The sequence below is a fragment of the Streptomyces sp. H27-H1 genome (assembly GCF_026627445.1).
Taxonomy (GTDB): Bacteria; Actinomycetota; Actinomycetes; order Streptomycetales; family Streptomycetaceae; genus Streptomyces.
Window position 1 is genome coordinate 1 of the sequence record NZ_JAPNLJ010000042.1, and the last position, 53,614, is coordinate 53,614.

A 53,614-nucleotide genomic window follows, 5' to 3' on the forward strand; every position below is an offset into this window, starting at 1 on the left:
GATGTGGTACCCGCTCCGCGGGTACCACATCGCTGCGCGATGTGCAAGGGGCGCGGTCGCTGCGCTCCCTTCGCCCACGCGGAGCGTGGGCGCCTCCCTCCGCTGCGCTCCTGGAGGCAGTGGGGCCGGCCGCTGCGCGCCCGGCTGGCCGTGCGGTGCACGGCCGGGGCTGACGGGGTGCCAGGTGCGGCTAGTGGGGCCTCCAGTAAGGGAGTTGGGGGAGCGCGGGGCGCTCCCGGCGGGTCCGCTGCGCTTCCCCGCCTGACGGTCCTTCCGGCTGCGCCTCCAGAACCTTGGGGCCCGCTGCGCGGGCGGGCTGGTTGTGAGGGGGTGGGTGTCACTCGTTGGTGTGGGTTCCAGTATAGCGTGTGCCTCGGGTAGATGCAGCATGTACCGTTGGCGGAAACACGGGACACCCCCCAACCATCCGGGAACTCCCCGGAATTCCGAGAGGAACGACCGCCGATGACCGGTCACCACGAATCTGCCGGACCTGATCCCGCGTTGAGCGGGGATTCTCTGCGCCGGGTGACGCAGTACCAGACGGCAGGCGTCAACGCCCGGCTCCGGCTGTTCGCGCTCCTGGAGGCGCAGGGCGTGCCCGCGAGCGAGGCGGACGACCTGGCGGCCGCGCTGGAGGCCGGGGCGGTCGCCGGGGCGCAGTGCCAGGTGGTGGAGCTGGACGGCATGGCGCCGGCCTCTCGGGGCTCGCTGTTCGCGGACGGGTGGGATGACGGTGTGACGGCCGTGAGCGAGGCCCTGGTGGGCATCGCGGACCGGGACTGGTCGCGGCGCGGCGGCCGGTCTGCCGGGTCCGCTGAGCTGGCCGTACATATCGCGGACGTGAGGCGGCGTGAGCGGGCGGACCTGGTGCGGCTGGAGAGGTTCGTCCGGGAGAGCGTGCTGCCGCGCACCCATCCGCACACCACGCAGCGGCGCCGGGCGCTGGAGGCGCTGGGTGAGGCCGGCGGTCTGTGCACCGCGCGGACGGTGAACGGCGATGGGGACCACATCGTCTGCACGCTCGATGCCGGGCACTACGACCCGGACGACAAGCCGCCCTTCAAGGACGGAAAGCCCGGCGGCTGGCATAAGGCGGGTGCGTCGATCTGGAACGACTCGGGCGCGGCCTGCATTCCGCACGCGGCCGTCTGAACAACCACAGGAATTCAGTGCTCGGGGAGGCTAGGAATGTCAGCGATTCAGCTCAAGGAACACCAGGTAGACCAGCGGTCAGCGTTTAGGAAGTGGGTGGGATTCCCTGCAAGGTCATCCGTGCCCCCGCAGGGTGCCCGTGGCACGCTCGTGTCAGCGACCGGATCGGGCAAGACGATCACGGCCGCTGCGTGCGCGCTGGAGTCGTTCGCGGACGGCCGGATCCTCGTGACCGTGCCGACCCTGGACCTGCTCGCCCAGACCGCCCAGGCGTGGCGCCTGGTGGGCCACCGGGCCCCGATGGTCGCCGTGTGCTCGCTGGAGAACGACGCGGTCCTGAACGAACTCGGGGTGCGCACCACCACCAACCCGATCCAGCTCGCCCTGTGGGCCGGGCACGGGCCGGTCATCGTGTTCGCCACGTACGCCTCACTCGTGGACCGCGAGGACATCGACGCCCCCGTGGGCCAGCGGAAGGTTCGCGGGCCGCTGGAGGCCGCTCTGGCGGGCGGAGAGCGGCTGTACGGCCAGCGCATGGCGGGCTTCGACCTCGCGCTCGTGGATGAGGCGCACGGAACCGCCGGTGATCTTGGCCGTCCGTGGGCCGCGATCCACGACAACGCCCGCATCCCCGCAGACTTCCGGCTCTACCTCACGGCCACCCCCCGCATCCTCGCCGCGGCCCGGCCGCAGAAGGGCGCGAACGGCCAGGAGGCGGAGATCGCGACCATGGCCGACGACCCGGACGGCACCTACGGCGCGTGGCTCGCGGAGCTCGGTCTGAGCGAGGCGATCGAGCGGGAGATCCTTGCAGGCTTCGAGATCGACGTGCTGGAGATCCGCGACCCCTCGCCGGTCATCGGGGAGTCGGAAGAGGCGCGGCGGGGGCGGCGCCTGGCCCTGTTGCAGACCGCGCTCCTGGAGCACGCCGCCGCGTACAACCTCCGTACGGTCATGACGTTCCACCAGAAGGTGGAGGAGGCCCGCGCGTTCGCGGACAAGCTGCCGGAGACGGCTGCCGAGCTGTACGTCAATGACGCCTCCGATGAGGACCTGGCCAAGGCGGACAAGCTCCCGGCGTCGTCGATCGACGCGGAGTTCTACGAGCTGGAGGCCGGCCGCCACGTACCCCCGGACCGCGTGTGGTCGGCGTGGCTGTGCGGCGACCACCTCGTCTCCGAGCGGCGCGAGGCGCTGCGCCAGTTCGCCAACGGCATCGACGCGGCCGGACGCCGGGTCCACCGCGCCTTCCTCGCCAGCGTTCGCGTGCTCGGTGAGGGCGTCGACATCACCGGCGAGCGGGGAGTCGAGGCGATCTGCTTCGCGGACACCCGCGGCTCCCAGGTGGAGATCGTGCAGAACATCGGCCGGGCGCTCCGCCTCAACAAGGACGGCAGCACGAAGATCGCGCGGATCATCGTGCCGGTGTTCCTGGAGCCGAACGAGGACCCGACCGACATGGTCGCCTCCGCCAGCTTCCGCCCTCTTGTAGCCGTATTGCAGGGCCTGCGCAGTCATGACGAACGACTCGTTGAGCAGCTCGCCTCTCGCGCGCTCACCAGCGGGAAGCGCAAGGTCCACGTGAAGCGGGACGACGACGGCCGGATCGTCGGGGCCGGCGGCGACGGCGAGGGTGACGGCGGGGACCAGGAGGACGACGACACCCAGGCCGCCGCCGAAGCCGCGTTGCTGCACTTCTCCAGCCCGCGCGACGCCGCCACCATCGCGGCGTTCCTCCGGACGCGGGTCTACCGGCCCGAGTCGTTGGTGTGGCTGGAGGGATACCAGGCCCTCATCCGGTGGCGGAAGGAGAACGAGATCACCGGCGTGCACGCCGTTGCCTACGACGTCGAGGTCGAGGTGGGAGTCACGAAGGCGTTTCCGCTTGGCCGCTGGGTGCACCAGCAGCGGAAGGCACTGCGGGCGGGTGAGCTGGAGGAGCGGCGCAAGACCCTGCTGGACGCGCCGGAGGCCGGGATGGTCTGGGAGCCGGGCGAGGAAGCGTGGGAGAACAAGCTCGCCGCGCTCCGGTCCTACCGGCGGGCCACCGGGCACCTCGCGCCCCGTCAGGACGCCGTGTGGGGCGAGGGCGAGGCGATGGTGCCCGTCGGGCAGCACCTCGCCAACCTCCGGCGCAAGGGCGGCCTCGGGAAGGACCCTGAGCGGGCGGCGCAGCGCGCGGCGCAGCTGACGGCGATCGACCCGGACTGGGACTGCCCGTGGCCGCTGGACTGGCAGCGGCACTACCGGGTGCTCGCCGACCTGGTCGACGCCGACGGCGTCCTGCCCTACATCGCGCCCGGCATCATCTTCGAGGGCGACGACGTGGGCAAGTGGCGCTGGAGGCACCAAGAGCCGGGTACCTGGGCGCAGCTCCTCCCCGAGCAGCAGGAGCGGCTGACCGCGCTGGGCATCAATGCCCCTGCGGCCCCGCCTCCCGCCCCGGCGGCGGTCGGTGCGGCAAAGGGGTCTGCCAAGGCGCAGCAGGCGTTCCAGCGGGGTCTGGCGGCCCTCGCGCAGTGGGTGGAGCGGGAAGGACAGCGGGCGGTGCCGCGCGGGCACAGCGAGACGATCACGGTCGACGGCGAGCCGGAGCCGGTGATCGTGAAGCTGGGCGTGTGGAATTCGAACACCAAATCGAGGCGGGACAGGCTCAGCGCCGACCAGCTGGGCAGCCTCGCGGCGCTGGGCCTGGACTGGGCAGGGCCGGTGCCAGCCATTGAGGCCGCCCCGGCTCAGCCCGCCGCTGCACAGGCCGCGCCGCCGAAGCGTGACCACCACGATGAGTGCGACAAGGCGCTGTACGAGGGCGGTACGTGTACCTGCGACCTCATCGAGCAGTACGGACCGCCCTCCGAACGCGACGACTACTGACCGCTCCCCCGCCCGACCGGACCCCGGACCTCTTGAGGCCGGGGTCTCGCGCTGTCACCGGCCAGACATCGGTGCCGACCTGCAACACGGAGTGCAACACGCGCGCCCGACTCTCGCTTTTGCAGGCATTCCAGCAGGTCAGGGTGAAACGCGGCCTCCGTTTCACCCTCGCGTTTCAGAGTGGTGTTTCAGTCGCCGTGCCGTCGGGCCCACGCGGGCTACCAGCGGCGTAGGTCCTTGGTGAGTTCGCGGTGCCACTCGGTGCGGCGCGGCACGTACGCGGCGGGCGCCGGTCCGAGCGCGACGGCCTGGTCGGTGATCTCGTAGGTGACCCGGTAGGACAGGACTTGGGTGGCGAGGTCCATCCACTCCTGCGTCTTGTGCGCCGGCGGGACGGGACCGAGCACGGTCACGAACCACATGGGCAGCAGGGCGCGGTCGCGGATCGCGTCGGCCAGAGTGCCGCGCAGCAGCCAGTTCAGCTTCCGCTCCGCCTTGTCGCCCTGCTCGATCAGCGACGCCTTCGCCTGCCGCAGAGTGTCGTCCTGGGCCAGTGCGGCCTGCGCGGTCTGGGCGGGGCTGGCCAGCTTCTGGGCCCGCTGACCGTGGCTCTCAGCAAGGGTGCGGGACATGCCGAAGTCCATGGCGGCCTGTTTGAACTCGCGGGACGTGCGCGGCTGACTGGCCAGGATGCCGGCGGCCTCCACCACCTTGTCGCGGTGCTCGTCGCGCTCTTCGACCGCTCCTTCGTAGTGGCGGATGTTGAGGCGGTGGGCCTCGCGCTGGTGCCTGGGGAGCAGGCCGGAGCGTACGTGCCAGCCGTGGTTGGCGGTCCTGGCCAGCTGCTTCCGCTCCGGGTCGGTGGTGTCGAGGTCGGCGAGTGGGGCGCCGCCCGCGGCGAGCAGGTGGGCTTCGAGGGCCTGGACGCGGCCGGTCAGCCGCTTGATGGCCTGATCGGTGTCCTGGATGTCGCCGCGTACGTCGTCGTCCAGCTCGGTGAGATCGTTGCGGACGGTGCTGAGGTCGTCCTCGATGCTGCGGATGCCGCTGCGGATGTCGCGCAGCTCGTAGTCGAGGTCTTCGACCTCCCCCAGCTTCGTACGAAGCGAGTGCAGCTCGTGCTCCATCCCGCCGGTCTGGCTCTCCAGGCGGCGGACCTTGTAGCCGTAGTCGTCGCTCACCGCCGCGCCCCCTTCGGGTCGGCGTCCGTGTTGTCCGTGGAGGACCCGGCGACAAGCATCCAGCCCAGGGCGGCGGCGATGATGAACCACCGGCTGATCACACTCAGGCTGATGAGGGCCATCAGGAGCGCGACCACGTGCAGTCCGACGGCTCCGAAGCGGCGGTCACGGTGCTGTTCGGCATCGACCTTCTGGAAGCAGCCGGCCACCGTGCCCGCGAAGTGGGGGACCAGCAGGACCAGCCACCAGGTCGAGCGGTCGAGGACGAAGACGAGCGCGATCAGCACGGCGCCGACGGCCGCCTGGCCGCGCCAGGACCACGTCACGATGCGCTCACTGCGTCTGCGCTCGGGTTCGGCCAGACGCTCGGGAATCGTCTTCTCGAACTCCACCAGCTTGCTGGTGACGTTCGCCAGGCGGGCGTACTCCACCGCGAACTGGTCGTCGTCGACGTCGTGTTTCAGCACCTCCGCATGGCGAGCGCCGACCTTCTGCTGAAGCTGCGCCAGCTGCTCCTCGATCTGCTGCTCGGTGCTGCCCACCGAACCACCCCCACCCGCAATGCGACGACACGCCGACCGGACACTTCCCCGCCGGCGGCCACCGCCAGCCGTCAAACCGATCGACCGTACCCACAGCTGTCCGGGGCCCGCCGGGTAATCGCACGCAGTGGCCGAAACCATGTCGATCTCTTCCGCGCATCGGTGCGTACCCGGGGATGTCACGTTGTCCCTGTGGGTTGGCAGAGGCAGTCGTCATGAGTTCTGCAGGGCATACACCTGGTACGGCACGGTGGTTCCGCCGTCGGCCTGCCGGTCGGACGTCCCGATGTGGGTGAACCCGGTCTTGATCAGGACGCGGCCGGAGGCGGGGTTGTCGGGGTGGTGCATGGCTTCCAGCCGGTTGAGGCCGGCAGTGAAGGCGACGGAGAGGACCTGGTGGGCAGCCTGGGTGGCGTAGCCGTGGCCCCAGGTGTCCTCGCGGAGGATGTAGCTGATGGTGCCCATGGACGGGGTGCGCCGCCGCAGGGAGATCAGGCCGATCATCTCGTCTGCGGCGAGGATGCCCCAGCTCCACTGTGCACGCGGGGTTTCGGCGGCTCGGGCGAGGGCTGCGCGGATCTTCTCGTGGGCCTGGTCGAGGGTGAGGGGCTTGCCGGTGGTGTGCCGGATGGAGGCGCCGCTGTAGACGCGGGTGAGGGCGGCGGCGTCGTCGGGGCACAGGGCGCGCAGGGTCACCATGCGGCGGTCAGCTCCTTCGCGGTGGGCCGGTCGGCGGGATCGGGGGCCAGGCACGCGGTGATGGCCTTCTCGAACTCGGGGAACGGCCACGCCCGGACGTCGCGCAGCGCGGTGGTGGTGCCCTTGGCGATGGCGGCCAGCTTCTCCAGTCGGTCGGTGGTGTCGTCGTAGGGGACGGGGCGTTGGCCGGTCCAGCACCAGAAGAGGGAGGCGCCAAGGCTCCAGATGTCGGCGGCCGGCTGTGCCTGGATGTGGGTGTCGGCGGGGGTGGTGAGGATCGCGGTGGCGAGTTCGGGGGCGGTGGTGTGGGTGAAGGCTCCCCGGTACGGAACGGGGCGGGCGTCGCCGGGGCCGCAGGCGAGGGCGTAGTCGATGACCGCTGCCTGGCCGTCGTTCGTGACGAGGGTGTTGGTGGGCTGGACGTCGGCGTGGGCCCAGTCGGCGGCGTGCATCCGGGCGAGGTGCTCCGTCCAGCTGCGGGCGATGCCTGTGAGCCAGGGGCGGACTGCGGCGCGGTCTCCTTCGGGCCCGCGGGCGAGGGCGAATGCCCGCCACAGGGGTGCGCCGTCGATCCAGTTGACGGCCAGCCACCGGCCGCCCTCATAAGTCCCGGCGCTCACCCGGTAGTCGGGGCTGAGGGCCCCGGCGGCCGTGAGGCGAAGAAGGTGGTCGTCCTCTTGGGCCATCTCTGCGGCCTTCTCGTGGGCGTTGTCGCCGTCGGGAGTGTTGGCCTTCACCGCGACTGCTCCTTTGGGGCCCTGCACCTTCCAGGCCCGGGAGCCGCGCCGGTCGCTCAGGAGCTGGATCGCTGTGGGTTCGCCGGTGTGTCCGGTGAGGAGGGCGACGGCTTCGCCGGGGGGAGGAACTGTCTGGCCCATGTGCGGATGTCCTTCCACTCGGTGGGGATGTGCTCGAACACGTCGCGGCCGTCGTCGTCGGCCGCGGCGAGCCCTGCGGCCAGGTCGGGGGTCGCACGCAGGAAGCGTGGGTCGCGGCGACGGACGGCGGCCCGCACGGGGAGGAACGAGGCGGGGGCGGCCGGGATCCGGTTGCCGGCCCCGGTGACTTCCTCTTCTCCCGCGTAGAACTTGCCGAACATCACCCCGAGGGGCCCGTAGAGGTTCTTCAGCACCCAGTGCGGCCAGGCCAGCAGGTCACGGTGCCCAGTGCCGGGCACCTCGCCCACCAGGACGATGTTCTCGCACCGCAGAAGGCCGTGGGGCCGGTTCAGCAAGGGCCGCAGCCACTCCGCGGCTTGGGCGCCCGCGTGGAAGAGCTCCGCCTGGACGGCTTCGGCGTCGCCGTCGGCGCGGTAGACCGTCCAGGTCGTCAGTCCCTGCTGGAGGGAGGGTGCCAGGTAGGGGCAGTGGGCGGTCATCTGGCGTGCGTAGTCACCGATGTCGATGGAGGTCGGCCGGGTGGTGCTGGCTTCAACGAGGCGCAGCGCCCCGGCGGTGGGCCGGGGCGCTGCGCTGCTGCTGGTGGTCACCGGTGGGCGGGCTCCGGCTGGTCGGGCACGATGTCGCCGTCGCCGCCGGCGGGGCCGCAGTCCCATTCGGCGACCACGGTGCCGCTCTCCTGGTAGCGGGCGATGGCGTCCTGGTCGACGTTGCCGTGGGCGTCGGTGAACCAGATCTCCGGCAGCGGCCCGTACGCCTCTTCGTAGGCGGTGACCCAGGCGATCGGGCCGTGGCCGTTGTTCGCGACGTGACGGATGGGCTGGCCGGCGGTCTCCTGGCACAGGGCCGCGTAGGCGGGGGTGCCGAGCTGCTCGTGCCACGCCTTGTCCACGGCCGGGGAGAACATCTCGGGTGCGGACTGGCCGTTCTTGAAGCGCTGGCCGGTGATGGTCAGGAACCGGCGCAGCTCGGTCGTTGCGGTGCTCATGGTGGTGCCCCTCTCGGTGTCGAGTGGTGCTCGCCCCGTCCGGGTCGGAACGGGTGTGGTGCCTGGTGGTGCCGTGCGCCGCGCACCCGGGGTCGTTGGTCCCGTCCGGGTGCGCGGCGGTCTCAGGGGGTCTTGGCTGGCTCGGGGGCGGCGCTGACGAGGCGGTCCAGGCGCTCGTACAGGGCGCGTACGAGCCGGGCGTGGCGCTGGGTACAGCGCGCGGTGCCCTCCGCTGGGACGGACAGGCGTCGGTCGGCTTCCTCGAGGACGACGTCGGCGAGGACGCGGGCGGCGTGGTCTTCGGGCAGCAGGTCCGCGGCGCGGCGGACGTCGGCGGCGACGGCGCGGGCGGCACCGGTGAGCAGCAGCGTCATCTGCTGGAGGTCCGCAGGCGGCAGGCCGGGGTCGCCGGTCCATCCCAGCACGGCTTTGACCAGACCCTTGTGGAGCTCCCGGTCCAGGGGGAGCTCCGCTTCGAGGCGTCCTTCGGGGTCGTGGAGGACCATATGTGTGCTGCTCATCGGTGCCTCGCCGGGTCGTGGGTCGCGGGCGGCACGGTCTCGTTCGTCGGACGTCGACCGCATCCCGACCGTACGGGCGGACCCGATGCGGTAGGACTGACCGTGAGTACGGGTTTGGGTGCGCAGGGCAACCGGGGAGCAGGCCGGTATGGGCAGGCCGCGACGAACATCAGCAGGTGTGGTGACCGGCTTCGTGCTGCGGCTGATCCGCGAGTCGGTCCCTTGCACGCAGGCCGCCCTGGCGGAGGTCCTGGGCGTGGACGTGGACACGCTGCAGGGCTGGGAGTCGGGACGGCGCCCGCTGGCGAACATGCGGGCCGGGGCGCTGCTGGAGCTGCGCCGCCGTCTGCCGGCGCTCGGTGCGGACGTGGCGCTGGTGGTGTGGCTGGACGCGGCGATGGACGCGGACCGGATCATCGCGGCCGGGCTGGACGGCGAGGCCGGGAGCCCGCACCCGCTGGCCGGGTGGGTCCATACCCGGGACACCGCGCACATGCTGGCGTGGGCGCTGAACGGCACCGTCCCGCCGGCGCTCGCCGGACGCTTACCCCGCCCGAGGCGCGGTCCGGTCGCCGTCGCGCCGCAGCTGGCGGCCTCGGACCGGACGGTGTTCTTCGACCATCTGCGGGGCACGACCGAGGCTGCGGCCCTCCAGGGCGAAGGCGGGGTGCTGCTGCACCGCCAGGCGCTCTACCTCGCCTCGTACGACCGGGGGCCGGACGCGGCCGCGTGGACCGCGCATACCCTTCACCGGCGTCGTGACGTGCTGGCCCGGCGGGGCTGGTCGCCGCACTGGGCGGAGGCCCGCTCCACCGCGACCGCGCTCGCCCGGCTGGGAGACCCGCAGCCGCTGCTGGACTTCATCGACCGCGCCCTGGCCGACGACGACACTGCGGAGGCCGCGAACCTCAACTACTGGGCGCTGTGGCTGGGTGCGTTGGCGTTGCCGCAGCCGGACGACGCGTTCATGCGGGACCGGGACCTGTCGGGCTGGGATCCGGTGACCCTGCTGCGGGGCCTGGCCCGCGGGCTGCACCTGGCGCCTGGGTACGTCGACCTGTACGCGCACTCGCTGTGGGCGCTGCTGACGGCCTTCCCATGGCTGCCGCAGGCGGCCGGACCGCTCGCGGGCCCGCTGCGCGAGCAGGCCGGTCAACTCCTGGACGGGGCGTCGCTGTCGGCGAGATCCCGGCGCGAGCTCGCCCACGTCCACTACGTTTTCGATCACAACCGCTGATATCCGGAGGACCTTATGGCCGACGACACCACCAGGGGAACCGCGAGCTTCATCTCCGAGATGGGCGTGCTCAAGCACGTCGCACGGACCGGATGGTGGTTCACCGGCAACAAGCAGCCGGAGTCCGTCGCCGAACACTCCTTCCGCGTCGGGGTGATCGGCTCCGTCCTGGCGATGATGGAGGGCGTCGACCCGGCCCGGGTCGCGTTGATGTGCCTGTTCCACGACAGCCAGGAGACCCGGATCGGGGACATCGCGCACATCGGCCGGAAGTACATCAGGGCCGCTCCGAACGGTGAGGTGACCGCCGACCAGGTCGCCAACGCCCACCCGGCCGTACGCACCGGGGTTCAGGGCGCGGTCGACGAGTACGAGGCCGGCGAAACGCCGGAGGCGATCGTCGCCCGCGATGCCGACAAGCTGGAATGCCTGGTCCAGGCGGTGGAGTATCGGGAGCAGGGCTACAGCCTCACCCAGAACTGGATCGACACCAGCCTCGCCTCGCTCAAGACCCCGTCCGCGAAGGCCCTCGCCGACGCCGCGCTGAGCATGGACTCACTCCAGTGGCAGAAGAACTTCCTGCCCTGACCGATTCCAGGCGAGCGCACTGGTGTTGAGCAGCCTGAGTACACAGAGCCGGGCCCCGGGACGTCATGGCTTCCCCCGGGGCCCGTGGTGTGCCCGCTCTACCGGTAGCAGCGGGTGGGGCCCGGTTCCTGGGGGCGGGCAGCAGCGCGTTTCTCGTCCGCGATCCGCTGCTGGTCTCGCCGCAGAGCGTCCGCTCGGGCCTCGGGGGTGACGGCTGGACCGTGTCGGACCTGCGACGGCCCCCCTTTCGCCGGGGCTGACCTGCGGAAACGCCCGGACCTTGGCGTCGGGGCGCGGAGGGGGTGATGGAGGGGTCCACGGAGGGGGGCCTTCTGGCCTGGTCAAGGGGCTGCTCAGGCTCGTGGGCGGTGCTCGCCACAGGGTGCTCCTGCAAGGTGGGGCGGGCCTATCCCGCCATTCACCTTCTACAGGTGTCGTCCGCGGCGAGTTTGTGACGCCGATCTTGGAAAACCTCTCCGCCGTAACCGCATCGTGATCAACCGAGGTGTGACAACGCAGCACAGTTGGCCAACGAGCAGGGGAGGCGTCCCTGGTCAGAGCGTTCTGACGCTTCGTAGTTGGCAAGAGCGACGCAGGCTAGTTGGCAACCCGTCGACCCAAAGCCGCAGGTCAGCGCCGTCCGGGAGGGCCCTTCCTGGGCGTTTGCCAATCACTCTGCTGAATTACCAACTGTGCTGCGTCGTCACACGAGGGGGGGAGAGTTCTCCCTCCTCAGCGGCCGGACTCTGTCCACAGGGCCGAAATTGGAGGCTCCTCTTGAGGCCGCCGCGATCAGCGGGGCGGCCCGTCGTTGAGGAGCTGTCATGCCCGAGAACACCGTCACCGCGCCGCTCGCCCCGATGGAGCCGGCCGACATCGCCGACGCCTTCGCTTACATCCAGGCGTGGTACGCCAGGGACATCGACACCGCTGGCGCGGTCGCCGACGACATCGGCCCGGAGAAGCTGTACCGGCTGCTCCTGGACGTCGCCGCGCGCGTCCTCATCCCGATCACCGCCGTGGACGACCACGACGGGGAGCCCTGCGCGCACTCCTTCCTCGCCGCCGCGCTCGGGCGGCTGCTGCTGGAGCTCGCCTGCCACGGCGTGTGCCTGGCCAGCTCGCAGGGCATCGCCGACACCATCACCCGCTTCACCGAGAACATCCTCACCGAGGACCAGGGCGACGTCGCCGACGTCCTGCGCCAGCTGGAGGCCGCCGGGATGAAGCAGGCGATGGAAGCGCACCCGGGGCGCCTCACCGTCGTGTAGCGCGCCACCCGATGTCGGTGGCGTGCATCGTGCGCGCGCCACCGGCGGGAGGTGCGGTGCGCCTCCGCGCGCCGCGCGTATCGGGCGCGCGCACCGCGTCACCATTCGCCGTCTGCAGGCGGGGGCGGACTCCTATATCACACAGCCCCTTGACCGCGATCTGATCGGCGGCCGGGACCGGCTCTGACAAGGGGAAATGCTCCGCTAGCGAACCTGGTCAAGGTGAAACGCGCGGCCTCCCAGAGCTGGACAAGGGGTCTCCGGCCGGCCGCTCGAAGGTGGACAAGGGGTGGGCGATCGGCGGTACGCGCGATCTGGAAGGTGCGCTTCGCGCGCGGTGCGGAACATCCGATGCCCGACATCGCGATGCGCGCTGAGTGCCGGACATCGTGATGCGCGCGGCGCGGAACATCGAGTGCCGTGCATCGACATCGGAAGGCGCGCGCCGGGTGCGGTGCAGACATCGCGGCGCGCACGGGAGTGGAGCCCACCCGGTGGACGATGCCCGGTGGAGTTCACTCTCCACTCGGTGGAGTCCACCCGATGCTCTGCATCCGATGCCAGGCATCGTCCACTGGATGCTGAACATCGTGGGTTCGGTGGACGATGCCCGGCATCGTCACCACAGCCAGGCACTGGAGTGCCGCACCTGTGGTCATGTGAGTCCTCCAGTGGGTGTCCGGCCAGGCGTCTGCTGCACGCCGGGCGGCGGGGTGTGTGACGGAGCGGGCGCCGACGGGGCAGGCTGCGGCCGGGGGCCATGGGCGACGGCGCGCTCCCGGATGCCGTCCTGGAGCTTGGCGGCCATCTTCGCGACGGCCTCGATCGTGGCGCGGGTCTGCTCCAGCGCGGCAACATCGGTCCCCTGCTCCAGGGCGTGGCCGTCTTTCCCGCCGGTGCGGGACGTACGCGGGCCGGACCTCGAGGTGTCGGGCGCGGCGCCGGTGTGCGGGGAGTCCGGGCGGTCCGCGCGGCGCATCTCGTAGACCCGGGCACTCAGCGCTCCGGCGGCCAGGCGGGCCCGCGCGTAGAGGGGAGCGGTCCGCGTGCGGATCAGCGGGCGCAGCGCGGCCTGGTGGTCGGTGTCGCGTGGGTACAGGGCGTGCAGATCAGCGGTCATCTTCCGGCCCCGGCCGACGGGGCGGGTGTAGTCGTCGACGACGGTCTGCACGATCCGTTCGTCCAGGCCCGGCTGGTGCGGTTGGCCGCGCAGGACGTAGGAGAGGTAGCGGCGCGCTTCGGCGAGCAGGTGGTGGCGTTTGAACGCCCCGCGCATCACGTACACCACGGCTACGACGTCGACGGCCGCCAGGACGACGTCGACCACCGGCCGTACCCGCGCCCACACCGCCGCGGCTGCCGCCCGCGCCCGCTCCGCGAGCCGGTCCACGACGTCGGCGCCGAACGAGGCGATGGCCGACTCCCGCCAACGCATTCGCAGCTCGGACAGCGACCGCAGCTCCTTGCGCTTCGGCGGGCGCGTGCGGTCGGCGGCCCGGCAGGCCAGCCCGTAGGCGGCCCGCTCCCCCGGCTCGTGCCCGTGCTCCTCCACGTATTCGGCGGTGAGGACGAACAGGGCCTCTTCGATCTGCTGGCGTCGGGTCGACTGCCAGCCGATGAGCCGCTGATCGATCCCCGCTATTTCCATGACGGGACGGCGGCCGGGTGTCACCTCTCGGGGCTCCCACGCCCACCCGAGCCGGGCGGAGACCTCCTCCATGAAGAACAGGAGGTAGAGAGTGTCAGCGGCAACGATGTGGGCCAGCAGCGTGTCTGCCGACAGGTTTCCCCACGTGCCTTTGGCGTCCGGCCGGCGGGCGCGGATCGACACCACCGCATGATCGTGGAGCAGCGGCTTCGACTCGGCAGCTCTGGACTCGTAGTGCCGGAACACTGCGACGATCAGAGCGCCGTCCCGGATCGGCTTGCGGTGCTTGCCGCCGCTCCCCGACCGGATCTGCGCGACCGACTCCCCCAGCCACCCCAGCGTCTTGTCCACGGAGATGTCCTGGCACTCCTCCAGCACCCGCCGTTCCTCGTCACCCATCAGCGCCCACGCGATGTGGGCCGTCGGCGGCGGCCGGAACACCAGGTCCATGCCGAGCCAGGGTCTGCGCTCCTTGGCCTTATCCGTCTTCGGTGACCGGTTGTGCTCGATGGGTCTGCCCAGCACGGTCGCCCGCCGGGCCTTCGCCGGATCGTCTCCCGCCTGAAGGCGCTCGCGCTCGATCCGGTCGGCGTCCGGGTGCCGGCCTTCCCCCAGGAGCAGTTCGGCCTGCCGCTCGCTCACCTCGTCACCCGGCGTGAGGCCAACCGCGGTTAGGCCCCGGCCCCGCCAGATCCCGGGCGGGACACCGGCCTCGTCCTGGGCGTCGCGCAGCGCCTTGCCCGCGGGGCGGTGGCCGTCGCCGACCATCACGCCGCGGAAGAGGTAACGCACCCCGTCACCCGGGCGGAGCTCTGCTTTGCTGATCACCGGCACATGAAACACCGGCGTTGACCTGCGGAAAAGCGCGATCGGGGGTCCTTCCCGCCGGGCGGGAGGCCATCACCAAGTCTTTACCGTGGGGCCCGCCAGGCGGGCCGTGACGGCCGCCCGAGACGGTAAGCCGACGGTGTGTGCACTCTTCCGCCCATGGAGATCACACGAGACGGAATCGCCTGCGCCCTCTGCCGTACGACCACCCAGGAGCGGGTGTACCTGGTCCTCAGCCACCAGTCGTCCTTTCCTCAGCGGGAGGTGATCAGGGACCGCTGGTGCCCGGCCGGCTGCCACCTGGCCCACCCCGCCCGGTGGCGGGAGGTGATGCCGCCACTCCGCAGCGACCTCTGACGACGTCGTGCGAATACTGCGCACCGACCACCCGAGCACCACCAACCCCAGAACCCGACCGCACTCAACTCCACCGCCACCGAGCACTCAGACCCCCAAAACACGCGGGACTTCCCCAATTGGGGAAGTCCCGCTCAACGCCGGGGATCAACTCTCTACGGGTTCGGCATTCCACGACGATCTGACAGCCGGTGGGGCGGCAACGTTCCAATTGGAACGGGATCGTTCGAGCCTCTCGAACGGGAGCGCTTCAATCGAAGCGCTCCCGTTCGCTTCCCGCGTGAAACCGGGCCCTCGCGTGGAGGGCCACAGACGCTCATCGCACCGTCGGGTGACCTTGCGGCGGGGTGGCTGCGTGTGATCTTGGGGGTCTGGCAAGCTGTGCCGCGTCCGAGTAGCCGCGCTGGGCGGCGAAATCAACGGACGACTGGAAGGCCACCGGATGACCACATCCACAGCCGTGCAACGCGCCACCGATACGGCAGCCCGCAACGGTCGGACGGCAAAGGTAATCGTCGTCATTCAGCAGAAGGGCGGCGCGGGCAAGTCCACGATCGCGGTGAACACGGCCGCTTGCGCGGGCCGGTCAGCGGTGATGTCCAACGCAGACGAGTCCGCCGGCTCCCCCGTCGTCGCGGCCGGGATCGACGTCCAGGGCACCCTGGAGAAATGGTGCGCAGGCGTACGCGAGGCGGCGCTGCCGTTCGACTACGTCGTCACCAAGAGCAAGCTCGGCATCATCCCGGGCATCGTCGAGGATCCGGAACGGCGCCGCGTCGTCGTCGACACCCCGGGCTTCCTTGATGTCGATCCTGATGCTGAGTGGGGCGCGGACCCCTTGGGCGAGAGCCGGACGGCCGACGCTCTTCGCGAGGTCCTGGATGTGGCGGACCTGGCGATCGTGCCGATCACCCCGTCCAAAATCACCTGGGACGAGTGTGAGTTCACGATCGAGCGCGTTCTCAAGCCGCGGGGTATCCCCTTCCTCGTCGTGATCAACATGCACGACCCGGGGAAGGACCGGCACGAAGTGCAGTTGAACAAGGTGAAGGCGTGGATCGACGAGCGGAACTACCCGCGCGTCGCCGACCCGATCCGCCGGTACACGATCCACGAGCACGCCTACGAGAACGGCACGCTCGTCACCGAGTACAAGATGAGCGGCACCGCGCTGAATGCCCGCGAGGACTTCATGCGCGTCGCCCTGACGATGGAACAGATGCTCTGATGGGACGACAGATCAACACGGGTGGGCCGCAGGGCCCCGGAAAGCCGGACACGGCGGTGGCGCTGGCCCGCGCGATCGACCACCTGCCGACGAAGCAGCTCTCCGACACTCCGGTCCTCATCGCTCAGGAGCGGGAGCTCCTGGTGCGCTGCGAGGCCGCGCTCGAGAACCTGCGGATCGCGTACTGGGCTGCGGGTAAGGCGCTCCAGGTCGTTCGGGACGGCAAGCTGTACCGGGCGACGCGCGGGACGTTCGAGGACTACTGCAACGAGCTGTGGGACATCACGCCGCAGTACGCGAACCAGCTGATCAAGACGTGGAAGATCACAGAGAAGCTGTTCGAATTGGTCCACGGGAAATCGAACGATTTGGAAACTGTAGTTTCCAAAAAGCTGGGCATCGCTCAGGCCCGGGAGTTGGTCTCGCTCGCCGAAGAGCACGGTGTCGATGCTGCCGCACTGCTCTACCTGGCACTCATCCAGGTGAAGCAGCTGAGCGTCACGTCCGACATGGTGAAGGGCGCCGTCCAGGCGCTCCCCCCGGAGGCGGCTGGCAAGAAGAAGGCCACCGAGGAAGCCGTGCTCGTCTACCTCGCGAGCATCGAAGGCAAGACCCAGCTCCCAGCCGCCCGCGACCCTTACAAGGCGCTGACCCGGGCAACGAAGAAGCTGGACGCGGGCACACTCCAGGCTGCGATGGAGCGCAACCCCGAAGGCACTCGCACGATGGTGCGGGAGCTGATCGAGGCGCTGTCCGCATCCGTCGGCATAGAGGTTGAGATCAAGCCCGAAGCGGAGCCAGCGGTCGCCTGACGGCCCGGAAACGCAAGAAGGCCCGTACCCCTCTGGCGATCGCAGGGGGTACGGGCCTTCGGGTGTTCCGGGGGTCAGGCCACCCAGGTCACGCGCTCGCTCCTGCGAGGGCGTCGGCCAAGAGCGCGGTGACATCAGCGACGTACGGGTCGGCGTAGCTCTCGTGGTCGCTGACGTCGAACAGCGCGTCCTTCGCGGTGACCGTGAATCCGGGGATGACGGTGGCCGCCCGGCTCGCGAGGTCGGTGTTGAGACGGCCGGCGTCGTGGGAGGCGACCCAGGTCTGGAAGTACGGCCCAAGGCGCAGCAGCGTGTGGCCGGTGCCGTCGGTGCGGCGGGCTTCGACGTGGACGCCGTAGTGGGCGGGGGTCATGCCGACGTCGTCGGGTAGGGGGAGGCCGGCGGAGGCGTGGGTGAGCATCGCGTAGGCCGGCTGCCAGGTCCCGAGGATTGTGGTCGTCTCGCAGCGCAGCCAGCCTCGGTTGGTGTAGCCGAGCTGGTGGCCGTGGAGGTAGGCAGCGGCGTGTGGGGTGTCGGGGTGGACCAGGGCGACGGCGATCGTCTCGGTGCCGTGGTCGTCGCCGGGGCGGGGGTGCGCGCGCTCGATGAACGGGCCGACCCGCACGGCGACGTCCCGGGCGAGGTCGGGCGTCCAGGGCTCGGGGTTGCGGACGGCGGCGAGCATCGCGCGGAACCTGTCGACGACGGCCTGGTCCTCGGGGGAGACCGCGTTGGATGTGGTGGCGCAGCTGCTGAACATGCGACGGATCATCGGGCGGTCTCCTGCTCGGGGTGGGCGGGGCGGGTGCTGGCGGGTGCCTTGAGGACGCGCGGCAGGTGTGCGTGGAGATGCTCGATTTCGACCTGTCGGCCACGGTCGCGGAGTTCGCGGGCAAGGATTTCGGTGAGGCCGCATGCCCTGTGCTTGCCGCCTGCGCACCCGATCGCAATGCGGCGGGGGCCGGCGGGCAGGTCGGCGTAGTCGGCGAGGTTGGCGATCAGTTCGCGGGCGCCGGGGGTGTTGAGGACGACGTCCTGGACGCGGGGGTGGTGGCCGTCGAGGTTGAGGATGTCGCGGGCGGCGGCGGGGTCGCGGAGCCGGTCGCGGACGTCTTCGATCCGGTCGGCGGCGGGCGGGACGGGGGAGCCGTCCGGGCCGGTGGGCAGGTGGAGGTAGCCGAAGCTGGTCAGGCGGATCGGGTGCATGAGGACGTCTCCAGGTCGTGGGTGGCGGGGCGGGGCTGGGGGAGGGCTGGCTGTGGGTCCGGGCGGAGCTCGGTCACCGGCGGGAGCCACTGGTGGGCGCAGTGCCGGCAGCGGTGGCAGTTGCTCCATCCGGTGCGGTTGGGCCTCCTGGTGAACCGTGTCGAGCGGCTGGTGCGGGTGCAGGCCGGGCACCGGGACGGGGTCGCTATGTCTTCCCGCTCCAGCCACTCGATGGCGATGAAGGTGGCGGGCTGGGCGGTGGGTGCGTCGGGGTCGGCGTCGTTGACGTACCAGGGGCAGTCGCCGTCGCTTCCCGCCCTGACGGCCTGGATGTAGGTGCGCCTGGTGCCGAAGGTGAGCAGGTCGGCGAGTTCGTTGGTGGGCACGATGAGCTCTCCGAGGACCCGCCGGTGGTAGGCGCTGGTGACGGCGAGTACGGCGCGGTCGGTGAGGTGGCCCAGGGTCAGGAGGCGGTCGCTCTCCTCGCCCAGGGCGGCGGCCGGGATGCCGTGCAGGTGGTCGAAGCCGGGCTCGGTGCCGGACAGGGTGAACGGCTCGCCGGGTGCGGCGTCGGTGAAGGCGGTCACGGGGGGGGATCTCCTCGAGTTGAGGGGTGGCGCCGGGGCGGCCGGGCTCGTGGCCGGCGGCCGCCCCGGGCCGTACATGGGTGAAGCGGCCCGCCGCTGGGGCGGGCCGCTTCGGGTGCCGTGCTGATCGCGGCGGCGGTCAGCTGCTGGCGGGGGTGTCCATGCGCAGTTCGGCCAGGGCGATCCCGACCGTGGCGCAGGACCCGGAGCAGAACGCGCGGGCGGGCATGGTGGAGCCCTGGACGTGGATGCGGACCCAGCCGCGGCGCTGCACGCTGCGGCCCGCGACTTCCTGGCCGCATCCGTCGACGGGGCAGTCGCCCGGCGCCAGGATCCGGCGTCCGGGCTGGGAGCCGGACGCGGCGGTGACGTACTGCCCGCCGTACCACTCCCGCTGCTTCTGCGAGCGCTCCGGCACCGGCTTGCTGGTGCGCTGCGCCTCACGGACAGCGGCCAGACAGCCGCACTCCTCGGTCGCGGCGACCTTGCGGTAGGTGTGCTGCCGGTAGACGCGCATACTGCCGTGGTCGATCCCGGCTTCCTGTCCGATGACGCTCACCGCGCCACCCCCTTCGAAGCGGTGAAGGCGATGGCCGCGTTCACGATGTCGGCGTGGTCGAACGCCAGCGGCGGCAGCGCGTCCAGGGGCCACCAGCGGGCGGCGCGGGCGTCGTCCCCGGCCGTGACCGGGGTGTCGGCGGGGACGACGGCCACGTAGGCAACGGTGACGTACCGGCCGCGCGGGTCGCGGTCGGGCGCGTCCCACACGCCGACCTGACGCAGGCTGTCGGCGGTCACGCGGAGGCCGGTCTCTTCCTCGAGTTCGCGGACGGCGGCATCACGGTTGGTTTCCGAGCGATCCACGTGGCCACCGGCGAGGGCCCATTCGCCCTCGTGCGGCGGCCAGCCCCGCTCGATCAGCAGGACGTCGCCGCCGGGGGTCAGGGCGACCACGTCGGCGGTGTAGCGGATGGTCTCGGGCTCGGGCTCGGTCTCGGTCATGTTCGCCTCTCGGTTGGGCGGGCTATCGGGTGGTGGTGACCACGAGGAACTGGTCGGCGTCCAGGTCCATCACGACGTGGGCGTCGTGGCCCTGGGCGCGCTGGGCAGCGGCGCATTCGTCGGCGGGCCAGGAGCCGCGGGGATGGCCGGCGGGGAATCGCTCCAGGACGGTGCGGGAGGGTGCGGCGGTGGTCATCGGTCGTCACCGCCGTGCACGCGCTCGTGGATGTCGATCAGGGTGGCGATGGCGTCCGGGTTGTCCGCGAGGCCGACCCACTTCCCGCGCGCGGTGAAGACCGGCACGGCGTCGGTGTCGGCGTCGAAGATGACGACGTAGTCGCCGAACCTGTCGAGCACCATCTCGCGCAGGGCCGGGACCAGGGCGGTGCCGAGGACCTCGAGGACGTCCACGGTGAGCCGGGCGGGCTCGCCAGGCGTCCGGGGCTGGGCCAGGGTGCCGGTGACGCGCAGCAGGTCGCTGGGCTGTACGCCGTTCAGCAGCTCGTGGACGATCCCGTCGTCCGTGGCGGTGCAGGAGACGACGGTGTCGGGGGCGTCCTCGGGGAGGGTGTCCGCGTCGACGGGACGGACGGTCAGGTCGAACATCGCGGTGCCGTGCGGGCCGGGGGCGGGGATGGCGTCGACCCAGCCGTCGACGGTGCAGTGCTTGGTGTCCATCAGCTGGCCTCCGCCAGGGTCTTGGTGGTGCGCGGCGAGCGGGGTCGGGGGGTGTACTGCGCGCGGAGCAGGAGCTCGCAGTTGCGGCGCTGCTGCTCCGGGGTGATCGGCCGGGGCTTGGGGCCCTGGCGGTGCCAGAGCGGGGAAGCGGGCGGCTCGGGGTAGGCGAGGGTGGGATCGACGTCGTCCTGCGGAGTGCTGCTCATGGGAGCCTCCGGGCGGGTGGGTCAGGCGTGGTTGTCGTCGCGCCGGCGCTTGGGCTGGGTGTCGGAGGCGAACCGACCGAGGCGGGCCTCGGTGGGGTGCTCGGAGATCCAGGACTCAGCGCACACCTTGTGAGCGGGCTCCCCGGAGTGGGAGCGCAGCGGTGTGGGCTGCTCGCACAGCGCGCAGGGGCGCATCTGCCAGCGGTCGTAGTGCCGGGCGTCGCGCCAGTCCAGCAGGCCGCCGGGAGCCGGGACGCAGCCCGGCTCGTACGGCGGCTCCTTGCCCGGCTTGCGGGTCACGGCCGCAGGTGCGGCAGCTGCTGGAGGACTTGGTCCACGAGGTCCTGCGTCGGCTTCCAGGCCGGGAGCGCCCCGGTGGCGGGCACCGGCAGCGGCAGTTCGTGGACGTCGGCGAGGACCAGGTGGTGAGCGTGGCGCTGTGCCCAGGGGCTGGTGCAGTGCGCGGGCCCCTGGTCCAGGTGGCAGTCGGTGAGCCGGGCGACACCGATGACCGCACCGAGGTGTAGCTCGCGGCCGCGGATCGCGGTGGCGACCAGCGGGTCGCGCAGCACGGCGGGTTCCGGCTTCGCCTTCCCGGCGTGGAGCAGGACCCACCCCCGCCAGGGCCAGTTGGCCGGCCTGTTCTCCGTGCGCTTCCCGGCGAGGATGCAGGCCGCCCACGGCTGGCGGACCGTGATGCCGCGGATCCAGTCGCCGCCCTCGAGTTCGGCGGCGCTCACGCGGCTCGCCCCCACACCGCTGTACCCGGGCGCCCGGAGCGGCGCCCGTTGATGGACGGCACCGTGACGTGCGCGGCGGTGGCGAGGTGGGCGCGGCCGGAGTGCTTGCCGTCGTACAGAGCTGCGTCGGCGGCCCTCTGGAGCCGGGTCAAGTCGCGGCTGCCGATCATGTCCGGTGTCGCGGCGCCGACCGACGCGGCGACGTCGACCGTGCGCCCGTCGTCCAGGACGAGGGGCGTGTGCAGCATCCGGACCAGCTGCTCCAGGCGGAGCGCGCGCCGGTCGGCGTTCAGCTCCAGGACCACGGCGAACTCATCGCCTCCGAGGCGACCGACGGCCGCGCGCGGGCCCGCCCACGCGGTGAGCCGGGCCCCGATCGACGCGAGGACGGCGTCCCCTGCCGCGTGGCCCAAGTCGTCATTGATCTGCTTGAAGTGGTCGGCATCGACGATGACCACGGTCGTGTCGTCGCCGTGGCGGGCCAGGAGCCGGCGGGCGCGGGCTGTGTAGGAGTCGCGGCGCAGCAGCCCGGTCAGCGGGTCGCGCTTCGTCGCGGCGAGCTTCTTGTGCAGGGCGACGGCGTGGACCGCCCAGCCGGTGAGCGGCATGGCGGCGGTGGTGATCAGGAGGGTGCGCGGGCCGAACCGGCCCGACGTGTGCAGGACGGAGTCCATACTGAGGTCTCCCTCTCGTCTCGTACGGGATGGGTGGCCCGGGGCAGTCGTCAGCCAGCAAGCAGGGCGGCTGTCCCGGGGCGGAGCTACAACTCGAAGGTGCTGGGCTTGGTCCAGCGGTAGGGGTTCGTCCAGCGGCCGGCGGTCGCGGCGGGCCAGTCGAGCTCCCAGCCGGGCCGGAATCCGCAGGCGCCCCAGCCGTCCGACCGTCCGTGGGGGATCTCGCGTCCGGCCTCCGTCGCGGCGCGTGCCGCGTCGTAGACCTCGTGAGCGATCCGTACGGCGGCGCTGCGGCTGTCGGCCCGGCCGGTGAAGACATGCAGACCGTGCGCGCCGGGCTGCTTGGTGCTGCGTATGGGGACTTCCACCTCGAAGTAGGGCAGCGGCACGTCCGTCTCCTCTCTGTGTTGAGGGGCCACTGCGACCGCCCCGGCCCCGGCGGGTGCGGGGTCCGGGGCGGCACAGAGTGCGCTCAACTCAGGCGAGGGGTTCAGCCCGCCGATGCGACGGCGGAGCGCAGGTGCGTGCGCGCCTGCGCCAGGAGCGCGTGCTGCTCGTCGGCCGGGCTGGTCAGCGCTTCGGTGAGGTAGTCGGCGGCGTGGTCCAGGTCGTCGCTGGCGTCCTCGTAGTGGGGGAGGCGGGAGTCGGCCAGGAGGTCGCGGACCTCTTCGACCAGGTCGATGAACCGGGTCGGGGCGAGGCCGCGCGTCGGCTGGCTGCCGCTGAGGGCGGCGAGGTCTGCGGTGAAGCAGGCGTCGAGCGCGGCAAAGGTGTCGGCCTTGGTCAGAACGGTCATGGGGTTTCCCCTTGTCAGGAATCGAGCCGGATGGTGATGGGGGTGCGGCGGTCGCCGTAGTCGCGGCGGGGGTTGTGGACGGTCCGGCGGTGCGCGGTGAGGCCGGCGCTCCCGCCCTGGATGGGCAGATGACAGTCGGGGCAACCGCTGGCCCAGTCGTCGTCCCCGGGCGGGAGGTCGGCGGGGGCGAGCGGGTGCGGGTGCGGCCCGTCCGCGGCGCGGCTCACCGGTCCTCGCCTCCCGCCGGCTGGCGGTCGGCGAGCGCCAGGAGCTCCGCGGCGAGTTCCGGCGCGGCCAGGATGATGCGCAGGACCGAGGCGAAGCCGGACCGCTCGGTGGGGTTGAGCCGGTCCCACACGGCGTGGGCGTCACCGTGTACGCCGACGGCCTTGAGGTAGTCGTCCTCGGTCGTGGTGGTGTGCTCGGTGCCGCACCGTCCGCATCGGAAAACGGCCTGGTCCCAGCCACAGGCGGGGGACTTGGTCGTCGTCCGCCGATCGCCTCCTGGACCTGCGTCTCGAGGTCGGCCGGTCACCGCGCAGTCGCCTTGGTGGTGGCGATCAGCGCGGCGGCCGTCTCCCAGCCGTGATGCCAGGCGGAGTCGAGGTGGAACGCCCCATTGATTCCGTGCGAGGCCAGTTTGTAGAAGCCGCCCTTGCCGGTCTTAATGGCGATCTTCTCCAGCAGACCCTTGCCGGGAACCCTGCGATCCGCGGCGTAGTGCGTTCCGAACGACAGGGCGAGCGCGGCCGCGGCGGCGGCCGGATGGACCCGGATGCCGAGCGCGCGGGCCCCAGCCCCGGCCACGAGCGCCTGCGTGGCCGTGTACGTCAGGCAGTGGTGGAGGCATGCCTTTCGGCCGTCGGCCGTGCCGTGGGTGGTCTCCGCCTCGGTGACCGGGTCCTGGTAGGTGACCGGGTGGTCGTCGGAGGCGCCCTTCACGCGGGCGCAGAAATCGTCCTGGATCCAAAAATCGCCGATCGCACTAGCGGCTCGGGTCAGTCCGAGCAGGGCGGCGAAGGTGGCGGGGCGATGCGTCATGCTGGTTTCTCCTGATCTCGAAGGGGTGAAGGAGGGGCGGCCGGCCTTTGCCGGTGCTGCGGCCGCCCTGTGTGCCCCGTCCCGGCCTGTGTGGCCGGGACGGGGTTCGCAGTTCAGGCGGCCAGCCGGTGAGCGGCGGGAGCCGAGGGCGCGTAGTAGCTGCTGGGGTGTACGGGGGTGCCGTCGAAGCACTCGATGCAACAGCCGAGCTTTTTGGAGAGGCAGAAGTAGAAGCGCCTCCGGCAGTCGCCGCAGGTCTGGCGAGCTGCCATCGCCTTGTCCAGGGCCCATTCCTGAGCGAGCGTCGGAACGCGCTTGGGCACGGCCAGGTCGACGCGGAGGAGGTAGCCGCGGGTGGGGTGGATGCACGCCCACTGCGGCCGGTATCCGCACCACTTGCAGCGCAGGATCGCGGCCGGCCCGTCGTTACCTCCGGGGCTGAGACGCATGTCCCTGAGTTGACGCCTGGTGACCAGGCCCTCTGGGACAGCGCCGCGATCGAACTCGGGCAGGGTCGCGTCGCTGCGCAGCACCCGCCTCACCTCGCGGCGGCGCCGCGTTCGGCGGCGCGGCATCACCGGCGCCAGGTGCCGGGCAGACGGTCGGGGCGGTGCGGGTAGCGGGGGCCGGGACGCTGCGGGCGGGGCCGGCCGATGCGGCGGCGCGGGCGGGGGATGAGCACGAGTGGTCTCCAGCAGGTAGGTGGACGACACCGCGCCCCGCTGACGTCGGCGCGTCGGCGGGGCGCGGGGAACGGCGGCCGGCCTGCCCGGGTCACCGGGACCAGCCGCCCCGGAGTGCGGGGCAGGCCGGGGCCGGTGGCCAGGCGGGGCGGTCGGAGCTGGGTCAGAGTGCGGCGGAGACGACGGTGAGGATGAGGGCGGCCGCGCTGGCGAGGATGAGGGCGGCGCCGCTGCTGGCCCACCAGTAGTGGCCCATCGTCTTGGTGTCGTGGAGGTCGCTGAGCCCGTCCGCGATGTGCGCGTGGATCGCGACCAGCGGGGACAGGGCGGCGTACCAACGCCCGCGCCGGTCGACTTGGCCGGCGGCTTCGTCGTCGGGTATGTGCCCGCCGTGGAGCGCGAGTCGGTGGGCCTCGCCCTCGGCGGCCAGGTCGTGGATCTGATGGACGACGGGGCTGGTGGTGCGGCAGACGGTGCAGCGGTAGCGGTAGCGGCGCACAGGGCTCGGGTCTCCCGGGGTGATGGCGGGCAGGGAACGGCGACGCCCCGCCCGGGGTGTTCTCCGGGCGGGGCGCGGGGTCGAGCTGGTGGTGAGTGACCACCTCCGCGGGAGCGCGGAGGGGCCGGGCCGGTCAGTTGTCGATCTGCCTGCGGACCTCCGCGACGAGGCGGAGGATCTCGCGGGCCATGTCGCTGATCACGTCCAGCTTCTGCTCAACGTCCGCGTGGGCCGTGAAGCTGAACGACCTGTCGTCGCTGCGTGGTTGGGGGTCGGTGAAGGAGAACGAGCGGTCGTCACGGTTCTGCTCGGGGTTGGTGAACGAGAACGACACGGGACGGCTCCCACAGGTCAGATGTTCATGCGGTGGGCGCGCCGGATGGCGGCCTCCCACACGCTACGCACCTGTCCTCGGGTGTGGGAGTCGTTCCAGGACGGGAGCGCCGTCCACTGCTTGCCGTGCTGGCGGCGGGCCTCGTCCAGGAGGAGGTTCCCGGCGTCCTGGTAGGCGGGGGTGCGGGCGCCGGCCGCGGCGCGCAGCGCGCCGATGGAGCAGCGGGCGCCGCCGGGGTGGATGAGGGACCGCTGGACCCAGCCGTGGGTGTCGAGAAACCGCAGGCCGTCGGCCAGGGTCCGTTCGACCGCCCCGGTCGGGAGCACCGTCTGGAGCACTGGGGCGGCGGGGGCCACCGCCGGCGGGGGAGCGGCGGCGCCCGGCGCGGGGGTGGGGGCCGGGTCCAGGAGCCGGAACGCCTGGGCGTACAGGTCGTGTTCGACGGGGGTGAACCCGCTGACGGTGGTGTTCGTGTTCATGCTGCCTTCCACAGTCCGTTCTCGTTGGTGACCTCGTCGCGCTTCTTCAGCTCGGACAGGCGCGGCTTGATGTTCTTCGCGCTGGTCCCGAGCTTGCGGGCGATGGTCTCCGCGGTCAGGGGGATGGACTCCTCTCTCAAGAGTTCGAGGATGCGGGGCTTGATCAGCTCCTGTCCGTCACCCGCCCCCGCAGCGGGTCCGGCGAAAACGCCCGGACCGGCGGGCCCGGGCTGCTGGCCGGCGGGACCGGTGCGCTGCTGCTGCTGCGGGGCGGGCCGTCCCTGCTCCGCGTAGAACAGGAGGTCTTCGAGGTTGCCGACCAGGTTTTTGCCGCGGACGTCGACCATCGGGGTCTGTGTGATCGCGTCCCGCTCACGCCAGGCGTCGCAGTCCTCGAGCCCGACGGGCGGCTCGCCTCCCGCGAGGGAGACGGGGGAGACGTCCAGGTGCAGGGACCGGAACTGAACGGCCTGCGAGCCCGGGGTCAGGAGGTACCCGAGGCCGAAGGTGCCGTCCTCGGGGGCCATGACGGCCTCGGTGTCCAGGCCGGTCATCTCCCGGTCGGCGACCGTGGCGAAGAGGCCGGGCCACGACGCGGGGATCTTCGACAGGTCGATGCCCTCGGCTCCCTCCACCGCGTTCACCCCGACCAGGGAGCCCTGCCCCTTGGCGCAGCGCAGGAAGACCGCGCCGCCGCCGATGAGGAGCTGCGAGCGGATGATCGTCGAGTTGCCGAGGTCTTCGGCCAGCGGGGTCTGGGTGGCCAGAACCACGCCGATGCCCCGCTTGAGGGAACGGCGGGTCATCTGCTCCACGATCGCCTTCGCCTCCGCGTGGTACGGGGAGGACGTCGACAGCAGCATGTGCGCCTCGTCGATGACGACCAGGACCAGGGGGTCGGTAAAGGGGAAGGCGGGGGAGCGGTAGCGGGACTCGCGGTCCAGCATCATCGCGTAGGCCAGGCGCAGGGCGCCCATCGCTTCGTTCAGGCCGTCCCCGCAGTACGCGGCCAGGTGGGCACCGGCAATGGTCCCGGCCTGCGGAGAGGCCAGGATCGTGGCGATGCCCGACCGGTGGGCGGACAGGAGGATCTGTTCCAGGATTCCCGACTTCCCCGAGCGGGAGCCGCCCACGAGGTAGAGGTGGCGGGCGCCGGAACCGGGCTGGGCCAGGGGGACCAGGGCCGGGCGGGCGTCGACGTAGGTGCCCAGGCGGACGTATCCGCGGGCGTCCATGGCCAGTTCGTCGACGACCGAGGAGAGCATCGTGCCGTGCATCAGCGCGTGCTCCTTCATCACGCGCACCCCCATCTGCGAGGGCTTGTCACCGGGCGCAAGGGTGATCTGGATCATCGACAGGTCCAGGTTCCCGGCCAGGTCCTGGAGGTTGACCGTCCCGATCGCCTTGCGTTCACGGGTAGCGATCCCTTCCCAGTCCAGGGGCCCGTCGTAGCGGGTGAGGGTCAGGGTGGTGCCGGGCATCGCCCCTTCCGGGACGCCGACGAAGGCGTCCCACTCCTCCTCAGGGGTGGTGGGGGCGCCGGCCGTGATCTCTGGTGCCGAGGCCGGGACCGTCAGGTGGACGGTGACGGGCAGGGCGTTGGGTGCGTAGTGCTTGGGGTCGCCCATCTCGACCTGGGAGACAGGGACGTTGTAGACAGAGGCGATGTCGGCGGCCTTCACCCTCACCTGCTGGCCCTGAGGCAGCGTGATGATTCCGGTGAACGACACGTGGTCGTCGCCGACCTCCAGGGCAAGGTGCGCGAGGCCGGCACCCTCCTGGATCAGCTTGCGACCCTCGGTCTGGGTGGGTCCGGAGATGAACTCCTTCCACCAGGCGGTGATGAGCTGCGCCTGTGAGGTCTGCCCGGTGGTCGCCGTGGTCGCGGCGGGGAGCGTCGGGAACTCGCCGGTGATGTTGCGGTGGTGGGCGAGGGCGGCTGCCCCGGCCGGGACCGCGAGTCCGAGGGCGAATAGTGGGTTCATGCCGGACGCGAGGACCTGGTGCGCGGCGATGCCGCACCCGGTGGCGGTGATCCCGCAGGCGATCAGGGAGCGCAGGGCCGGGGTGGAGGCGTTGATGGCCCACGCCCCCGCTCCGGCCGCTCCGGCGGCGAGGGCGGACCAGGGGCCGGCGGCGGCGGACGCCACCGCGAGAGCGGCGGGCGCGTACTGGATGAACTGGTTTCGGGTCGGCCCCATGGTCCTGCTCTCCTTACGGCTGGGTGTAGAAGGCGGCTTCGGCCATCTCGACGGGGGAGGTGTCCACCGCGTCGGCGATGCCCCCGTGGTCGGACTCGACAGTCGTCTTCGCGTCGTCGGCGGCCGCGGCCGCGCTGTCCGCCGCGGCCGTGTACTCGCCCGCCGCTTCCTTCGCGGTGGTCATCACGACGGCGGCGTCCGCGAATTCGGCGGTCGTCGCGCTGTCCACCGCGAGCGCCTTCATCGTCTCGGAGGCGTCCTGCATCTGTTCGGCGGTGTCGTCGATGGTCGAGGCGAGGGTGGTGACGGTCTCGCCGTGGACGTGGACCTGGCGGGTGAGCCAGGCGAGCTTGGTGCGCAGGGCCGCGTAGGTCGCGGCGTCCTTGAGAGATTCGGTGACAGACATGCGGGCCTCTCCTCTTCTATCGGGCGTTGTAGAAGTCGCGTTCGGCGGGCTTGGTCAGCGGGGAGTCGGCGACGGCCCGAAAGATGGCACCGTGGCGGACCTCCGCGTTCGCCGACGCCGTGCGGCACGACTCCTCGCCGCCCTGGATCTGGTCGTGGAGCTTCTTGGCTGCCGCCGCCTGAAGCCCGAGCTGCTCCTGGAGGTGCTCGCACTTGCCGATGAGGTTCGCGCCGACGCCCTTCTCCGTGATCTCGGCGATGAGCACGTCGCAGTCCCCGGCGAGCTGCCCTGACTCGTCCACGAGTTCCAGGCAAGTCTCGGAGCTGGACTGGCACAGGGTCGCGGCGCCTTCGGCGAGATCGATGACCTGGGTGAGGGTCATGACCTCGCCACCGCTGTAGGTGCGGCTCTTCCCGGAGGCAGTGGTGACGTGAACACCCTTGTCGTCGACGGTCGCGGTGTGCGGAACGGGGGGATTGGGCTGCATCGCGGGGTCCTTCCTGATGCGGTCGGGGAGCGTGATCGTGGGGGGCGGGGGGATGGTGCCGGGCGGCGGGACGGTAGGCCTGAGAGGCCCGGCGGCAGGCGGCGGAGTCGGGGGCGCGGTGGGCTTCGGCGGGGTCTGGGGCGTGGTCGGCTTCGGCGGGGTCGGCGGGGTCGGGGGCGTGGTCGGCTTCGGCGGCACGGTGGCCCCCGAAGTGGCTCCCGGGGTGGGCGCGGAGGGCCCGGTAGGAGGCGTGGCGGAAGGCGAGCCGGAAGGTGCAGTACCCGGCTTTTTCAGGTAGGCGGAACGCCATCCGTCACGAAGTCCCCCGGCCCAGTGGGCACCCGCGAGCAAACCGTGATGCGCTTTCGCTGCCGCATTGTAGGAACCGTTCCGGAAGGTATCCGGCGCCTTGGTCGGAGCCCATTTTTCTTTCGGTTTCTTCGGGGGTTTCTTGATTCCCGCCTGCTCGTATTTTCCGTGCGTGTTGTCGACGCCGACGAGGTAGGTGATGGCGAGGAGCACGAGGAGTTCCACGAGCCTCCCTTCCGTAACGTTGTGTAGTTTCCGGCGGTTACCGGTTACCGGTTACAGGGCCCGCAGACGCGGGTTCGCGGCGCTCAAGGCGGGGCGGGGCGACATCCCCGGGCCCTGTAACCGGTAACCGGTAACCGACACTCGCGTACTTAGCGTGACGATCCGATGTCGCTGACCGTCTCGTTCGCCGTGCTGAAAACCGATTCGAGCGTGCTGCGGATCTCGTTGCTGAACGGCGTATACGGAAGGAAGATCCCGGAGACAATCAGCATCAGGCAGACCAGCTGCTGCTTTCCTTTCGTCTTCTTGAAGGTGAAGAACAGGGCCCAGCAGAACAGGGCCAGAGCGAAGAACTGAAGCGTCATGTCACGCACCCTTCTCGAAGGTGAATCCCTTGTTGTTCGCGGAGGTGACCGCACCGGAACCAGAATTGGAACCGGAGGGCGCGGAAAGCTTTTTGTAGGCGATGAGACCGCCGCCGCCGACGAGAGCCACCCAAAGCCAGGGGCTGGACGTGATGCCGTCGTCGCCGGTGGGCTCCTGGGTCTTGGGGGCCGCGGTGCCGAGGGTCGGGGCGGCGCATTCGGCGATCTTCGAGACCTCGTAGGAGGCCGCCTTGGCCACCGCCGCCGCCCGGACCTTCATGCACTCCCGGTAGACGGCCATCTCCCGCCCGTACAGGGTCTTGGCCGCGGCTTCCTCGGTCTGCGCCCGCTCCTTGCCGGCCTCCGCCTCGACCAGGGCGTTCGCGGCTTTCTCCTGGGCGCGCGCACGGTCCTGGGCGGACTGCTCGCTCTGCATGCTGGTGACGGTCACGACCGTGCCGCACACGGCGATGGCGGCGATCGTGCCGCACACGGCGAGCGCGACGGTGTTGCGGCGTACCCCGCCGGCCTTGACGGAGAACTTGGACGTGGTGGGCTTCTCGGGGGTCTGGGGGTTCATGCGGGTGAACTCCTCGTCCCAGTCGATTCCGGACATGGGGGCTCTCTCCTTCCAGTGCTGTGAATGCGGCCGTTCAAGCCCGCCCCGATACCTGCCGGAGGCGAGGTTCAGCGGACGGGGGTGCGGGCGAGCGGCCTGCCGGCCGTGGCCGTCACCGGACCGCGCCCGGTGGGCGAGCGCGATCCGGTGGCGACCATGAGCGGCAGAGCGTCGTTGACGTCCGGTCAGCGGACCGTGTGCTGCCTGAGGGCGACGGCGATCTGTCCGGCGCGGTCCGTGGCGATGGATCCGCCTTCGGTCCGGACCGCGCGGGCGATGTTGTTTCGGTTGAGCGCCTCGTTCGCGGTCCGGAGCCGGTCCAGTGCGGTCCGCTCCAGGTCCGTGAGCGTGATGACCGTGCGGTCCGGACCGCCCTCGTTCTGGTCCGGACCGGCCACGTCCTCCAGGGCTTTTTCGTTGGCCGGTCCGGACGGGTTCGGCTCCTGCGGTCCGGGGGCCACGTCGGCGGTCCGGACCGTCACCCCGCGTGCGGCCGTCGCGGTCCGGGTGGCGGGCACGGCCCGTTGGTCGCGGTCCGGCCGGTCCGGACCGGGGCCGGTCGGCAGGTCAGCGCTCTGCGGTCCGGCCGGACCGGGCTCCAGGGCGAGCGCCGGTCCGCCGGTGCGGTCCATGGTTCCTGCGGTCCGGACCGGACCGTGGACCGCGTTGCGATCGTCCGGACCGGAACGGACCGCGTAGCCGCCGTGCTGGACCGGACGGACCGGGGCGGGACTTTCCAGCGGTCCGTGCCGGTCCGTGCGGGTCAGGGTGAGCACAGCGGGGATGGCGGCCGGTCCGTGATCGTCGGCCCGGACCCGGGGGATGACCACCCGGTGCAGGGTCAGTCCGGTCCGGACCGCCTTGCGGTCCGCGAGCTGCGTGCCCGCTGCGGTCCAGGCCCGGTCCAGCGTGCTCAACTTCGCGTCGGTGATCGCGAGGGACCAGGCGGTGAAACTGTGGACCGGGTAACGGACCCAGCGGACCGCCCCAATGGAAGGGCGGGCCTTGGCGACCCTGCCGTCCTCACGGAGCTTGCGGCGGTGGATCAGCGAGGCGTACAGCTCCCACAGCACCATCCCCACGATCGACATGGCGGCGAACGCCACCGCCTTCGGCGTGAAGTGCCAGTAAGTGATCTGCTCCGTCCAGATCTCCGCCTTCGCGTCCCACACCCGGCTGCCGGGTGTGGGTACACCGGAGGCGTGCCAGAAGTTCATGACGGCGGCACCGAGAGCGAAGATCCACGTGCTGACGCGGTAGAGGGTTCCGGCGTCGCCGCCCTGGCGGGACTGGTGGTACATCCAGGCGACGAACGCGGTCGAAAGCTCCCACGCTGCGGCGAACAAAACCGTGAACGGGGCGACCCAGCCGAGGATGTCCTCGGCAAACCCGGCCTGCCCCGTCCACGCCACGGCCATCGGAGCGGTGATCGGACCGATCACCATCAGGCGTTCCGCGTTGACCTTCACGAAGCGCTTGGCCCGCTCAGCCATGGTCGGCTTACCGGCACGGGACTTCGCCTTCCGTGTCTCCTTCAACTCCCGGCGCTCCTCACCGGCCTGGAGCTTGAGCCGCTTGCGCTCCAGGGACCGCTCAGTGCGGTCGGTGGCGCGCTTCATCCGGGCAGCAGCCTCAGCCACCATGCCGTCGGCCGCCTTCAGCGTGACGTCCGCATCGGCTTCCCGCAGCCGCGCCTGCGCCAGCGCCTGCCCGGCTTCCTTGAGCTCCGCCTCCCGCTTGGCACGGGCCGCGGCCAGGATCCGGTCGGCCTCCTCACGGGCAATGCGGGTCAGACGCTCCGCGTCCTCGGCCGCCGCCGCCCGCAGCCGGCCGATGTCCTCCTTCGCCAGCGCCTGTACACGAGCCGCATCCGCACGCGATGCCTCCAGCTCGCGGGCGGCATCCTCACGCAGCTCAGCGGCCACCTTCTCCGCCCCGGCCCGCACCTGCACGGCCTGACCGTCCGCGCTCGCGCGCACCTGGTCCGCCTCACCCCGCGCCCGCTCCAGAAGGTGCCCGGCGTCAGTGGTGGCGCGGGTGCGAGTCTCCGCCGCCGTGCGCTCCGCACCGGCCAGCAGCTCGGTGCGCACGGCTTCCGCGTCGGCGAGGACCTTCGCGGCCTCGGTGCGGACCTGCTCCGCCAGGGCGGCCGCCGTGGCGGTGACCTCCTGCGCCTGGCGGCGCGCGTCGGCGAGCAGCTGCTCGACAGCCGCGGTGGCGTCGGCGAGGACCTGGTCGGCCTCACCGGCCGCCGTCGCCGTGACGGTGTCGGCCTCGCGGCGGGCATCGGCGAGCAGCTGCTCCGCCGCCGCTTCGGCGGAGCAGCGGACCTGGTCGGCGTCGGCGGCCGCCGTGGTGGCGGCCTCCGTGCGAATCCGGTCGGCGTCCGTCACGGCGACGGCCAGGAGGCGGGACTGCTCCGCCGTGGCGGCCTCGGTAATGGAGGCCGCCACGGTGCGGGCGCCGTCCAGCAGCTCGGTGGCGCGCACCTCGCCGTCGGCGAGGATCCGAGTGACGTCGTCGGCGGCCAGGTCCCGGAGGTCGGCGGCGCGGTCGGCGGCGTCGGCCACGACCGGGTCGGCCTCCAGGTGCACCAGCGGCACGGTGCTCTCGGGGGCGGCGGCCTGGGCGGGCATGGAGGCCGGCGTCGCCGGTGCCTTGGCGCGCCCGTTGCGGGGCTTCGTGTTCGCCGCGGGCTGGCGCCTGCGACGCGAGGCGGACTTGGTGGCCACGGGGTGTCCTTTCTTCCGGGCGCCTCCATACAGAAGGGCACCGTGGATCTACGGCGGTGGGTAGGGCCGTTGTGTCGGTGCGGGCGGATCAGAGGCAGCCGTCAGACCGCGGCGACCGCGAGGGGCCGGTGCGGGGCGATGATCCGGCCGTCGGGGAGCAGCTCCCCGGTGTCCTCGAACACCAGGACGGAGTTACACAAAAGGTTCCAGCCCTGCTCCGGGTGGCTCGCAATGGTGCGGGCGGCCTCCCGGTCGGGGCTGTCGGCCGACGGGCACTTCGGCGTGTGGGTACACAACGCCGCCGGCAGCCGGGCGGTGCCGGTCGCGGTCGTCGCGGTGTCGGGCTGGGTGCTGCTACGCATGGGCGCTCCTGCGGGGATGCGGGCCCGAGACTCTCCCGGGCTGGAGGCGTGCGAAACGTCGGCCGCCCGTCGTGCGGGCGGCCGACCTGGTGGAACAGCGTGGTGCGGGACAGGAGTTGGGTTTCCGTCCTGTGGTGCGGGCCGCTCAGCCGTGAGCGCGGCGGCCGAAGTCGTGGTTCTCGTTGGTCCGGCGGAGCTCGTCCTCCAGGCGCTTCTGGTCGGCGTCCGTCATCCCGTCGCCGCCTTCGCCCTCTGGGCCCGATTGCGGGCGGCGCGGCGCTTCATCGCGCGCCGCTCGTTCTCGGACAAGCCGCCCCAGACGCCCTCCTCCTGTCCGGACTCCAGCGCCCACTGCAGGCAGTGCTCCATGACGGGGCAGCGGCGGCAGACGGCCTTGGCGTCCTCGATCTGCAGGAGCGCCGGGCCGGTGTTGCCGATGGGGAAGAACAACTCAGGGTCCTCTTCGCGGCAGACCGCGTTGTGTCGCCAGTCCATGCCGTTCACTTCCCCTGCCGGACGCGGCGCAGAGCCTCGTCAATGATCGGATCGGAGTCGCTGTCGTTCCGTGCGATGCTGGGCCGCATCAGGTCCTCCACGTAGGTCCTGGACAGCCCCGGAGGGTCTCAAATCACCGGGGCTGTCGTGCTGTTCAGGCTGTCCGTACGAGCAGCCACGGCCCCGGCCGCCCCCTTTGATGTGGGGCGGCCGGGGCCGTGGTCGTTCGTCGGAGTGGTTCAGCGCGCCGGGTGCTTGGGGTGCAGCGGTTCCAGCGGGACCTCGGGGCCCTCTGCGGGAACGTCACCGGCGGGCACCGCCCGGCGGTTCTTGTCGGCGGCTGCCACGCGGGGCAGCACCGCGTCCCAGTCGGCCACACGAGCAGCCGGCGTGCGCTCGGCACGAGCCCGCAGGGTTCGGTCGGTCTGCGGACTGAATGCCTTGGGCAGCACCGTGGTGGCCGTCCGGCTGGAGGCTTCCTTGATGGCGTCGGTCAGCGCCTGGCGCCACTCCGGGATCGTCATGTCCCACTCGATGCGGCGGTTGCTGCTCCGGCAGTGGAGTGCGGCGTCGACGTCGGCCTGGCCGGTGTGGTGCGGGACCAGCTTCTGAACCTTGCTGTACATGCCGGTGATGAGCACCCAGGTCTTGCAGTCCGTGCAGAGCAGGACGGCCTCGAGCGGGTTGCGGAGGTCGATGTTCGAGGGCGGGAGCTTCGAGAGCTTGAGAGCGGGGAGGGTGTTGGCCCGCTTCCGGCGGGTCCGGTGGCGTTCCTTGGCGGTGGGCATCGCGGCGGTGATGGCCATGGGGGATCTCCTCATGTGCGAAGGGGTTGGGGATGCGTCGCGGTGCTCTCTCCGCCCGCCAGGCGCACGGGAAGGTCCCGGCGTCCTGACGGACGGACAGCGCATAGCGCTGCGACGTGCAGTAGAGAGTCGAGAACCCGGGGATTTGCTCTTGCCATCAACCCGGCCCCCTCTTGCGAGGCGGACAACTTCCTACGTCTTGCGGTGGTACTGCGCTTGCTGGTCGCCCGCTCCTTGCGGTGCGGGGCCAACACACTGAACGGTAGTAGCACTTCTAGTGCGAGTCAACAGTCTAAGTGCTATCTAGCACCAGGGCTCTGGATGTGAGAATGTGTCCATGACTACGCGACATGAAGATGGAGGGGGCCCTGTGTCCACCGGATTTGCACTGACAGTGCGGTTCTCCTTGCGGGACACCGAGTCTGCTCAGCAGTTCGACGCCCTGGTGGCCAGGACCGCGGAGGGGATCCGCACGGAACCCGGCACCCTCGTCTACGTGGCGCACACGCCCGTAGATGAGCCGCTCGTGCGCGTCTTCTACGAGCTCTACGCCGATCGTGCGGCCTTCCAGGCCCATGAGGAGCAGACCCATACGCGGCATTTCCTGAAGACGCGTGAGCAGTTCCTCACCGGCACAGACGTGGTGTTCCTGAACGAGTTGGAGCAGCTCAGCAAGCGCCCTGGAACGGAGGGGCCATGAAGCCGACGGGCAAGGACGTCGATCCCCAGGATCGAGTCTTTGGCCAGCGCGTCCAGAAGCTCCGGAAGGAGCAAAGACGCACCCAGGCCGAGTTCGCGGCTGCCCTCGGAAAGACGAGTAGCTGGATGTCTCAAGTCGAGCGGGGCATCCAGCCCGTCCAGCGCATGGACCTGTTGCAGCAGATCGCCGATGAACTGGGCGTTTCTGTACAGCAGTTGCGCCCGAGCGTCGCTGAGGGGAGCGGCCCATCACAGCACCCCGCCCCGCTGTCGCTGTCCAACGACTTGGACGAGACGCGAAGGCTGATCTCCGGTCACCCGGCACTTCACACCCTGCTGGCCGGTGCCGGCCCCGAGGGCGCGAGATCCGTCGAGGCGCTGCGCAAAGACGTTGACGACCTCTGGGAGCTGACACACGCGGCACGAATGGCGCAGGTCAGCGCCCTGGCTGTCGAGCTGCTCCCTGAACTTGAACGAACCGCCCGGACAGCGACTGCCGAGATTCGATCGGCGCTGTTCCTGCTGCTCTCCAGGGCCTACCAGGCCCTTTCGGCGGCGTTCGTTCGGCAGGACGAGGCCGACGCTGCATGGGTTGCCGCAGATCGGGCGATCTTCGCCGCCGAACAGTCCGGTGATCCACTGCACGTCTGCGCCGGCGTCTTCCGGATGACGCAGGCGTTTGTGCGGTTGCGCAGCCTCGGTCAGGCCGAACACGCGGCTCAGACCGCCATCGACGCCTTGGAAGAGCAGGAGGGACGGTCGCCGGAGGCTCTGTCCGTCCTCGGTGCCCTCCATCTGGCACTTGCTCTCGTGCACGCGCGCGCCAGCGCTCGAACCGAGGCCAAGGAGGAGATCGCCAAGGCCCGCACTATCGCGGCACGGCTTGGTGAGAACCGGAACGACTTCAACCTGGAGTTCGGGCCGATCAACGTGGAGATCCAGGCCGTCAGCACTGCTGTTGACCTCGGTGACGCAGGCGAGGCCCTCGACATCGGTCTCGCCATCGACGCTGAGGGACTGTCGCCCGAACGACAAGGACGGCTCCTGATGGACCTGGGGCGAGCTCACGCGCAGAGGCGACACGGAGGTGAAGCCCTTGAGTGCCTGCTGCGTGCTGAGGCCGTTGCGCCGGAAACGATCCAGACGCACCAGGCTGCTCGGGCGGCCATCCGGGAGTTGGTACTGGTCGCCGGGGTGAACGCATCGCGTGGCCTGTTGGAGCTCGCCGAACGGGCTGATGCACTTGATTAGCCCGGCGCTGCGCCAACCTGTGCCCTGGCGATCGATAGCCACTGGTCTCTCCCTCCAACCACTTCTTCGTGTGGGGGCCATCACACCGGCGGTAGCGGCAGCGCAGAATCACAGCGGCTTGTCGAAGCTTGTGCACGGGCTCGTTCACACGTTTTCAACATCCGCCTACACACCGGATTTCGGTCTCCGGCCATAGGGTCCGGGACCATGGCGACTACGGAGGCAAGCGGCGTGGGGAAGCATTTGGGCTGGAGGCCCGAGCGGCTGCGGGAGCAGCGTGAGGCTCACGGGCTAACGCTTGAGCAGGCAGGCGAGCGGCTACGGGCGCTCGCTGAGGAAGCCAAGCTCAAGGGGATCCCCGCGGCGAATCCGCAGACTCTGTGGCAGCACGAGCAGGGTGAGGTCTACCCGGGACCGCACTACCGCCGGGCGTACTGCCTGCTGTACCGGGCCACCGATCCCGAGCTGGGGTTCCGCAATGCCCTGCCGGGTGAGGACACCCATTTCAAGCTGACTCCGATGGACGACCAGCGCAACGGCTCGCACGTCCTGGCCGTGGAGCGCGCCCTGTTGCAGATCGGGGCGGGCAGCGCAGAGTCGGACCCACTGGGGCTGCAGCAGCGGATTCTGGACGCCTGGAAGCGTCGTCACACCGGTGGCGACCCGCACCGCCCCTCGGTCGTGCTGGTCGGCGGGTTCGCCGGCAGCGGGAAGACGGAGTTCGCGCGCTTCCTCACCCAGCTCACCGGCTGGCCGCTGTTGGACAAGGACCCGCTGACCCGGCCGCTCGTTGAGCAGTTGCTGGTCGCGCTCGGAGGCGACGCGAACGACCGGCATACCGATCTGTATCGCGATCACGTGCGGCCGGTGGAGTACGACTGCCTGATGCAGGCTGCGTACGCCAACATCAACTGCGGGATCAGCACGGTACTGACGGCGCCGTTCATCGGAGAGATGACTTCCGAGGCGTGGATGACCCGGCTGGTCAACAAGTGCAGCGCCCTGGGAGTGGACGTATCGCCGGTCTGGGTTCGGTGCGATGCGGAGTCCATGCGGGAGTACATCGGCTTCCGATCGGCCGCGCGCGATGCCTGGAAGCTCCAACGGTGGGATGAGTACATGGCGACCGTCGACCTTGAGCTGCGGCCGGTCGTGCCGCACCTGGTCGTCGACAACAGACTGGGCACAGCGATTTCGCTAGCTGACCAGGCTCGGCACGCTCTCCGGGCGGTGCACGGATGAGCCGCAAGAAGCTGGGCGTCATCCTTTACGGCCCACCGGCGTCGGGCAAGGACACCGTCACCACCGCGCTCACCGAGCTGAGCCCGCGGTACGCGCAGTTCGCGCGGCTCAAGGTCGGGACGGGCAAGGCCGCCGGCTACCGGATGGGCTCGGAGGAGCAGCTGCACAAGTTGGAGGCCGCGGGTGACGTCGTCTACGCGAACGCGCGGTACGGCAACACGTACGTGATCGACCGACCCGGCGTCGACGCGGCGTTCGCAGCCGGAGTGCCCGTGGTGCATCTCGGGCAGGTCGACGGCATCCGCGCGCTGGTCAACGGCTACCCGGCCGACTGGTCGGTGGTGCTGCTGTGGTGCCCGCGCGAGGTGACCGAGCAGCGGTCGGCGGGGCGCGGCGACAGCGACACCGCGGCGCGCCTGGCGGCATGGGACGCGACCCGCGAGGACCTGGACAAGCACCCGGGTACGACCTGGGACCTCACCGTCGACACCACGGCGGCGGGCCCGCAGGACGCGGCGCGGCTCATCGACCAGCTGCTGGCGCAGCGGGCGGGAGTGGCGACGGCATGAGCGCGGGCTACGGCTGGGCGAGTCGGTCCAGGGCGTCGGTGAGCGTGAGCTCGCTGTCGTCCTTGACGTCGTGCCACCGTGTCAGCGTGGACGCGGCCGCGCGCAGCATCTCTGGTGGAAGGCCGGCGGCCGCGAGCGCGTCGGCTGCTTCCTCCAGCTCCGGGCCCCAGCGCCAGGCGCGGGCCGCGGTCTTGGCGACGTACTGCGGCTCGGACAGGTACGAGTCGGTGCGCTTCGAGGCGATATCGATGAGCTCCTGGTCGACGCCGTGCTCGCGTGCCATCCCGACCGCGAGCGCCACCAGCACCCGCGAGGTCTTCTGGAAGGCGGCGTACGACAGCTTCAGCGCAGACGCCTTCCCCACCTCCGTGCCCAGCACCGACGTCCGGACCGCGGTGCCCGCGAACAGCGCCTCGATGCGCTCGGTCGCGCCGACCGGGCCGGACAGGTACAAGGTCGGGGTCTTGCCGCGCACCGGCGGGGAGCCGACGACGCCACCGTCTACGACGGTTGCCTCGGGTTCGAACAGCCCGGCGATCCGCTGCACGCGCTCAGGGTTGATGGCGTTCGCCTCCACGTACACCCCGGCGAAGCGGTGCCCGGCGACGTCGCGGGCCAGGTCCTCGGCTGCGGCCGGCGGGCAGAGGCTGATGACGATGTCGCTGCGGTCCAGCAGCTCGGACAGCGTGGCCACGGGCGTCAGCCCGAACTGGGTGGCGCGTTCCACGGACGCGGTGCTGCGCCCGGTGTCGCACCACAGGACCGCGGCTGCGTTGGTCGCGGCGCAGGCGGCGACGGCGGCGCCCATGCTGCCGGGGTGGAGGATGCCGACGGTCGGCTGGTCCACGGTGCTACTCCCAGGTCTCGTTGAGCAGGATGGTGATGGCGTCGGTGACGTCGTCGACGACATGGTGAGCGGCAGGGAGCCCGTCGGGCCAGGGGCGTCCGCGCAGCCAGATGGTGCACAGGCCGGCCTGGTGACCGCCGCCGATGTCCCCGGCCGGGTTGTCTCCGATCATCCAGCCGCCATCCGCAAGGCTGACGCCGCAGCGGGTGGCCGCGAGTTCGAAGAGGCGCCGGTCCGGCTTGCGGATCTCCAGGTCACCCGAGGCGGCGACGCCGTCGACCAGGGAGGCGAGGCCGGTCCCGGCAAGTTTGGCGCGCTGGATGTCACCGGCCCCGTTGGTGATGATGCCAATCGTCCAGGCAGCCGCGCGCAGGCGGGCCAAGTCCTCGAGGACCTCGGGGCGGCAGGTGACGGCGGCCACCATCAGGTCGACGTACTCCCGCCACAGCTGCCCAGCGGGCACGGCCAGGCCGAAGACGCGGCGCAGCCGGACGAAGTTGTCAGGGTTCGCGCGGTCGACCAGTTGATTGCGCAGCCACTGCTCGGTGACGGTGGCGAAATCGTGCGCGCGACACAGCGCGGTAAGGGCATCACGGACGGCGGCCTGCCGGTCGACAAGGGTTCCATCCAGATCGAAGAGAGCCAAGCGCTGCTGCACGTCGGCGACCTTATCGGTGCCGTCGCGCCGTCTTGCAGGCAACCGCGCACGGTGAGGGCGAGGGGGGTGACATTCGTCGGTGACATCCAAATGTCACCCCCGAATGTCACCAGACACCGCGTCAGAACACATGCCACACTCGCCGCGTCCGTTCCCCTTCCCGCGTGGCGGGACGGTTCACGAACTCGCTTCCCGTCAGGCGGGAAGGACGGGCTTACGAGTCGGCGAGCGCTGGAATCGCCACTTGAAATCTGTTCCGATTCAGGGGCACCAAGGGGTTCTAGCTGCGCGTTCTCACGTCAAGAACGGAACGGTTATCGGCGAGGGGAGGGCAGTCGGGTGGAGTCGGTCGGTATCTCGTACGCCAACACGCTCGTTCTCGTTAGCGAAGATCACCGAGAGCGTGTATCTTTTTGTCAATCATTCCCTATGGTGGAGGTCCCGATGTCTGATCCGCTGAGGCGAATTGACGCCCTGGTGGAGGAGGACAACACCCTCCCCACGCTCCAGGTCCGGCGGCAGCTCCGGCTCGCCGCCGGCCTCACCCAGTCCGAAGTCGCTGAGGCCATCGGCGTCAAGCGCCTTGCGATCGCTCGCTGGGAGGCCGGGGCCACCCAGCCCCACCGCGGGAACCGTCGCGCGTACGCGCACCTTCTTCGGAAGCTGGCAGAGAAGTATCCGGATGCCGCCATCGAGGGGGCGTCCGATGAGGGATGACTTCGCGGTGCTGCCCGTTTCCGGGTTCGCCGACGCCGCCTTCGGTATCGAGGGGGTCGGGATGACCTAAGTCATCGGCCGCGCGCGCCAAGAGAGTGGACGGGAATCCACTTCGGCCTCGCGCGGCCCGTCTCGCCGCCCGGTCTCATAAACCAGGTCGGCCGCCCAGTCCCGGCTTTGGCACCGGTTCCGGGCTCCAGCTCATGGAGCTGGTTCTACATCTAGCAACACAGCAATACCCCGCCTTGGTAAGCGGGTCGCTCCACCCGGTCCGTCAGGACCGCGCTTCACCGCAGTCGCCCCCTCGCAAGGGGCTTCTGCTCCTGCAACACCGTTCCGGAAGCCCCTGCAAGGGCCAACGGAACTCCGCACGACCAGCCCGAGGGCTGTCCGCACCACCCGTCCGAGTCGCCATAAGGAAGCAAGGGAGCTGCCTCTGGTTCTTCGTCCGGTGCCCGCTCCTCACGGAGGGGGCGCCCACACATCCACACGAACGGATAGGCCGGCCCCGAGGGGCTTGGTCGGTCCACGCATATGGAAGCTGGTCTCTTCATAGTGCCCGATCTGGTGTCCCCCTGTCGCCTTGACCCTGTCCGTTTCACCCAGGTTCGGTCCCGCCGATCGTCCCGCGTGACGGGATCGACGTACAGTTCGTCCCTCTTTTTCCTTTCCGTACCGGAAGTTGGATTTCCGGTAGGAAGCTACAACTGCGGCGCTTTCGGGATGGGTTTCCTGAGCGAACCTGCGGTGTCCGCCGCCCCGTCGAACGGCGTTCGCCGGTCCGCTCTGGTTGTCCACAGGGCCGCCGCCGATCCGCGGACTCTGTCCACAGGGGCAGCGCCCGACGCTGTCCGGATGATCGTTCACACCCGCCTGTCCGTGTCCGCACACCGCTCTGTCGTGGCGGTGGGCCGATGAGCGCGGGTGCGGCGGCCGCCGCTGTGCTGGACCACTCGATGTGGGACGTCGTCGACAACTCTGTCGACGAGATCCCGGCGCTTCCCGGGCAGCGGTCCGCGCTGCGGTCTGTGCCGGCCTCCGGGAAGTCGGGCAGCAACGGTCCGGGTGACCCGCTGCGCCTTGGTCGCTCGATGCGGCTGCGGTTGCTCGCTGCGGTCCAGGCGCTGCTGGCGGATCCGTCGATCGCGGGGCAGTCGGACGTGGCGAGGCTCGCGGCGGTGGTGCTGTATGCGAAGTCGCGGGCGCCCAAGGGCGACAAGGACGACAACGTGACGTCGATCTGGGTCGCGGAGCTGGGCCGGTGGCTGGGAGTGGGGGAGTCCACGGTGAACCGCCGGGCGTTGCCGCCGCTGCGGACGTCGGACGGCGTGCACACGCAGGTGGTGAGGGACGGTAAGGGTCACCCGACCGGGCTGAAATGCCTGGTCATGCCGTTGTGGAACGCCCGCAAGAGCGGGGGAGCGGCCCACCCTCTGGCGCTGACGCAGGCGGAGTTGGCAACGCTGCTGCACCTCATCGAGGCCCTGTTCGGGCAAGGCTGGACGCCGGAGAACAAGGAGCCGACGCCGCCGGGGCTGCTGGCCGGCCGTACGGGCAAGGGCGCTGCGACCGACCGGCTCGGGCTGCTGCTGATGGTGCTGAACACGAGGGCGTCGGGCTGGCTGCAGCTGTGCGGCGGCTCGGTGAAGGTGAAGGAGGGCCGGGGGGCGGCGACGCTGGCCCGGCTGCTGGGCTGCTCGCCCTCGGGGGCCCGCAAGGTCCTGGCGAGGCTGACGGAGGCCGGTGTCGTGGCGCGGCAGCGCAAGGCGACGTCGACGCGGATGAATGGCCGGGCCCGGGTCATGCTGCTCCCCGTGGCCCGCGCGTACGGCCGCACGCTGGCCTCTGTGGAGGCTGTTCAGAGCGCCGGTCCCGTGTTTTCGCAGCGTCCCGATGGTGCAGGCGGAGATCATGCTCACGCCGGTGCTGCTGGTGCCCTTGGTACGACTGGGATCGGCGGTGCTGAGGCCCCCGGGGACGCGGCGAATCAGGAGCGTCCCGGTAGTGCAGCGCTCCACGCAGACCACGCTCAGGTGGTTACTCCCGTCGTTCCTCAGCAGCTTGATTGTGGCTTTTCCGGCGAAGGCCGTGGGGCTGAAGACCGTCGGCCGGAGCGCGTGTGCGTGCGCGAGGACCAGGCCGCCGACACCGAGACCGCCGTTGCCGTGTCGACGTCTCCGGTGGCGGAGGGCGGCCCGCTGCGCGGGGAAAAGCCGAAGGAGTCCCCGGTCGATGAGCTGGGTGGGCAGCGCGCTGCCAGTGCCGGTGCCCGTGGCCGGCTGAAGGCCGTGGGTGGTGGAAAGGCGCAGCAGCAGCGGAGGGTGGGCCTCCCGGCCGGACCTGGTCTGCGGGTGGCTCTGGGGCCGGTCTCGTGGCTGTGGGAGCAGCTGTCCGGCTGGCAGCAGGACCAGGTCGAAGCGGCGGCGAAGGCGGAGCTGTCCCGGCTGGCGGGCCTGCTGAACCACCCGGAGATGGCTCCGCAGCTGCTGGCCGACCGGTTCACCGACCGGCTGGAGCAGACCGGCGGCGAGGCCCTGGTCGACGAGCCGTTCCCGTGGCTGACCCGGCGCGGTGTGGTGCAGCGCCAGGCGTGCTCGGACCGGCGGTGCGACGACGGGATCCGGCTGGACACCGGCGGCGACTGCGAGAACTGCGGCAACGTGATCCACGTCCGGCGCGCCCGCCGCGCCCGGCTCGCTGCGGCCGTGGACCAGGAGCTGCCCGGCCTGGGTGATGACGAGCGCCGGCGCGTCCTCGAGGAGCGGCTGCGCGAGCAGGCGGCCCTTGAGGCGGAAAACTTTGTGTGGCGCCGTGAGCAGGCAGCTGCGGAGCAGGTCCGGCGGGAAGCGGCCCGTGCGGCTGACCAGGAGCGGGTGGAGCGCGAAGCGGCGGCCGCGGCTGCTGTCGATGTGGTGCGCCAGGCCCTGGTGTGCGAGGACTGCGGGCAGGAGCGGGCGGCCGGGCTGTGCGAGGCGTGCGGCTACCGGCGCCGGACCGAGGCCCTGATCGCTCAGGCCGGGATGGTCGCGGCCACCTGGTCCGCGAACCTCACCGACCCGGGTGACGTCGCCGCCGTCACCGCCGACGTACGGAGGTCGATGGTGCGTCAGATCGCCGCTGCCCGCGGCGACTACCTGCGCGCCATGGACCCGGCCGACCAGGACGGCGACCCTGCGGGTACCGCGTCCGTCCTCGCGTTCGGCGCTCTCCACACCGCTGAGCAGGCCCTTGCGGAGTACCGGCGCAACGCCCTGGCGATGCTGGGGCGGACCGAGGAAGCCGAAGCCGAGGCGAAGCGGGCGTACCGGACCGAGCAGGGTCGCCGCTGGTTCCAGCACAACCCGCATGGCGCGGACGCCGTCGCGGCAGCCACGAAGGCCGCCGACACCGCCCGGGAGCGCGCTGTCGAGTACCTGATGTCCATGCGCCTGGAGCAGCTGCGCGAGCAGGCGGCGGCCCGCACCGAGACGGCCGTGCCCGCGCCGTGGACGGACCGGCTGCCCGAGCTCGCCACCCGCCAGCTGGACGGCGACACGGCGGTGATGGCATGACCACCGGGACGGAGCTGAGCGGCGTCGACCTCGCGCGCCAGGCCCTGCTCGCCGCCCGGGAAGCGGCGAAGAAGAATGGTGCCCAGACGAAGAAGCCGAGGCGGCGCACCGGCACCGTCGTACGACGGGACGGCCGCGAGCCGCTCGGGCTGGGGAGCGCGATCAGCCGGATGATGACCGAGCGCGGCATGGTCGCCCCGGCCGCTGGCGGCAGCGTCCTCGCCCAATTCGACGCCATCCTCGCCGCGGCTGCGCCCGAACTCGCCGGACGCGTGAAGGCGACCGCGTTCCACGTGGAGGACGGCCGCCTGGACGTCGTTCCCAATGCTCCGGCCGTCGGCACACAGTTGCGCTGGAGCGCGCCGAAGCTGATCGCGGCGGCCAATGCGGCGGTGTCCGGCGGATGCGTTCGCGCCCTGCACGTCCTGGCGCCCGCCGTGAAGGCTGGCCCCGCCACGGCGCCCACCGCCCCGGACAACTCGCAGTCGGCCGTGCCCGCCGTGCCGGTGGAGCGCCGGCCCCCGCCGGACGGCTACCGGCGCGCCCTCGAAGCGCACCGCGAGGCCGTGGCGCCGTCCCGGGTTGATCCGGGTATCGCGGAGGCGGTGGAGCGGCAGAACCGGGCGATGCGCGAGCTCAGCCGCAGGGCGTTCCCCGAGCCGCCCGCGGTGCCCGATGGTGCGCCGGCCCCGATCGATCAGGCCCGTGTCCAGCGCCGCCGCCAGGCCGCGGCCACCGAGGCCGCAGCCTTGCGTCGGGGCCGTGCGGAGAAGGCCGGCGACCATGTTGTATCGCAGCGCATGGACCGGACAGCGTGACTGGTGAATTCTGGCTAGGGTCTCCGGCCTGTCAGCGGCGCTCATAGGGTCGGACCATGGAGAAACCGACCGGGCACTCACGCTGCGACCACTTACAACCCCAGCCAAGCGAAGCGGCGTGGGAGGAGGCCGAGGTCACCTCCCGGTACGCCACGGAGGCCGAGTTGGAAGCACTCGGGTACAAGGGCCCCGTCCTCGTCACACAGGTCATCCGGACTGCCTTCAGGGCTGATGGCACGCCCGTAGGCAAGACCCTGACTCTTCAGGGCGGGAGCACAGCCCTCGTGGTGCACCGGGACCCCAAGAGCGTGGAGGACGAGGAGGCGTACATGGCCTCCGGTGAACCGGCGGCGCCGGTGCCCCAAGGCCCGGTAAGCCGACCTGTGCGCACGTACCTCGTCGGTGTGGAGGGCTCCCCGCAGACGAAGATCGGGCGGACCACCGGCGCTCTCAAGTCCCGGGTGTCACAGCTCCAGACCAGCCATCACGCCAGGCTCCTCCCGCTCCTGGATGTGGAGGGGGACTACGAACGGGCGCTACACGAGCGGTTCGCGCACTATCGGGTGCGGGGGGAGTGGTTCGACCTGACGCCTCTCGGGGATCCCGTCACGGTGGTCATTGCCGCCCTGGCGGAGCTGGGACTAAATATCCGATCCGGCCTCGGCCTGGGACTTCCGGAGGTTGAAAAGGGCATCGCCTATCTCGATCGTTAGGACCGGCGGCAGGCGGCTGGCCACCGTGACGAGCAGACTGGTGAGAGGAGGCGGACCGGAGGCTGGCCATGGCTGTATCGCAGTGGCGAAACAGGGATCACCTGCTTTTCCGCGCCCTCAAAACCCACCCGGCCATCAACTGGATCGCGGCGACCGCGCTCGTCATCGTCATCGTCCAACAGTGGCTGCTCACCACTCCACAGCTGTTCGCTGGGGGCGCGGCGGTCGGCGAGGTCCTGTTCGACCTGAGCCTGGCGACGCTGGCCGCGTGGGTCTTCCATCTGGTCGTGGTCGTAATCCCGCGCCTACGCGCGGAGCGACTGCTGCTCGCCCAGGAGCACGGGCACCTGCGGGGTGCTTCCGGGGCCGCTGCCGCCGTCCTGCGTGCGATGAGCGCATCGGCCGGCAACCCCCTGCCCGACCCGCTGCCCGCGCTGACCCTCGCCAAAGTGACAACGATCTGCGAAAACGTCGACCTACAGGTCTCCCCGGAAGACTTCGCACCGGGCAGCTGGCAGGACTACCTCGTGTACGAGGCCGACCGTGCGACCCGAAGACACCAGCGGATCGAAGCCGCCTACGCCTTCCTGCCGGTCGAACTCGTCGCCATACTGCGCGGACTCGCCGCCCATGCCTACGTGAAGCAGATCGAGGCGTTGAAGAACCTACCGATGTCCAACGAGCACCCGGAGTTCCTCGCCCCGTCGCTGTACGCATACCTACAGAAGTGCTCCGAACTCGGGAAATACCTCGATGAGAAGGTTGAGCCGGTCCTGCCCTGAGGGGCCGCAAAACGTCGGAGGGTCGCAGTGCTCCACTGTGGGGCGGTGAGACGTGGTTCCAGGAACCGAGTACGAGCGCAGTCCAGAACGGCGTTCTGAAAACATCAGTGTGGGGCGTCTTCGCTGAGGTACTCCCGGTCGGAGGCGCGTACGTGAGGGGGGTGTCTCCCAGGGAGACGGCTGTCGCGGACTAGCGGTCGGTGGCCTTGGGGTGGCCGGTCGATGCGTGGTCGATCCATACGGTGCGGCGCTCGGTGTCCAGCAGGTACCAGATGCGCCCGCCGGCGGTGACCTCGATCTGCCAGCGTTCTATCGGCTCGCTGTGGTGGGCGCCGTGGCCGAGCTCGCCCTTGAGCTGGTGGTGACGCTCGGTGCGGGTGGCTGGGGCGGGGTCGGTTCGCATCAGCTGCCAGGCGGCCCGGGTGTTGCCCGCGGCCTGCGTGGCGAGTTGCTCCCACCCTGTGGCGGCCTTGCCGGTGGCGAACCGGACGTCCCACTCGCCGGGCCCCGGTGGCGGAGCGGCGCGGTCTCCTCGTTTGGGGCTCACGCAGCGGTTCCGGGGTCGGGCACCGGCCCGTAGTCCTCGCCGGAGTCGGTGGTGAGCGCGGCGTGCAGCTCGGGGTCGGCGTGGACCTCGGCGGTGTGTTTCCACTCGGTGAGGAGCTGGGCGACGGCGGCGGTGCTGTCCAGGTCGGCGGCGGCGCCCAGGGCCCCGACCAGTTCGACGGAGAACTCTCGCACGTCGTGAGCGGGCAGGTAGCGCACCCAGGGGAAGGTCGCGGGCAGCACGTCCAGGAGCAGCGTGCGGCCCTGGGAGGTGCGCATCATCTCCACGAACATGCGGCTGGTCGCCCCCAGAACCGCGCTGTCCTGGTCGGCGCGCGCGGCCGTGGTCAGCACCAGGTCCTCGTCATCACGGCGCCGGAGCCTTATCCGCCGTGCGCCACGCAGGGCGGCGAGCGTCACCTTGGGCTTGTTCAGCAGGTCCGAAAGGTTCGTCTCCATCACGCTCATGAGTTGAAGCTTAGTTGACAAGTCCAGATTAGGCGCTCCCTGAGGCTCTCGGACGTGCGCACGACGCGCTCCCGTCCTCTCCGCCGCCGCTTCCGGGGCCTGGCGCGGGCTGTCCGGGCGGGCGGAAACTGCGCCGAGGCGCGAGTGCGCTTTCGTGGCGCGCGAAGGTGACGCAAATGAGATGAAAACAACCCCCGAAGGCTGCGGTCACGGGTCAGTCCGACGCTGGTCCGTGGAGCGTCAATTCGTGTCCTTCGGCTTGCGCTGGGCGTGGGCGCTGATGCCGCCGGTCACCGGGTTGGGCTGTTTCTGTGTTCCTGCGCTGCTGCGGTCCGCGTTGTCGCTGCGGCCGCCGTGGGTCTGTATGCCGCGCAGTACTCCGGTGGTGGCGCCCGCGGTGCCGGTGACGGTGCGGGCGGTCCCGCTGGCGGTGCGGGCCGTCATCCGGGCGACTTTCACTGCGTCGCCCATGCCCGGCACTTTCCAGATGAGGGAGACGGCGATGCCCAGCGCGATGACGGTGACGGCGAGTCCGGTGACGACGTTGCCGCTGGTCTTCAGGGCGGAGGAGAGCCCGAGGACGATGACGATGACCGGTTCGGCCGCGATCAGCGCGGCCATGAATCCGGCCCAGCGCCGGGTGTGGCCCCACCAGTCCCGGTTGACGAGGCCGGAGTAGACGACGACGCCGAGCAGGGCTCCGACGTACAGGCCGAGCGTGCGCAGGATCAGCAGGAGCCACAGTGCGCCGCACAGCAGCAGCGTCGCGAAGGAGGTGACGGCGAGCAGCAGCGGGCCGCCGCCGACTTTGCCGTTCTTCAGGTCGGCTCCGAGGGAGTTGAACAGTCCGCCGGGCTCGGATCCCAGCGCGGACACCAGGACGTCGGTGACCGCGCTGACCGCGCCGATCACCGTGTAGAGGATCAGGGGGGTGAAGGCGGAGGCGAGCACGGCCAGCCACAGCAGGCCGATCGCCTCGCCCATCGCGGTGGTCATCGGTACGCCGCGGACGGCGCGCTTGGCGACGGACAGGAGCCACAGCACCAGCACCAGCACGGTGGAGGCGGCGAACACGATCGCGTACTGCTTGAGGAATCCGGCATTGGTGAAGTCGACCGCGGACCGGTCGGCGACCGCCTTCCCGAGCTGGCGGGCCGTCCAGTCGGCGGCGTCGGCTATGGACTTGGCGAGCGCGGTGAGCGGGTCGAGGCTGTCGGCCGGATCGCCCGGGGCGCTGGGGCCGTCGTCTTCGCAGTACTGCTTGGCCGGGCCGCCGAGCATGTTGCACGGGTCCTCATCGGCGGGCAGCATCCGGCCCCCGCCCGTGATCGGTGATGTGCGAGCTGTGCGAGCGCACAGGTCCCCCTTCAGGTTGTGACGGTCAGTGCATGGTGCGGCGCGCTTGGCGCAGGTGTTGCGCCGCGGTGGCTTCGGCCTGGCCGGCCAGGCCGAGTGCGGCCAGGGTCTGTTGGTGCTGCGGTCCGGGCTGGTTGAGCGTGGTGAGGGCGGCGGCCATCTGCTGCAGGGTGGTGGCCATCGCGTCGGAGAGGCGGGTGAGGTCGTCGACGGCCTGGCGGACGTTGTGGGGGTGGCTCCACTGGGCGCGGCCCGTTTTCACGTCCTTAACCAGGCGGTCGAAGGCGTCGGCGGCGATTTTGGCGTGCGCAGCTGGATTCTGGGCGGTCATCGGCCCTCCGGGCGGGGGTAGCGGATTGATGTGTCCGGTGCGTCATCGCAGGTCAGCACGTGTCTGTGATGCGTCCGTGGCTGGCACATCGGCACATCGCCGGGCGGTCCGGTGCCATGTCGTGCCGCATCGCGGCACGTCGGTGACGCACCAGGACAGGACGCTGGCACATCGGCGGCGCATCACGACAGGGCGCCTTTGATGTCCGCCAGCTGGTATGCGGTGGGGCGCTTGGGGTCGATGTCGGCGCCCAGGCGGTCGGTGGGGATGTCGAGGTTCGCGGCCTTCAGCTGTGTCTTGAGGGTGCGGCCGACCATGAGGAGCCGGTTCTTCTGTCCGTCCCACTTGCCCCAGGTGGCCGGGTCGGCTGCCGCCAGGTGGTCGGCGAGCTGTTCGATGGTGAGGGCTTCGGGGTCACTGTGTGTGGCGAACGCGTCCAGCAGGAGGCGGGCGATCTCCGGCAGAGCATCGGTGTCGGCGGGCTGCGGGACGGCTGTCTCGAGGCGGGGAAGTCCCGCTGCGAGGCGTTCGCGGGTGCGGCGGTCGGCCTCGGCCGGCGGCAGCGGGGAGACGTAGCGCAGGACCGGGGTGCGGTGTCTGGGGGTGAGGCAGTAGAAGCGTCCGGCGTCCGCGGGGAAGCCCGGTTCGGGGGAGGGGACCAGGAGGTGCGGCAGCCATCCCCGGGAGATCGCATCCGCCCTGCCGACGACGATCGGGACGTCGGCGGCCCGGCAGGGCAGCATGATCCGGACGCCGAACGCGTCCGCGATGGCGTCTCCCAGGACGTCGGAGGTGGCGTCCTGGGAGACGAGCACGATGGTGATGAGGGCCTCGCGCCCGACGCGCAGCAGGGCGACCGCGAGCTCCTTGCCGCGCTTGGACAGCTGGGGATACTCATCCAGCACGGCGATGACCGCCGGCCCGCTGGGGGTCGGTATCCAGGTGTCCTGCATGGGCGGCATCGACGCGACGCGGGCCCGGGCCCGGGCGAGCAGTGCTTCGAGTACGGCCTCGGCTTCCTCAGGCGTGCGGGCGGTCATGACGGCTGCCGGGGCGAGGGCCTTCAGTCCGCGCTTGACCGGGTCGATGTCGACGATGACCGCGTCCCGGCAGGCGGTGACGTATTCGCCGATGGCCTGCACCATGCCGGTCTTGCCGCCGCCCGTGTCGGACACGATGATCACGTGCTGCCCGGCCAGGACGACGGGCGTCGTCTCTCCCTCGAGGGAGAGTCCGAGGCTGACCGGATCGACGATGGTGCACGATCCGGGCAACCGCTCCGGGTAGGGGAGCGGGGTCTCGAACGGGTCGCGGGTGAGGACCTGCAGGCTGACGAGGGCCGCGTCGTTCGGGTCGGCCGGCTGCGCCAGGACCCTCGATTCGCCCACCCGCAGCGTCGTGGCAAGGGGCTTGAGGATGCTGACGAGCTGGCCGGCCGTGCCGGACTGCAGAACGAGCGGCACCTTCCACCCGTACGCCGTCTGTTCCGGTACAAGTACCTCGGAGACCCTCGCGTTCTCCTTCTTCAACGCCAGGCGCACCGACTCCCTCGCCTGGCGCGGGTTGCTGCCCGCCTCCCTGATCGGGAACGGCTCCGGATCGGGATCCTCCAGCTCGGTGTGAGCCGGTGCGCGCGGCGGCACGAACAAAAGCCTGGGGACCGCGGGGCGCCGCCAGGCCGGGTTGCGGCCCTTGACCACGGCCACCACGAAGAAGACGAAAACGGCCAGTGCGGTGACCGTGAAGGCGGCCAGGAAGGACAGGAACCACAGCCCCACCCACAGCGCGGGTATGACGAGGAGCAGGATCCCGGCGGTGAGGTGCCGGCGGGAGCGGACCTGCCCGTAGCCGATCTGCAGCATCGACGCGGTGACCTCAAGATGCCGGAACTCCTGCTGGCCCATCCTCATCTGGAGCTGCGCCCACTGCATCATCCGGTAGCTGATGACCGGGGACGCCCCGTAGCCGCCCCCGTATCCGCCGCCGTAGCCCCGGCCCCGGTTCTGTTTCTGCAGTGCCATCTGCTGCATCTGCATGTACGTCTGCCGCTTCTGCTGGTCTCTCAGCAGGCCGATGTTCTGCTGGACCTCGGCGTTGCCCCGCTGCTTCAGCTGCCGCCACAAGCGGTACTGGTCGTTCAGCACCCGGTGGGCGATGTGCGTGTCTGTCAGGTCCTCGGCACGCCACCAGCGGCCCCACTCGGCGCGCAGATGACGCACCCCGGCGGACAACGTGCCCCCGCCTCCGCTCCCGCTACCGCTGCCGGACATGGTCACAACTGCCTTTCTGCCGTGCTCAGATGCTGCGGAGCAGGATGTCACCGACGGTGTTGCCGGAGGTCTGGATCAAGCCGAGAGCCATCCCGAGGAGCCCCGCGGACGCGCCCAGCCACACCCCTACCAGCGCCCCCCGGATCACCGGCGACTCCAGATCGGCCCGCCCGGACTTGATCAGCCCCGCGTAGAGCGCCAGCAGACACAGCCCGGCGATCGCGCCGCTCACGCCGACCTTCTCGCCGCCGGTCATCGCCGCCTTCTGCCCACCGGCGGCGACTGTTGTCCCGGTGGCGTTCTCCAGTGCGTACGTGCCGAGCCCGTTACCCAGGGCCGCGGCCGCGCCGCCCATCGTGCCCAGGATGCCGCCGCCCAGGAACAGCAGGGCGGCCAGGGCGACTCCGGCGAAGAAATGCATTTTGGGTGTCGGGTCGCCGCCGCGCCAGCGGCCGATCTGGTAGAAGAGGACGACCAGGCCGAGGGCGACCGCGCCGATTCCGCCGGCGGCGGCTCCCGTGTTGTTCATGACGATTACGCTCCTGTCAGCCAGTTGACCGCCACACGCCAGATGAGACGCGTGACGCCGAAGATGACGCCCCACACGACCACGGCCGCGACCAGGCGCAGCAGGTAGCCCGTGAAGGTGGTGGTCCAGGCCCGCGCCACCACGCGGCCCAGGCCGTAGAGCACGGTGCGGATGAGGTCGACCAGCACATGGCCGAGCGGGCCGCCGATGGGCGTCAGCATGAGCAGGCCCAACGCGAGCGCGGGCAGCAGAATCCACCCGAGCAGAGCGAACGGCCCGTTCACGGCGATGGACCGGGCCACGCTCCCCGCGAGACTCTCGCCGTTCCACGTCACGAGCAGCGCAAGGGCAATGGCTGGGACGTTGTACTTCAGGCGCAGCCAGCGGATGTCCAGACCGCGCTTTTCCGCTGCCGCCTCCGGGCTGGGCAGGTGGGAGATGACCGCCTCACCGATCGTGACGCCGATCTCGTGCGCGGCCTGCAGTCCCTCCTGGCCGTGCTCGGACCAGGTATCGCGCCACTCCTCACGTACGCCCTCGAACCGCCACCAGTCCTCACCCGGTTCACCGTCGCCGTCGTCTTCACCACCGCTGGTGTCGTTGGTCCAGCCCGTGCTCGGCTCGGGGGAGTGGCCTGGCAGGGGAGGAGCTTCGGGCGGCAGCGGCTGACTCACCACACGGGGATCCGAACGGCCGCCGCCTATTTCTCCGTCAGCGGTCACTCCGTGCCGCCGGAGCCCGCGTACGTACCGATGCCCAGGCGCCGCCACAACCAGGCCCGCGCCCGCAACTCATCCCCCCACACACCGCACGGCACCTGATGCTGCGCCTCGGACGACGTCCCCTGGGCGGGCACTGCGGGTTTCTGCCCGGTGGTTGCGGAGCGGCGTGCCACGGCGCCGACGGCTATGTCCGTCATCCTGAGCAGGTCCTTCCTCACGGGACTGTCGCGGGGCCCTCGCCTCCAGCGGTCCCGGGCGCCGCGCGTCGATCACATGTCGCAATCTAAGCTCTACACCACGTGAGGACACAGGAGTTCCACCAGGCAACTCCTGTGTCCCGTAGACGCATTGACCCCTGTAGCAACATCAACCGGCCCATACCGGGATGACCCGCTACCGGCGCGGGCGATGCCGCCGAGAAATACCCCGGCGAACTCCTTTCCTTCCGGAGCGGGCGCGGCGTTGACCCCGATCAGGGTGGAGGAGCTGGCCCGCCGCGCCCCTGTCCGCGCTTCGGAGTGATCCTTGAGTGAGGAGGCGATCAACCATGACTCAGCACTTTCGCCATGGAGATGAGTCCACGCGAGGACGGCATACGGCGTTCAACGGTTCTAACCCGCAGACGGACACCGCTGTTTCCCCCGCTTGGCTCATACCCCCGCAGTGACATGCCAGGATCGACGTCATGGTGATCCTCGGGGTACGCATTGAGTTCTACGAAAAGATCGGCGACGTGGGCGAGCCGTCCCAGAGCATGGTCGGCGCGCTCTACCGCGACCACGGAT

Annotated in this window: 65 protein-coding genes (1 of these 65 cut by a window edge); 18 read left to right on the plus strand and 47 right to left on the minus strand. The window is 70.7% G+C overall.

Annotation, left to right across the window (positions count from 1 at the left end; genetic code table 11):
• Positions 1-528: 528 nt before the first annotated feature.
• Positions 529-1,155, plus strand: coding sequence for a hypothetical protein (locus OTB20_RS32545; RefSeq protein WP_267823081.1), 627 nt, complete (start codon positions 529-531; stop codon positions 1,153-1,155).
• 36 nt (positions 1,156-1,191) lie between these two features.
• The gene (locus OTB20_RS32550) at positions 1,192-4,029 is read left to right on the plus strand and encodes a DEAD/DEAH box helicase (protein ID WP_267823083.1); all 2,838 of its coding nucleotides are present in this window, start codon (positions 1,192-1,194) and stop codon (positions 4,027-4,029) included.
• Between the two features lie 218 nt (positions 4,030-4,247).
• Here OTB20_RS32550 and OTB20_RS32555 read toward each other — a convergent pair whose 3' ends face one another.
• The 7 genes from OTB20_RS32555 to OTB20_RS32585 form a co-directional block, all read right to left on the minus strand.
• The gene (locus OTB20_RS32555; protein WP_267823085.1) at positions 4,248-5,210 is read right to left on the minus strand and encodes a hypothetical protein; all 963 of its coding nucleotides are present in this window, start codon (positions 5,208-5,210) and stop codon (positions 4,248-4,250) included.
• On the minus strand, positions 5,207-5,752 hold the full coding sequence (locus OTB20_RS32560; protein WP_267823087.1) for a hypothetical protein: 546 nt from the start codon (positions 5,750-5,752) through the stop codon (positions 5,207-5,209). Before OTB20_RS32560 ends, OTB20_RS32555 begins: the two co-directional genes overlap by 4 nt.
• 213 nt (positions 5,753-5,965) lie before the next feature.
• Entirely contained in the window at positions 5,966-6,451 is a 486-nt protein-coding gene (locus tag OTB20_RS32565; protein WP_267823089.1) for a GNAT family N-acetyltransferase, read from the minus strand.
• Positions 6,445-7,329 (minus strand): protein kinase domain-containing protein, encoded by an 885-nt coding sequence (locus OTB20_RS32570; protein WP_267823091.1) that lies wholly within the window; start codon positions 7,327-7,329, stop codon positions 6,445-6,447. The genes OTB20_RS32565 and OTB20_RS32570 overlap by 7 nt, the downstream gene beginning before the upstream one ends.
• Positions 7,245-7,940 (minus strand): DUF6875 domain-containing protein, encoded by a 696-nt coding sequence (locus tag OTB20_RS32575; RefSeq protein WP_267823093.1) that lies wholly within the window; start codon positions 7,938-7,940, stop codon positions 7,245-7,247. Before OTB20_RS32575 ends, OTB20_RS32570 begins: the two co-directional genes overlap by 85 nt.
• Positions 7,937-8,338 (minus strand): hypothetical protein, encoded by a 402-nt coding sequence (locus OTB20_RS32580; protein WP_267823095.1) that lies wholly within the window; start codon positions 8,336-8,338, stop codon positions 7,937-7,939. Before OTB20_RS32580 ends, OTB20_RS32575 begins: the two co-directional genes overlap by 4 nt.
• Before the next feature lie 122 nt (positions 8,339-8,460).
• Positions 8,461-8,859, minus strand: coding sequence for a DUF6415 family natural product biosynthesis protein (locus tag OTB20_RS32585; RefSeq protein ID WP_267823097.1), 399 nt, complete (start codon positions 8,857-8,859; stop codon positions 8,461-8,463).
• 181 nt (positions 8,860-9,040) lie between these two features.
• Between OTB20_RS32585 and OTB20_RS32590 the strand changes: the two genes are divergently transcribed.
• The 3 genes from OTB20_RS32590 (at position 9,041) to OTB20_RS32600 (ending at position 11,955) form a co-directional block, all read left to right on the plus strand.
• Complete coding sequence (locus OTB20_RS32590; RefSeq protein WP_267823099.1) at positions 9,041-10,096, plus strand: helix-turn-helix domain-containing protein; 1,056 nt, start codon at positions 9,041-9,043, stop codon at positions 10,094-10,096.
• Positions 10,097-10,111: 15 nt separating this feature from the next.
• Positions 10,112-10,684: an HD domain-containing protein gene (locus tag OTB20_RS32595; RefSeq protein ID WP_267823101.1), complete on the plus strand. Its 573-nt coding sequence runs from the start codon at positions 10,112-10,114 to the stop codon at positions 10,682-10,684.
• An 824-nt stretch (positions 10,685-11,508) separates the two neighbouring features.
• Positions 11,509-11,955: a hypothetical protein gene (locus OTB20_RS32600; protein ID WP_267823103.1), complete on the plus strand. Its 447-nt coding sequence runs from the start codon at positions 11,509-11,511 to the stop codon at positions 11,953-11,955.
• A gap of 655 nt (positions 11,956-12,610) precedes the next feature.
• On the opposite strand, the gene mobF is transcribed toward OTB20_RS32600, so the two are convergent.
• Positions 12,611-14,431: a MobF family relaxase gene (gene mobF / locus OTB20_RS32605; protein WP_420716533.1), complete on the minus strand. Its 1,821-nt coding sequence runs from the start codon at positions 14,429-14,431 to the stop codon at positions 12,611-12,613.
• A gap of 159 nt (positions 14,432-14,590) precedes the next feature.
• Between mobF and OTB20_RS32610 the strand changes: the two genes are divergently transcribed.
• The 3 genes from OTB20_RS32610 to OTB20_RS32620 all read left to right on the plus strand — a co-directional run bounded on the left by OTB20_RS32610 (position 14,591) and on the right by OTB20_RS32620 (position 16,828).
• Positions 14,591-14,788: a hypothetical protein gene (locus OTB20_RS32610; protein ID WP_267823104.1), complete on the plus strand. Its 198-nt coding sequence runs from the start codon at positions 14,591-14,593 to the stop codon at positions 14,786-14,788.
• A 442-nt stretch (positions 14,789-15,230) separates the two neighbouring features.
• Positions 15,231-16,016, plus strand: a complete 786-nt coding sequence (locus OTB20_RS32615; RefSeq protein WP_267823106.1) for a ParA family protein — start codon at positions 15,231-15,233, stop codon at positions 16,014-16,016.
• On the plus strand, positions 16,016-16,828 hold the full coding sequence (locus OTB20_RS32620; protein ID WP_267823108.1) for a hypothetical protein: 813 nt from the start codon (positions 16,016-16,018) through the stop codon (positions 16,826-16,828). Before OTB20_RS32615 ends, OTB20_RS32620 begins: the two co-directional genes overlap by 1 nt.
• A gap of 88 nt (positions 16,829-16,916) precedes the next feature.
• Here OTB20_RS32620 and OTB20_RS32625 read toward each other — a convergent pair whose 3' ends face one another.
• The 29 genes from OTB20_RS32625 to OTB20_RS32765 all read right to left on the minus strand — a co-directional run bounded on the left by OTB20_RS32625 (position 16,917) and on the right by OTB20_RS32765 (position 34,760).
• Positions 16,917-17,600 (minus strand): hypothetical protein, encoded by a 684-nt coding sequence (locus OTB20_RS32625; RefSeq protein ID WP_267823110.1) that lies wholly within the window; start codon positions 17,598-17,600, stop codon positions 16,917-16,919.
• The gene (locus OTB20_RS32630) at positions 17,597-18,034 is read right to left on the minus strand and encodes an RNase adapter RapZ (RefSeq protein WP_267823112.1); all 438 of its coding nucleotides are present in this window, start codon (positions 18,032-18,034) and stop codon (positions 17,597-17,599) included. Before OTB20_RS32630 ends, OTB20_RS32625 begins: the two co-directional genes overlap by 4 nt.
• Positions 18,016-18,621, minus strand: coding sequence for a hypothetical protein (locus OTB20_RS32635; RefSeq protein WP_267823114.1), 606 nt, complete (start codon positions 18,619-18,621; stop codon positions 18,016-18,018). The genes OTB20_RS32630 and OTB20_RS32635 overlap by 19 nt, the downstream gene beginning before the upstream one ends.
• A gap of 139 nt (positions 18,622-18,760) precedes the next feature.
• Positions 18,761-19,180, minus strand: a complete 420-nt coding sequence (locus OTB20_RS32640; protein WP_267823116.1) for a hypothetical protein — start codon at positions 19,178-19,180, stop codon at positions 18,761-18,763.
• Positions 19,177-19,623, minus strand: a complete 447-nt coding sequence (locus tag OTB20_RS32645; protein WP_267823118.1) for an NUDIX hydrolase — start codon at positions 19,621-19,623, stop codon at positions 19,177-19,179. The genes OTB20_RS32640 and OTB20_RS32645 overlap by 4 nt, the downstream gene beginning before the upstream one ends.
• 22 nt (positions 19,624-19,645) lie before the next feature.
• Entirely contained in the window at positions 19,646-19,819 is a 174-nt protein-coding gene (locus OTB20_RS32650) for a hypothetical protein (protein WP_267823120.1), read from the minus strand.
• A complete protein-coding gene (locus OTB20_RS32655; RefSeq protein ID WP_267823122.1) occupies positions 19,816-20,301 on the minus strand; it encodes a hypothetical protein in 486 nt (161 codons plus the stop codon). Before OTB20_RS32655 ends, OTB20_RS32650 begins: the two co-directional genes overlap by 4 nt.
• Complete coding sequence (locus OTB20_RS32660) at positions 20,301-20,507, minus strand: hypothetical protein (protein ID WP_267823124.1); 207 nt, start codon at positions 20,505-20,507, stop codon at positions 20,301-20,303. The genes OTB20_RS32655 and OTB20_RS32660 overlap by 1 nt, the downstream gene beginning before the upstream one ends.
• A gap of 21 nt (positions 20,508-20,528) precedes the next feature.
• Positions 20,529-20,807, minus strand: coding sequence for a hypothetical protein (locus OTB20_RS32665; RefSeq protein WP_267823126.1), 279 nt, complete (start codon positions 20,805-20,807; stop codon positions 20,529-20,531).
• Positions 20,804-21,247: a hypothetical protein gene (locus tag OTB20_RS32670; protein WP_267823128.1), complete on the minus strand. Its 444-nt coding sequence runs from the start codon at positions 21,245-21,247 to the stop codon at positions 20,804-20,806. Before OTB20_RS32670 ends, OTB20_RS32665 begins: the two co-directional genes overlap by 4 nt.
• Entirely contained in the window at positions 21,244-21,921 is a 678-nt protein-coding gene (locus OTB20_RS32675) for a GGDEF domain-containing protein (RefSeq protein ID WP_267823130.1), read from the minus strand. Before OTB20_RS32675 ends, OTB20_RS32670 begins: the two co-directional genes overlap by 4 nt.
• Positions 21,922-22,007: 86 nt before the next feature.
• On the minus strand, positions 22,008-22,310 hold the full coding sequence (locus OTB20_RS32680) for a hypothetical protein (RefSeq protein WP_267823133.1): 303 nt from the start codon (positions 22,308-22,310) through the stop codon (positions 22,008-22,010).
• Between the two features lie 101 nt (positions 22,311-22,411).
• Positions 22,412-22,717 (minus strand): hypothetical protein, encoded by a 306-nt coding sequence (locus OTB20_RS32685; RefSeq protein ID WP_267823135.1) that lies wholly within the window; start codon positions 22,715-22,717, stop codon positions 22,412-22,414.
• 14 nt (positions 22,718-22,731) lie between these two features.
• The gene (locus OTB20_RS32690; RefSeq protein WP_267823137.1) at positions 22,732-22,944 is read right to left on the minus strand and encodes a hypothetical protein; all 213 of its coding nucleotides are present in this window, start codon (positions 22,942-22,944) and stop codon (positions 22,732-22,734) included.
• Positions 22,941-23,252, minus strand: a complete 312-nt coding sequence (locus OTB20_RS32695) for a hypothetical protein (protein WP_267823139.1) — start codon at positions 23,250-23,252, stop codon at positions 22,941-22,943. Before OTB20_RS32695 ends, OTB20_RS32690 begins: the two co-directional genes overlap by 4 nt.
• On the minus strand, positions 23,249-23,758 hold the full coding sequence (locus OTB20_RS32700; protein WP_267823141.1) for a hypothetical protein: 510 nt from the start codon (positions 23,756-23,758) through the stop codon (positions 23,249-23,251). The genes OTB20_RS32695 and OTB20_RS32700 overlap by 4 nt, the downstream gene beginning before the upstream one ends.
• Positions 23,759-23,871: 113 nt before the next feature.
• Positions 23,872-24,333, minus strand: a complete 462-nt coding sequence (locus tag OTB20_RS32705) for an RRQRL motif-containing zinc-binding protein (protein ID WP_267823142.1) — start codon at positions 24,331-24,333, stop codon at positions 23,872-23,874.
• A 271-nt stretch (positions 24,334-24,604) separates the two neighbouring features.
• Positions 24,605-24,940 (minus strand): hypothetical protein, encoded by a 336-nt coding sequence (locus OTB20_RS32710; protein WP_267823144.1) that lies wholly within the window; start codon positions 24,938-24,940, stop codon positions 24,605-24,607.
• Between the two features lie 133 nt (positions 24,941-25,073).
• A complete protein-coding gene (locus OTB20_RS32715; RefSeq protein ID WP_267823146.1) occupies positions 25,074-25,274 on the minus strand; it encodes a hypothetical protein in 201 nt (66 codons plus the stop codon).
• Positions 25,275-25,291: 17 nt separating this feature from the next.
• Positions 25,292-25,753 (minus strand): DUF6197 family protein, encoded by a 462-nt coding sequence (locus OTB20_RS32720; RefSeq protein ID WP_267823148.1) that lies wholly within the window; start codon positions 25,751-25,753, stop codon positions 25,292-25,294.
• Positions 25,750-27,954 carry a hypothetical protein gene (locus tag OTB20_RS32725; protein ID WP_267823150.1) on the minus strand — a complete coding sequence of 735 codons (2,205 nt, stop codon included), beginning with the start codon at positions 27,952-27,954 and terminating at the stop codon, positions 25,750-25,752. The genes OTB20_RS32720 and OTB20_RS32725 overlap by 4 nt, the downstream gene beginning before the upstream one ends.
• 13 nt (positions 27,955-27,967) lie before the next feature.
• Positions 27,968-28,360, minus strand: a complete 393-nt coding sequence (locus OTB20_RS32730; RefSeq protein ID WP_267823151.1) for a hypothetical protein — start codon at positions 28,358-28,360, stop codon at positions 27,968-27,970.
• A gap of 16 nt (positions 28,361-28,376) precedes the next feature.
• Positions 28,377-28,847, minus strand: a complete 471-nt coding sequence (locus OTB20_RS32735; protein ID WP_267823153.1) for a hypothetical protein — start codon at positions 28,845-28,847, stop codon at positions 28,377-28,379.
• 683 nt (positions 28,848-29,530) lie between these two features.
• The gene (locus OTB20_RS32740) at positions 29,531-29,746 is read right to left on the minus strand and encodes a hypothetical protein (RefSeq protein WP_267823155.1); all 216 of its coding nucleotides are present in this window, start codon (positions 29,744-29,746) and stop codon (positions 29,531-29,533) included.
• A gap of 1 nt (position 29,747) precedes the next feature.
• Positions 29,748-30,362 (minus strand): hypothetical protein, encoded by a 615-nt coding sequence (locus OTB20_RS32745; RefSeq protein ID WP_267823157.1) that lies wholly within the window; start codon positions 30,360-30,362, stop codon positions 29,748-29,750.
• A gap of 188 nt (positions 30,363-30,550) precedes the next feature.
• On the minus strand, positions 30,551-33,097 hold the full coding sequence (locus OTB20_RS32750) for a hypothetical protein (protein WP_267823159.1): 2,547 nt from the start codon (positions 33,095-33,097) through the stop codon (positions 30,551-30,553).
• 101 nt (positions 33,098-33,198) lie between these two features.
• Positions 33,199-33,459: a DUF5999 family protein gene (locus tag OTB20_RS32755; protein ID WP_267823161.1), complete on the minus strand. Its 261-nt coding sequence runs from the start codon at positions 33,457-33,459 to the stop codon at positions 33,199-33,201.
• Between the two features lie 228 nt (positions 33,460-33,687).
• Positions 33,688-33,954: a WhiB family transcriptional regulator gene (locus OTB20_RS32760; RefSeq protein ID WP_267823163.1), complete on the minus strand. Its 267-nt coding sequence runs from the start codon at positions 33,952-33,954 to the stop codon at positions 33,688-33,690.
• Between the two features lie 239 nt (positions 33,955-34,193).
• Positions 34,194-34,760 carry a hypothetical protein gene (locus tag OTB20_RS32765; protein ID WP_267823165.1) on the minus strand — a complete coding sequence of 189 codons (567 nt, stop codon included), beginning with the start codon at positions 34,758-34,760 and terminating at the stop codon, positions 34,194-34,196.
• Positions 34,761-35,130: 370 nt separating this feature from the next.
• Here OTB20_RS32765 and OTB20_RS32770 point away from each other — a divergent pair, with 370 nt between their 5' ends.
• The 4 genes from OTB20_RS32770 to OTB20_RS32785 all read left to right on the plus strand — a co-directional run bounded on the left by OTB20_RS32770 (position 35,131) and on the right by OTB20_RS32785 (position 38,521).
• A complete protein-coding gene (locus OTB20_RS32770) occupies positions 35,131-35,460 on the plus strand; it encodes a putative quinol monooxygenase (RefSeq protein WP_267823167.1) in 330 nt (109 codons plus the stop codon).
• Positions 35,457-36,710, plus strand: a complete 1,254-nt coding sequence (locus OTB20_RS32775; RefSeq protein WP_267823170.1) for a helix-turn-helix domain-containing protein — start codon at positions 35,457-35,459, stop codon at positions 36,708-36,710. The genes OTB20_RS32770 and OTB20_RS32775 overlap by 4 nt, the downstream gene beginning before the upstream one ends.
• 207 nt (positions 36,711-36,917) lie before the next feature.
• Complete coding sequence (locus OTB20_RS32780) at positions 36,918-37,952, plus strand: AAA family ATPase (protein WP_267823172.1); 1,035 nt, start codon at positions 36,918-36,920, stop codon at positions 37,950-37,952.
• Positions 37,949-38,521 (plus strand): phosphotransferase-like protein, encoded by a 573-nt coding sequence (locus tag OTB20_RS32785; protein ID WP_267823174.1) that lies wholly within the window; start codon positions 37,949-37,951, stop codon positions 38,519-38,521. The genes OTB20_RS32780 and OTB20_RS32785 overlap by 4 nt, the downstream gene beginning before the upstream one ends.
• 7 nt (positions 38,522-38,528) lie before the next feature.
• Here OTB20_RS32785 and OTB20_RS32790 read toward each other — a convergent pair whose 3' ends face one another.
• Together OTB20_RS32790 and OTB20_RS32795 are read right to left on the minus strand one after the other, a co-directional pair.
• A complete protein-coding gene (locus tag OTB20_RS32790) occupies positions 38,529-39,368 on the minus strand; it encodes a DUF1932 domain-containing protein (RefSeq protein WP_267823176.1) in 840 nt (279 codons plus the stop codon).
• Between the two features lie 4 nt (positions 39,369-39,372).
• On the minus strand, positions 39,373-40,026 hold the full coding sequence (locus OTB20_RS32795) for an HAD family hydrolase (protein ID WP_267823178.1): 654 nt from the start codon (positions 40,024-40,026) through the stop codon (positions 39,373-39,375).
• 444 nt (positions 40,027-40,470) lie between these two features.
• Between OTB20_RS32795 and OTB20_RS32800 the strand changes: the two genes are divergently transcribed.
• The 5 genes from OTB20_RS32800 to OTB20_RS32820 all read left to right on the plus strand — a co-directional run bounded on the left by OTB20_RS32800 (position 40,471) and on the right by OTB20_RS32820 (position 46,607).
• Positions 40,471-40,743 carry a helix-turn-helix transcriptional regulator gene (locus OTB20_RS32800; RefSeq protein ID WP_267823180.1) on the plus strand — a complete coding sequence of 91 codons (273 nt, stop codon included), beginning with the start codon at positions 40,471-40,473 and terminating at the stop codon, positions 40,741-40,743.
• Positions 40,744-41,657: 914 nt separating this feature from the next.
• Complete coding sequence (locus tag OTB20_RS32805) at positions 41,658-44,294, plus strand: hypothetical protein (protein WP_267823182.1); 2,637 nt, start codon at positions 41,658-41,660, stop codon at positions 44,292-44,294.
• Positions 44,291-45,112, plus strand: a complete 822-nt coding sequence (locus OTB20_RS32810; protein ID WP_267823184.1) for a DciA family protein — start codon at positions 44,291-44,293, stop codon at positions 45,110-45,112. The genes OTB20_RS32805 and OTB20_RS32810 overlap by 4 nt, the downstream gene beginning before the upstream one ends.
• Before the next feature lie 56 nt (positions 45,113-45,168).
• Complete coding sequence (locus tag OTB20_RS32815) at positions 45,169-45,825, plus strand: GIY-YIG nuclease family protein (RefSeq protein ID WP_267823186.1); 657 nt, start codon at positions 45,169-45,171, stop codon at positions 45,823-45,825.
• A gap of 68 nt (positions 45,826-45,893) precedes the next feature.
• On the plus strand, positions 45,894-46,607 hold the full coding sequence (locus OTB20_RS32820) for a hypothetical protein (protein ID WP_267823188.1): 714 nt from the start codon (positions 45,894-45,896) through the stop codon (positions 46,605-46,607).
• A 190-nt stretch (positions 46,608-46,797) separates the two neighbouring features.
• Here the strand turns inward: OTB20_RS32820 and OTB20_RS32825 are convergent, their stop codons facing one another.
• The 8 genes from OTB20_RS32825 to OTB20_RS32860 form a co-directional block, all read right to left on the minus strand.
• On the minus strand, positions 46,798-47,154 hold the full coding sequence (locus OTB20_RS32825; protein ID WP_267823189.1) for a hypothetical protein: 357 nt from the start codon (positions 47,152-47,154) through the stop codon (positions 46,798-46,800).
• Complete coding sequence (locus OTB20_RS32830; RefSeq protein ID WP_267823191.1) at positions 47,151-47,621, minus strand: hypothetical protein; 471 nt, start codon at positions 47,619-47,621, stop codon at positions 47,151-47,153. Before OTB20_RS32830 ends, OTB20_RS32825 begins: the two co-directional genes overlap by 4 nt.
• Positions 47,622-47,861: 240 nt before the next feature.
• Positions 47,862-48,932: a hypothetical protein gene (locus OTB20_RS32835; RefSeq protein WP_267823193.1), complete on the minus strand. Its 1,071-nt coding sequence runs from the start codon at positions 48,930-48,932 to the stop codon at positions 47,862-47,864.
• Between the two features lie 70 nt (positions 48,933-49,002).
• Positions 49,003-49,308, minus strand: a complete 306-nt coding sequence (locus OTB20_RS32840) for a hypothetical protein (protein WP_267823195.1) — start codon at positions 49,306-49,308, stop codon at positions 49,003-49,005.
• Between the two features lie 182 nt (positions 49,309-49,490).
• Positions 49,491-51,578, minus strand: coding sequence for a hypothetical protein (locus tag OTB20_RS32845; protein ID WP_267823197.1), 2,088 nt, complete (start codon positions 51,576-51,578; stop codon positions 49,491-49,493).
• A gap of 25 nt (positions 51,579-51,603) precedes the next feature.
• Entirely contained in the window at positions 51,604-52,107 is a 504-nt protein-coding gene (locus tag OTB20_RS32850) for a hypothetical protein (RefSeq protein WP_267823199.1), read from the minus strand.
• Positions 52,108-52,112: 5 nt separating this feature from the next.
• On the minus strand, positions 52,113-52,784 hold the full coding sequence (locus tag OTB20_RS32855; RefSeq protein ID WP_267823200.1) for a hypothetical protein: 672 nt from the start codon (positions 52,782-52,784) through the stop codon (positions 52,113-52,115).
• A gap of 41 nt (positions 52,785-52,825) precedes the next feature.
• Positions 52,826-53,026: a hypothetical protein gene (locus OTB20_RS32860; protein WP_267823202.1), complete on the minus strand. Its 201-nt coding sequence runs from the start codon at positions 53,024-53,026 to the stop codon at positions 52,826-52,828.
• Positions 53,027-53,514: 488 nt separating this feature from the next.
• Between OTB20_RS32860 and OTB20_RS32865 the strand changes: the two genes are divergently transcribed.
• Positions 53,515-53,614 carry the beginning of a hypothetical protein gene (locus tag OTB20_RS32865; protein ID WP_267823204.1) on the plus strand. The gene runs 371 nt beyond the window's last position, so only the first 100 of its 471 coding nucleotides appear in the window; its start codon is at positions 53,515-53,517; its stop codon lies off the right edge, out of view.

Bases quoted from the DNA above. Each gene is read 5' to 3' on its own strand.
- OTB20_RS32595 (WP_267823101.1), top strand. From the start codon at position 10,112: ATGGCCGACGACACCACCAGGGGAACCGCGAGCTTCATCTCCGAGATG.
- OTB20_RS32650 (WP_267823120.1), bottom strand. From the start codon at position 19,819: ATGACCACCGCCGCACCCTCCCGCACCGTCCTGGAGCGATTCCCCGCC.
- OTB20_RS32860 (WP_267823202.1), bottom strand. From the start codon at position 53,026: ATGACGGACATAGCCGTCGGCGCCGTGGCACGCCGCTCCGCAACCACC.
- OTB20_RS32685 (WP_267823135.1), bottom strand. From the start codon at position 22,717: ATGACCGTTCTGACCAAGGCCGACACCTTTGCCGCGCTCGACGCCTGC.
- OTB20_RS32755 (WP_267823161.1), bottom strand. From the start codon at position 33,459: ATGCGTAGCAGCACCCAGCCCGACACCGCGACGACCGCGACCGGCACC.
- OTB20_RS32740 (WP_267823155.1), bottom strand. From the start codon at position 29,746: ATGACGCTTCAGTTCTTCGCTCTGGCCCTGTTCTGCTGGGCCCTGTTC.
- OTB20_RS32705 (WP_267823142.1), bottom strand. From the start codon at position 24,333: ATGCCGCGCCGCCGAACGCGGCGCCGCCGCGAGGTGAGGCGGGTGCTG.
- OTB20_RS32815 (WP_267823186.1), top strand. From the start codon at position 45,169: ATGGAGAAACCGACCGGGCACTCACGCTGCGACCACTTACAACCCCAG.
- OTB20_RS32765 (WP_267823165.1), bottom strand. From the start codon at position 34,760: ATGGCCATCACCGCCGCGATGCCCACCGCCAAGGAACGCCACCGGACC.
- OTB20_RS32785 (WP_267823174.1), top strand. From the start codon at position 37,949: ATGAGCCGCAAGAAGCTGGGCGTCATCCTTTACGGCCCACCGGCGTCG.
- OTB20_RS32725 (WP_267823150.1), bottom strand. From the start codon at position 27,954: ATGGGGCCGACCCGAAACCAGTTCATCCAGTACGCGCCCGCCGCTCTC.
- OTB20_RS32570 (WP_267823091.1), bottom strand. From the start codon at position 7,329: ATGGGCCAGACAGTTCCTCCCCCCGGCGAAGCCGTCGCCCTCCTCACC.
- OTB20_RS32615 (WP_267823106.1), top strand. From the start codon at position 15,231: ATGACCACATCCACAGCCGTGCAACGCGCCACCGATACGGCAGCCCGC.
- OTB20_RS32845 (WP_267823197.1), bottom strand. From the start codon at position 51,578: ATGTCCGGCAGCGGTAGCGGGAGCGGAGGCGGGGGCACGTTGTCCGCC.
- OTB20_RS32610 (WP_267823104.1), top strand. From the start codon at position 14,591: ATGGAGATCACACGAGACGGAATCGCCTGCGCCCTCTGCCGTACGACC.
- OTB20_RS32730 (WP_267823151.1), bottom strand. From the start codon at position 28,360: ATGTCTGTCACCGAATCTCTCAAGGACGCCGCGACCTACGCGGCCCTG.
- OTB20_RS32660 (WP_267823124.1), bottom strand. From the start codon at position 20,507: ATGAGCAGCACTCCGCAGGACGACGTCGATCCCACCCTCGCCTACCCC.
- OTB20_RS32630 (WP_267823112.1), bottom strand. From the start codon at position 18,034: ATGCACCCGATCCGCCTGACCAGCTTCGGCTACCTCCACCTGCCCACC.
- OTB20_RS32820 (WP_267823188.1), top strand. From the start codon at position 45,894: ATGGCTGTATCGCAGTGGCGAAACAGGGATCACCTGCTTTTCCGCGCC.
- OTB20_RS32850 (WP_267823199.1), bottom strand. From the start codon at position 52,107: ATGAACAACACGGGAGCCGCCGCCGGCGGAATCGGCGCGGTCGCCCTC.
- OTB20_RS32675 (WP_267823130.1), bottom strand. From the start codon at position 21,921: ATGGACTCCGTCCTGCACACGTCGGGCCGGTTCGGCCCGCGCACCCTC.
- OTB20_RS32655 (WP_267823122.1), bottom strand. From the start codon at position 20,301: ATGGACACCAAGCACTGCACCGTCGACGGCTGGGTCGACGCCATCCCC.
- OTB20_RS32810 (WP_267823184.1), top strand. From the start codon at position 44,291: ATGACCACCGGGACGGAGCTGAGCGGCGTCGACCTCGCGCGCCAGGCC.
- OTB20_RS32780 (WP_267823172.1), top strand. From the start codon at position 36,918: ATGGCGACTACGGAGGCAAGCGGCGTGGGGAAGCATTTGGGCTGGAGG.
- OTB20_RS32550 (WP_267823083.1), top strand. From the start codon at position 1,192: ATGTCAGCGATTCAGCTCAAGGAACACCAGGTAGACCAGCGGTCAGCG.
- OTB20_RS32720 (WP_267823148.1), bottom strand. From the start codon at position 25,753: ATGAACACGAACACCACCGTCAGCGGGTTCACCCCCGTCGAACACGAC.
- OTB20_RS32835 (WP_267823193.1), bottom strand. From the start codon at position 48,932: ATGCTGCCCGCCGATGAGGACCCGTGCAACATGCTCGGCGGCCCGGCC.
- OTB20_RS32580 (WP_267823095.1), bottom strand. From the start codon at position 8,338: ATGAGCACCGCAACGACCGAGCTGCGCCGGTTCCTGACCATCACCGGC.
- OTB20_RS32700 (WP_267823141.1), bottom strand. From the start codon at position 23,758: ATGACGCATCGCCCCGCCACCTTCGCCGCCCTGCTCGGACTGACCCGA.
- OTB20_RS32745 (WP_267823157.1), bottom strand. From the start codon at position 30,362: ATGTCCGGAATCGACTGGGACGAGGAGTTCACCCGCATGAACCCCCAG.
- OTB20_RS32625 (WP_267823110.1), bottom strand. From the start codon at position 17,600: ATGATCCGTCGCATGTTCAGCAGCTGCGCCACCACATCCAACGCGGTC.
- OTB20_RS32735 (WP_267823153.1), bottom strand. From the start codon at position 28,847: ATGCAGCCCAATCCCCCCGTTCCGCACACCGCGACCGTCGACGACAAG.
- OTB20_RS32830 (WP_267823191.1), bottom strand. From the start codon at position 47,621: ATGAGCGTGATGGAGACGAACCTTTCGGACCTGCTGAACAAGCCCAAG.
- OTB20_RS32600 (WP_267823103.1), top strand. From the start codon at position 11,509: ATGCCCGAGAACACCGTCACCGCGCCGCTCGCCCCGATGGAGCCGGCC.
- OTB20_RS32800 (WP_267823180.1), top strand. From the start codon at position 40,471: ATGTCTGATCCGCTGAGGCGAATTGACGCCCTGGTGGAGGAGGACAAC.
- OTB20_RS32645 (WP_267823118.1), bottom strand. From the start codon at position 19,623: ATGACCGAGACCGAGCCCGAGCCCGAGACCATCCGCTACACCGCCGAC.
- OTB20_RS32805 (WP_267823182.1), top strand. From the start codon at position 41,658: ATGAGCGCGGGTGCGGCGGCCGCCGCTGTGCTGGACCACTCGATGTGG.
- OTB20_RS32620 (WP_267823108.1), top strand. From the start codon at position 16,016: ATGGGACGACAGATCAACACGGGTGGGCCGCAGGGCCCCGGAAAGCCG.
- OTB20_RS32565 (WP_267823089.1), bottom strand. From the start codon at position 6,451: ATGGTGACCCTGCGCGCCCTGTGCCCCGACGACGCCGCCGCCCTCACC.
- OTB20_RS32775 (WP_267823170.1), top strand. From the start codon at position 35,457: ATGAAGCCGACGGGCAAGGACGTCGATCCCCAGGATCGAGTCTTTGGC.
- OTB20_RS32585 (WP_267823097.1), bottom strand. From the start codon at position 8,859: ATGAGCAGCACACATATGGTCCTCCACGACCCCGAAGGACGCCTCGAA.
- OTB20_RS32840 (WP_267823195.1), bottom strand. From the start codon at position 49,308: ATGACCGCCCAGAATCCAGCTGCGCACGCCAAAATCGCCGCCGACGCC.
- OTB20_RS32760 (WP_267823163.1), bottom strand. From the start codon at position 33,954: ATGGACTGGCGACACAACGCGGTCTGCCGCGAAGAGGACCCTGAGTTG.